Consider the following 54847-nt stretch of genomic DNA (forward strand, 5'->3'; position numbering starts at 1 on the left):
ACTCGGCGTTCGGGCCCCGCCCGCCATGCGCTCGGGCGATGATCTCGGCCTGCTCGGTCTCGGACAGATCGCCCGCATACTGCCAGTGATCCAGCCGCATGACATAGGCCAGCGCCAGAACCCGGCGCCCGTCGGCCAAGGACAGCGTGACCTCGGTTTCGCGGTAGGCTTCGGTGGACAGTTCGCGGCGGCGGATCTCGGCCAGCGCCTCGGGCCAGGCCTCGGCCTCGATTCGCAGCGCGACGCCGCTGCAGGCGCCCTCGCCGCAGGGGTCCAGCCCCAGCACCAGCCCCGGCGCCTCGGCCGTGCCGCGATACTGGACCGAGCGCAGGCAGAAGCGGCGCTGGAACCCCTCGACATGGGCGACGGCAGTTTCGGCCACGGGCACGCGCGGGTCCCACATCAGCGAGCCGTAGGCGAATACCCAATGTTCAGGCGGCATCTCTTGTCCTTTCACCGCCGCGCAGGTTAGGCGAGCGCGCAGGGCGTTGCCAAGCGGCGCCATCGGGCTTTCTTGAAAGGACCGCCGATGCGGATGATCCTGGTGCTGCCGGTGCTGGCGCTGGCCGCCGTGGCCGGAACCTGGCTGGGCGGGGAAACGCTGCTGGCGCGGCGCGCAGCCGAGGTCGTCGCATCCGATCCGCGGATCGAGGCGGCGGCGATCGCGCCGCTGCGCCGGATCGACCGGATCGGGCTGCAACTGCAGGGCGTGGCGGTGCAGACGCCCGAGGGGGTTGCGGAACTGCCGGAGCTGAGCCTCTGGGCCGAGCCGGGGCGGCCCAACCGCTTCCACGCCACGCTGCCCGCGTCGATGATCCTGCCGATCGGCGGCGCACCGCGCGAGACGACGGCCGAGGGCGCGGGCCTGTCGCTGCGCATCTCTCCCCTGAATGCGATGTCGATCACCGAGGTGGCGGCGGTCAGCGGGCCGGTCACGGTGGCCGGTGCGCCGGCCGCAGAGCGGATTTCGCTGCAGGCGGAGATGGTCAAGCTGGGACACGAGGCGCCGCCCGGCGCCCGCGCGGCCTATCGGGTGACGGCGGACCTGCGCGGGCTGACGGCGGCGGCGGTGCAGCCTGCCCTTGTGGTCCTGCCGGGCGCGGCGGGGGTGCAGGGGGCCATGCGGGTCTATCTGGACCGTCCGCTGCGAGCGGGGGCCGAGCAGGAGCAGCCGCAGATCGAGGGGCTTGGGATCGAGGGGGTGACGGTCACATTGGGCGATCTTTCGGCGCGGCTGCTGGGGCATCTGCGGCGCGACGAGAGCGGCTTTGCCGAAGGGCAGCTTTATCTCTACACCCGCGACGCCCAGGCTTGGCTGGAGATGGCGGCCGCGGCGGGGGCGCTGCCCGCAGGCGTGGTGCCGCTCGCCGGGACGATGCTGGCCAATCTGGCGGATCAGCCGTCCGAAGCGCCGGCCGCGGAAACCGCCACGCCAATCGCGGGGCGGCAGGCGCCGCCCGAAGAACCGCCCGCCCCCGAAGCGGGAGAGTTGCGCCTGCCGATCGTCATGCAGGACGGGCGGATGAGCGTGGGCGGGCTGCCGGTCGGCCCGGCCCCGCGCCTCGGCTGAGGGACCGGCTCAGCGGGCTTGCCCGCCCTGTTTTCCTTCCACGATCGCGCGGCCGAAATCCGGCGCCGCGGTGTCCTGCCCGGCGTCGATGATGCCGCGGCGGATCGCGCGGGTGCGGCTGAAATAGTCGTGCAGCAACGTCCCGTCGCCCATGCGGATCGCCCGTTGCAGCATGAACAGCTCCTCGGTGAAGCGGCCGAGGATATCCAGCGTCGCCTCGCGGTTGTGCAGGAACACGTCGCGCCACATTGTCGGGTCCGAGGCCGCGATGCGGGTGAAGTCGCGGAACCCCGCCGCCGAGTAGTTGACGACCTCGCCCTCGGTCACCCGGCGCAGGTGATCGGCCACACCCACCATCGTGTAGGCGATCAGATGCGGGACGTGGCTGGTGACGGCCAGCACGAGGTCGTGATGCTCGGGCTCCATCACGTCGGCATTGGCGCCCATGGCGCGGATCAGGGCCGTCAGACGCTCCTGCGCTGCCGGATCGGTGCCGGGCAGCGGGGTCAGCAGCCACCAGCGGTTGCGAAACAGGCTGGCAAAGCCCGACTCCGGCCCGGAATGTTCCGTCCCGGCAAGCGGGTGACCGGGGATGAAATGGACCCCCTCGGGCATATGCGGGCCAACGGCGTCGATCACCGCCTGCTTGACCGAGCCGACATCGGTGAGGATCGCGCCCGGCGCGAGATGCGGGCCGATCTCCTCGGCCACCGCGGCCATCGCGCCCACGGGCACCGCCAGCACGACCAGATCGGCGCCGCGCACCGCTTCGGCGGCGGTGTCGAAGACCTCGTCCACCAAACCGATCCGGCGAGCGGTCTCGCGCGTTTCGGCGCTGCGGGCATGGCCGACGATCTGCCGGGCGAGGCCGCCGCCGCGCATGGCATGGGCCATCGACCCGGCGATCAGGCCGAGGCCGATCAGGGCGACCCGCTGGAACGGCTCGCTCATGCGCGTTGCCCGACCGCGGCGGTGCCCCTTTCGGCCATGAACCGGCCGAGGACGTGGGCGACGCGGCGGCAGGACGCCTCGTCGCCGATGGTGATGCGCAGGCAGTCGGGCAAGCCGTAGCCGCCGACCCGGCGGACGATCACGCCTTCGGCCTTCAGCGCGGCATCGGCGGCGCCCGCCGTCTCAGGGCCCTCGAACCGCGCGAGCACGAAATTCGCGTGCGACGCGTCCGACGGCACCCCGCGTTCGGCCAGCGCGGCAGCCAGCCAGGCCCGCAGCCGGGCGTTTTCGCTGCGCGAGCGTTCCACATGCTCGCGGTCCTGCATCGCCGCCAGTGCCCCGTCCAGCGCAAGCGAGGACAGGTTGAACGGACCCCGGATGCGGTTGAGCACGTCGATGATCTCGCGCGGGCCGTAACCCCAGCCGACGCGCAGGCCGCCGAGGCCGTAGATCTTGGAAAAGGTGCGGGTCATGAAGACGTTCGGCAGATCGGTCGCCAGCCCCGCCCCGCCGTCATAGTCGTCCCCCGCATATTCGGCATAGGCCGCGTCGATGACCAGGATCGCCTGCGGGACGGCGCGGGCCAGCCGCTCCAGTTCCGCCAGTTCGACCATGGTGCCGGTCGGGTTGTTGGGGTTGGCGACGAAGATCAGCCGCGTCGCCGGAGTGGCGGCGGCGATCAGCGCGTCGATGTCGGTGGTGCGCTCGCGCTCGCGCGCGGTGACCGGGGTGGCTCCCGCGGCGCGGGCGCTGATCGGATACATCAGGAAACCGTGTTCGGTGAACAGCACCTCGGTCCCCGGCCCCGCATAGGCCTGGCAGAGGAAGTGGATGATCTCGTCGCTGCCGACCCCGCAGATGATGCGGTCGGGGTCGAGCCCGTGAACCTTGCCGATCGCCTGCCGCAGCGCAGTGTGATCGGTCGAGGGATAGCGGTGCATCGCGTGGGCGGCGCGGATCACCGCATCGCGCGCCTTGGGCGAGGGGCCGAAGGGGTTCTCGTTCGAGCTGAGCTTCACCGCCTCGGCCACGCCGGCCACATGGGCGCTTCCGGCCTCATAAAGCGCGATATCCATGATGCCCGGTTGCGGCTGGATCGTCTGGCTCATCGGCACTCTCCGTTCACGTCGGGGTGTATTAGGCGCGCGGCGCCGGGTTGGGAAGGGGCGAGTTCCCCGCCGCTCAGGGCGCGCGGCGGACCTGCGCATGGGCGGCGCGGATCGCGGCCTCGTCGGCGGCGTTAGTGGCCTCGCCGAGCGCCGCCTTCAGCGCCCTGTCCGCGAGCGGGCGGGCGTGGTCGGCGCCCCCGGCACGCGCAAGCGCGGCGAGCGATTTCTGCAACACTTCCTGCACCTCCGCCAGGTCGCTGCCGTCGCGCACGAACGGGGCGAAGAATTCCTGGTAAGCCTTCGTCAGATCCAGATCCGGTCCGGCCACGCGGGTGAAGACCGGCGGTCCGGGGCTTTCCCGCGCGGCGTGGAAGGCCAGCAGGATACGGGTGCCCGCGCGCAGCACGTCGATCGCCGTGCCCGGATCGTTGATCGAGGCCGAGAGCGCGCGGCTGCCGACCTCGGACATGACGATCAGCCCGTAGCGGGGGTCCTGATCGAAGCCCCGCTTGTCCGCGATCAGGAACGCCCCGGCCAGATCGCCGGCGACCTCCTGCGCCCGCTTTCCCTCGTTCAGCGGCTGCGACAGATACAGCAGCGGCTCGCCCCGGTGGACGTAATGGCCCGCCGGATGGGCAAGCTGCACCACCATCCCGGCCTTTTCCGCGACGCTTTCCAGATGCGCGTAATCGATGTGCCGGATCGCCCCGGTCTCGGGCGAGGCGAGCACATGGCCGAGCGTCCGCATGTCGTCGCTGCCCGGCAACGCACCCCAGCGGGGGCTTTCACCCACGGCGACGGCGGCATCTGTCGCGGCGTTCTCGATCCGCTCGATGATGTCGCCCATGCGGCCGAAGCTGTTGAGGTGGTTGATCCAGCGCAGCAGCGCCGAGACGATCAGGGCGATCATTCCCAGTGTCGCCACGAACAGCACGACCCGCGACTGGCTGTTGTAGAAGCCCGCCGACAGCCCGATGATGCCGACGATGCTGAACAGGAACGAGCCGATGAAGATCGCCATCGCGTTCTGCGCCGTCGGGTCCGACACCAGCAGGTCGGTGGCGCGCGGCGTCGCCGTCTGCGTCGCGCCGGAATAGGACGAGACGAGGATGCCGACGGAAAACGTCGTGACCGCCAGCATGCTGGAGGCGACGATGTTCAGCAGCGAGTCGACCGACCCGGCGGCCAGCTCGATCGACAGGTCGATGGGGACCACCGCCGTGATGTAGCCAGAGAGCCGCGCAACCGCGATGCCGAGCAGGCTGAACAGGACCACCCGCACCCACGGCTTGCGCCAGAGTTCGCGCGCCGCATAGAGCAAGCCTTCGTTCATCAGGGAAAAGCGGCGGAACATGCGCGGAGGCTATCTCCTCCGCCGTGCCGCGCAAGCGCCAGAATATGGAAAATGCTGCGGAATGGCGGCGGCGGTCACTCCGCCGCGGGTTCCGCGTCGAGATTTTCGCCGTCCTCGTCGATCAGCAGCGGGACGGGCGTGGCCTCGCCCGCGTCCTCGGGCTGCGGCGTGGTGTCGGGCTCGTAGACGAGTTCGGGCCGGTCGGCGTCGGTGCCGTCGTTGCAGGCCACGACCCAGATGTCATAGCGCGCATCGTCCAGCGCCGAGACGGCAGGGGCCGAGGCGATCATCCAGCCGGAAAAGACGGTGCGCCCCGCCTCGCGGTCGGTGATCGTCATCTGCGCGAAGGCGTCCGAATCGGGATCGTCAGCCGGCTGGCGGCATTCGCCCAGCCGCACGGTCAGCCGGCCGAAATCGAGGCTGTCGCCGATCGCCAGCGGCAGTTCCGCGGTCTGGCCCGAGATCTTGTCCAGCCCGCGCAGCAGCGCGCCCCCTGCCCGGCTGACGCGGATCTCCGAGTCCTGCGCCAACGCGCCGGAGGCCAGCACGACGACAACCGCCGCCCCGAGCGCCGCCAGCCGCATCGCCCCGCTTATTCCGGCGTCCATGCGTCGTAGTCGCGCCGCTTGACCGGGTCGGCCCGCAGGATCGAGCCGGCGGGCAGATAGGCGCCGGGGGTGCCGGTCAGGTTGGGCTGGTGCGGTTGCTCCCACGGCTTGTGTTGAAGGGGCGCGCGCGTCGGCGGCTCGGGATAGGTGTGGTGCAGCCAGCCGTGCCATTCGGGGCTGACGCGGCTCGCCTCCGACTCGCCGTTATAGATGACCCAGCGGCGCTTGCCGCCCTCGGTCTGGTAATAGATGTTGCCCTGCTCGTCCTCGCCGACCTTGTGGCCGAAGCGGCGGGTCCAGACCTGGGTGTTCAGCGTCTGGCCGTTCCACCAGGTCAGCAGGCGAAGGAGCATCGACTTCGACGACATGGGCATGGTCCTTGCGGCAATCCTTGCCTGCATATCGCGCAAACGCCGCCCGAGGTCCAGCGCCTTGCGGCGGGCCGACGCCGCCGGTCCCCCCTTGTGCGGGAAGCGGGGCGGCGTAAAGGGTGGCACGATCACCTTGGGAGGAAGGGCAGCGGAAGATGGTGGACGTGCTGATCGCGGGGGGCGCCGTCATGGGGGCGTCGGTGGCGTTCTGGCTGAAGCGGCTGGACCCGAGCCTCGACATCGAGGTGATCGAGCAGGACCCGAGCTATGCCACGAGTTCGACCGCGCTGGCGGCCTCGGGGATCAGGATGCAGTTCTCGGACCCGGTGAACGTCGCGATCAGCCGCTTCGGGCTGGACTTCATCCGCGACTTCGCCCGCCATGTCGGGCCTTCGGGCGAGGTGGCCGATCTCGGCTTCAAGGAGAACGGCTACCTGTTTCTCACGACCTCCGGTACAGGTGCGGCGACGCTGGAAAGCCTTGCCGCCATGCAGCGCGAGATGGGCGCTTCGACGCAGGTGCTGGACCGCGCCGGACTGGCGGAGAAATTCCCGTGGATGGCGCTGGACGACATCTCCGCCGGCTCTTACGGGCCGCGAGGCGAAGGCTTCTTCGACAATATGGGTCTGCTGAACGGGCTGAAGAACGCCGCCCGCGCGGCAGGGGTGCGCTGGGTCCGGGATCGCGTCACCACGCTGGAACGCGAGGGCGACCGCATCGTGGCGGCGGTGCTGGAACAGGGCGGGCGGAAAACGGCGCAGGTATTCGTGAACTGCGCCGGCCCGCGCGCCGCGATCCTGATGCGGACGGTCGATCTGGACCTGCCGGTCGAGCCGCGCAAGCGCACGGTCTTCGTGGTCGATGCCCCGCTCGCGCGCCATCCCGATGCGCCGCTGGTCATCGACCCGCTCGGGATCTGGTTCCGCCCGGAGCATGGCCAATGGCTGGCAGCGACCGTCCCGGCGACCGACGGCCCCTGCGCGCCGGACGACTTCGAGCCCGATCTCGACCTGTTCGAGTCCGAGATCTGGCCCGCGCTCTACGCCCGCGCGCCGGGATTCGAGCAGGCGAAGGTGCTGCGCTGGTGGGTCGGGCACTACGCCTTCAACACGCTGGACCAGAACGCGATCCTCGGCCGCAACCCGCAGGTGCCGAACCTCTACCACGCGAACGGCTTTTCCGGCCACGGGCTGCAACAGGCACCCGCCGTGGGACGCGGGATCGCCGAGCAGATCGTGCATGGCGACTGGGTGAGCCTCGACCTGTCACCGCTCGGGATGCAGCGGGTGCTGGACGGCAGGCCGATGACCGAGGCGGCGATCGTGTGATCGGAAAAATGGGGGCGCTGCCCCCGCCGCCTTACGGCGGCTCCCCCGGGATATTTTTGGCCGCCCGAGGACCACGCGGCGCATTCGGGCGGCTGGAAATATCCTGGGGGAGTCCGAAGGACGGGGGCAACGCCCCCCTCCCCTGCTTCACCGCAGCCCCGGCTTTCCTCGGCGGCGGCGCTGTGGCATGAACCTGGCGACCTGCCGGAAAGGACGCCCATGCCCTTCACCATCGCCATCGACGGGCCCGCCGCCTCGGGCAAGGGCACCATTGCGCGGGCGCTGGCGGCGCGGTTCGGCTTTGGGCATCTGGATACGGGGCTGCTCTATCGCGCGGTGGGCGCCAGGGGCGGCGATCCGGTCCGGGCCGCCCGCAACCTGACCCCGGACGACCTCGGCCGCCCTGGCCTGCGCAGCGCCGAGGCGGGACAGGCCGCGAGCCGCGTCGCCGCCATTCCTGAGGTGCGGGCCGCGCTGGTCGAATTCCAGCGCCGCTTCGCCGCGGGGGAGCCGGGCGCGATCCTCGACGGGCGCGACATCGGCACGGTCATCTGCCCCGATGCCGACGTGAAGCTGTTCGTCATTGCCGACGACCTTACCCGCGCCCGCCGCCGGGCGGCCGAGCTGGGGGCGGACGAAGGCGAGATGCTGGCGCAGCTGCGCGAACGCGATGCCCGCGACAGCGCCCGCGCGACCGCGCCGCTTCGGCCGGCAGGCGACGCTGTGACGCTCGACACGACCGCGCTGAGCATCGACGAGGCCGTGGACGCGGCCGTCGCCGCGGTCGAGCAGGCAATGGCGGCGCGGGGCTGATTTCCCCGCGCGGCGCTTGCCCTTCACATCGGGGCGAGGTATACGCCCGTCCAAGTCTTTCGGGCGACATGGCCAAAACAGGCCGCTTTCAACGGGGTCGGGCGTCAGCTTCGACCTTTTGGCGTTCACGAAAGACCCCTACAGACCGGCGGAGCCAACCGCCCGGCCCGCATAGCAAACCGCAAAGGACACCAGCGCCCACATGGCGAAAAACGCATCCATGGAGGAATTCGAGGCCCTCCTGAACGACAGCCTCGAAATCGACACCCCGAACGAAGGTTCGGTCGTGCGCGGCAAGGTCATCGCCATCGAGGCGGGCCAGGCCATCATCGACGTCGGCTACAAGATGGAAGGCCGCGTCGATCTGAAAGAATTCGCGGGCCCCGGCGAGGACGCCAACCTGAAGGTCGGCGACGAGGTCGAAGTGTTCCTCGACCGCGTGGAGAACGCGCGGGGCGAGGCTTCGATCAGCCGCGAGAAGGCCCGCCGTGAAGAGGCGTGGGACCGGCTTGAGCAGGCCTATGCCAAGGAAGAGCGCGTCGATGGCGCCATCTTCGGCCGCGTCAAGGGCGGCTTCACCGTGGATCTGGGCGGCGCCGTGGCGTTCCTGCCCGGCAGCCAGGTCGATGTGCGTCCCGTGCGCGATGCCGGCCCGCTGATGGGTCTGAAGCAGCCGTTCCAGATCCTCAAGATGGACCGCCGCCGGGGCAACATCGTCGTCTCGCGCCGCGCCATTCTTGAAGAATCGCGCGCCGAGCAGCGTGCCGAGGTCATCGCCAACCTGCACGAAGGTCAGGTGGTGGACGGCGTCGTCAAGAACATCACCGAATACGGCGCCTTCGTCGATCTGGGCGGTGTTGACGGCCTGCTGCACGTCACCGACATGGCGTGGCGCCGCGTGAACCACCCGTCCGAGATCCTGGCGATCGGCGAGACCGTCAAGGTCCAGGTCGTCAAGATCAACAAGGAAACCCACCGCATCTCGCTGGGCATGAAGCAGCTCCAGTCCGATCCGTGGGACACCGTGGCCGAGAAGTTCCCGATCGGTTCGGTCCACAAGGGCCGCGTCACCAACATCACCGATTACGGCGCCTTCGTGGAGCTGGAAGCGGGGATCGAGGGGCTCGTCCACGTTTCCGAAATGTCGTGGACCAAGAAGAACGTCCATCCCGGCAAGATCGTGTCCACCTCGCAGGAGGTTGACGTCATGGTGCTGGAGATCGACGAGCAGAAGCGCCGCGTGAGCCTTGGCCTGAAGCAGACCATGCGCAACCCGTGGGAAGTCTTCGCCGAAACCCACCCGGCCGGCACCCAGATCGAGGGCGAGGTCAAGAACATCACCGAGTTCGGTCTGTTCGTGGGTCTGGAAGGCGACATCGACGGCATGGTCCATCTCAGCGACATCAGCTGGGACCAGCGCGGCGAGGATGCCATCCAGAACTACCGCAAGGGCGATGTCGTCCGCGCGGCGGTGCAGGAAGTCGATGTCGAGAAAGAGCGTATCTCGCTGTCGATCAAGGCGCTGGAAAACGACACCATGTCGGAAGCCGTTGACGGCGTGAAGCGTGGCTCGATCGTGTCCGTCACCGTGACGGCGATCGAGGAAGGCGGGATCGAAGTGGAATACAACGGCGTCAAGTCGTTCATCCGCCGCTCCGACCTCGCCCGCGACCGTCAGGACCAGCGCCCCGAGCGTTTCCAGGTCGGCGACACCATCGACGCCCGCGTCACCAACATCGACACCAAGACCCGCCGTCTGGGCCTGTCGATCAAGGCGCGCGAGATCGCCGAGGAAAAGGAAGCCGTTGAACAGTATGGCTCGTCCGATTCGGGCGCCTCGCTGGGCGACATCCTGGGCGCCGCGCTGAAGAACCGCGGCTGAGCCCCGGCTCACCCATCCGACACCGATGTTTCATGCCGCCCCCTTCCGGGGCGGCATGTTTCGTTCTGCCGCAAGCCGCCGATGCGCGATTTTCCCGTGCAACCAATTGGCATCGCTTGCGTTCCCCATCATACGCTTGGCTGTCCGCTCGCGGGTTGCCGCGCACGGGGCTTTCCGCGCTTGCAGGGGTTTCCATGATCCGGTCCGAACTGATCCAGAAGATTGCCGACGAAAATCCGCACCTCGTCCAGCGGGACGTGGAAAAGATCGTGGGCACCGTTTTCGACGAGATCATCGCGGCCATGGCGCGGGGCGATCGGGTCGAACTGCGCGGTTTCGGCGCGTTCTCGGTCAAGCAGCGCGACGCCCGGCAGGGCCGCAACCCGCGCACCGGCGACATGGTGCAGGTCGAGGAAAAGCACGTGCCGTTCTTCAAGACGGGCAAGCTGCTGCGCGACCGCCTGAACGAGGACAGCTGACGCCTCTTCCTGTGACGCCCCTTCCCGCCCCGAGAGCGCGGTTGATACGGCGCCCGCGATGCGCCAGATTGCGGGCGCCGTAACCCGCCCCTCTCGCGCCCGCCCATTTCGAAGGAATCGCCCCCATGCGCACCATCCGCCTGCTGATCATGGCCCTGCTCGCCCTGGTGCTGATCCTGGTGGCGCTGGCCAATCGCGGGCCGGTGACGGTCTCGCTGGTCCCGCAGGAACTCGCCGCCTATCTTGGCGGCAGCTACAGCGTGACGCTGCCGCTGTTCCTGCTGCTGTTCCTGACGCTGGCGATCGGCATGGTGCTGGGGCTGGTGGGCGAATGGCTGCGCGAATCCCCCTATCGCTCGCAGGCGGCGAAGGCCCGCAGCGCCGAGCGGGTCGTGACCGTTCAGCGCGAGGTCGCCCCGCGCGACGAGGTGCTGGCGATCCTCGATGCGACCAGGGCCCCGGCCCCGCCTGCCGCCCCGGCTGTCGTGACGACGACCACGACGACCCTGCCCGCCGCCGCCCCTGTCGCACCCGGCTCGGTGGCCGTGCGGCCATGACCGCCGCCGTCAAGATCTGCGGGCTGAGCCGGGCTGAAGATGTCGCCGCCGCCGCCGAGGCGGGCGCGCGCTACGGGGGCTTCGTGTTCTTCCCCCGCTCGCCCCGCCATGTGACGATCGAGCAGGCGGCTGCGCTGGCTTTGGCGGTGCCGGACGGGATGGCGCGCGTGGGGCTGTTCGTCGATCCCGATGACGAGACGCTGGACCGGGTGCTGCAAACCGTGCCGCTCGACATCCTGCAGCTCCACGGCAAGGAAACGCCCGAGCGCGTGGCCGAAATCCGCGCCCGCATCGGCCTGCCGGTGATGAAGGCGGTGGGGATTGCGGAGCCTGCGGACCTGCCCGCGCTGCTCGATTACGGGCTGGTGGCCGATCTGCTGCTGGTGGACGCCAAGCCCCCGAAGGGCGCGGCGCTGCCGGGCGGCAACGGGTTGGCTTTCGATTGGCGGCTGCTGGCGGGTCGGCGGATGCTGAAACCATGGATGCTGGCGGGCGGCCTGACCGCCGCCAACGTGGCCGAGGCAATCCGCCTGACCGGCGCGCAGGCCGTCGATGTCAGCTCCGGCGTGGAAACCGCGCCGGGGGTGAAGGACGCGGGGCTGATCCGCGATTTCGTCGCCGCCGCGACCGGCGCACAGGCGGCTCGCACCGCATGATCTGGCGCAAGGCGACTGCCGCCGACATTCCCGCCATCATCGCGCTGCTGTCCGACGATGTGCTGGGCCAGTCCCGCGAAAGCGCCGACGCGGCCCCCTATCTCGTCGCGTTCGACGCGATGGCGGCCGAGCCGACCAACCACCAGATCGTTGGCGAGGACGATGGCCGCGTGGTCGCCTGTTACCAGATCACCTTCATCTCGGGTCTCTCGCAGCAGGGCGCGCGGCGGGCGCTGGTCGAAGCTGTCCGTGTCGCCCCCGACCTGCGCGGGCACGGCGTCGGCGCGGCGCTGATGGCCGACGCCGAAGCGCGGGCGCGGGCCGAGGGGTGCCGGATGATCCAGCTCACCACCACCGCCACCCGCACCGACGCGCAGCGCTTCTATGCCCGGCTCGGCTTTACCCCCTCGCATATCGGCTTTAAGAAAGCGCTCTGATCCCCCGCGACAGGAGCGTGCCATGGCCGACGATCTGCTGAACAGCTACATGAGCGGCCCGGACGAGCAGGGCCGGTTCGGCATCTTCGGCGGCCGCTTCGTCAGCGAGACGCTGATGCCGCTGATCCTGGACCTTCAGGCCGAATACGACCGCGCCAAGGCCGACCCGGCCTTCGCCGCCGAGATGCTGGACCTTCAGACCCATTACGTCGGCCGCCCCTCGCCGCTCTACAAGGCCGAGCGGCTGACCGAGCGGCTGGGCGGCGCGACCGTCTATTTCAAGCGCGAGGAGCTGAACCACACCGGCAGCCACAAGGTGAACAACGTGCTGGGCCAGATCCTGCTGGCCCGCCGGATGGGCAAGACGCGCATCATCGCGGAAACCGGCGCCGGGCAGCACGGCGTCGCCACGGCCACCGTCTGCGCGCGGTTCGGGCTGAAATGCGTCGTCTATATGGGCGCGCATGATGTCGAGCGGCAGCAGCCCAACGTGTTCCGCATGCGCCTGCTCGGGGCCGAGGTCGTGGCCGTGAAGTCGGGACGCGGCACGCTCAAGGACGCGATGAACGACGCGATGCGCGACTGGGTTACGAACGTGCATGACACCTTCTACTGCATCGGCACGGTGGCGGGGCCGCACCCCTATCCGGCGATGGTCCGCGACTTCCAGTCGATCATCGGGCGCGAGACGAAGACGCAGATCATGGCCGCCGAGGGCCGCCTTCCCGACACCATCATCGCTGCGATCGGCGGCGGATCGAACGCAATGGGGCTGTTCCACCCGTTCCTCGACGACGCCTCCGTCCGCATCATCGGCGTCGAGGCCGGCGGCAAGGGCGTGGACGAGCGGATGGAGCATTGCGCCAGCCTTTCCGGCGGCCGTCCGGGCGTCCTGCACGGCAACCGCACCTATCTGCTTCAGGACGACGACGGGCAGATCCTCGAAGGCAGTTCGATCAGCGCCGGGCTGGATTATCCCGGCGTCGGGCCGGAGCATGCCTGGCTGAACGATGTCGGCCGCGCCGAATATGTCGCCATCACCGACAACGAGGCGCTGGCCGCCTTCACGCTCTGCTGCGAGACGGAAGGCATCATCCCCGCGCTGGAGCCGTGCCACGCCCTCGCCCATATCGCCAAGATCGCGCCGACGCTGCCGCGCGAGCATCTGATCGTGATGAACCTGTCGGGCCGTGGCGACAAGGACATCTTCACCGTCGCCCGTCACCTCGGGGTCGAAATCACGGCCTGAACCAGAGCCGTCAGCGGGGGCCTGCGCGGCCCTCGCGCGTCCGTGTGGCAACTTTACGCCGACATCCGGTGTTGTCTGTGCAATCTCAACCATCACAGGTAACGCCATGAAGAATATCTCCAGGACCTCCAGCCTGCTCGCCTCGGCGGCCATCGCCGTGACCTCGCTCGGCTCGGCCGCCATCGCGCAGACTGCGACCACCCCGGTTCCCGATGCGGTCGTGACCGACGTGCCCGGCGCGGTCGTCGTCGTTCCGAACCAACCCGGCACCACGCCCGACATGGTCGTCGTGACCCCGGTGGCGCCCGGCACCGTCACCCCCGGCACCCCGCCCGAGATCATGGCCGAGCCCTTCCACCAGTTCAGCATGGAGCAGATCGCCAACGATCAGGCGGTGATCGACACGCTGCTGGCGCAGGGCTTTTCGGACATCGTCATCGACCGCGACGGCACGCTGCTGACCGTGACCGCCGTTCGGGGCGCGAGCCCGGTCGAGTTGGTCTATCAGACCGCCTCGGGCCGGCTGGTCTCGATCGACGGCGAGGCGGTGATCTATGAGGGCGACGATTCCGGCGCGACCACCGAATCGAGCCGGTGATCAGCTCCGACCATGAAACCGGCAGCGGCCCCCTTTGCGGGGCCGCTTTCGTCTGCGGGCCTCAGCGGGTCAGCGTCAGGATGTTGATGGTCGACTCGCGGTAGGGGAACGGAAAGATGATCCGCCCCCGCTCGTCCGAGACGATCTCGACCCGGCCGACATCGGGCAGCGTCTCGGTGCCGCTGGTGTCCACGGTTTCGGCGAAGTCGGCATAGGGCAGCGGCGCCTCGCCATGCACGAAGCTGCTGCCCAGATAGACCAGTCCGTCCGCGTCACGGTGGATAGTGCCGCGCGTCCGCTGCGAGCCGGTCAGCTTCTCGAACCCGATCGTGCCGCCCTCGGCGGTGACGACGCAGCGGAACGGGTCGTAGCTGATCGCCCCGGCGATCCCGCCCAGCTTGGTCATCTGGCAGCGCCATTCGCCCTCGATCAGCGCCGCGTCCACTTCCTCCGCCGGCAGCGGATCGCCGCGCAGCCCCGCCAGCGCCCGCCCCAGATCGCCCGCCTCGGCCCGCGCCGATTCCAGCACCGCGCGCCCGAGCGCCGTCTCGATCCCTTCAAGCCGCGCCGCATCCTCGGCCCGGATCGCGGTGCCGTCCGCCAGCGTGGCCCCTTCCTGGGCGGCAACGGGGGCGGCAAGCGCCAGCGCGAGGGCGAGGATCGGAAGTCGGGTCATGGTTGGTCCTTTCTGTCTGTCAGTCCATCCGGCAGGTCGATCGCATGGGCGCGCAGCAGTTCCATGGGCACGATCTCCAGCGTTCGCGCGTGGGTCGCCTGCAGGACGACCCGCGGGGCGGCGAATTCCTGCGCCGCCTGCAGGAAGCGCCCGGCGCAGAGGCACCAGCGATCGCCCGGCTTCACCCCGTCGAAGCGGTATTCCGGGCGCGGGGTGGAAAGATCGTTGCCGAGGTATTTCGAGAAAGCGAGGAACTCCGCCGTTGCGACCACGCAGACGGTGTGCCGCCCGGTATCCTCGGGGCCAGTGTCGCAGCAGCCGTTGCGGTAGAAGCCCGTGAGGGGCTGGTTCGAGCATGGCTCCAGCACCCCGCCCAGCACGTTGATCGACGGTTCCATCAGCGTTTGCCCCCGAACATCGCCCGCAACGCGCCGAGCTTTCCGGTCATGTCCTGCGGGCTCTCCTGCGGGGCCTCCTGCCGGGCCTCCGGCGCGGGCTGGGGCGTCGGCCTGCCCGCGTCCGCGTCGGCCACAGGCGGCCTGCTGCCGCTGTTCCGTGCCGGCGCGGTGCGGGCGGCGACGGCGGTGGAGAACCGCCCGTCATCCCCCGCCGCCAGCGCAGGTGCGCCGTCCGAAATACCGCGCAGCAGATCATCCAGCCATCCCGCATCCGCCTTGGCGAAATCCGACAGGACATAGCCGGATACCTGATCCTTGTGCCCCGGATGGCCGATCCCCAGCCGGACGCGGCGATACCCCTCACCCAGATGCTGGTGGATCGACCGCAGCCCGTTATGCCCGGCATGGCCGCCACCCGTCTTGACCCGGACCTTGCCGGGGGCGAGGTCCAATTCGTCATGCAGCACGGTGACCTCGGCGGGCGTCAGCTTCAGATAACGCATCGCCTCGCCGACGGACTGGCCCGACAGGTTCATGAAGGTCTGCGGCTTGAGCAGCGTCACCTTTTCGCCGCCCAAGCGCCCTTCGGCGGCCAGCCCCTGGAACCTGGCCCGCCAGAGCGAGAATCCGTGATCCCCGGCGATCCGATCCACGGCCATCCAGCCGATATTGTGGCGGTTCCCGGCGTATTTCGCGCCCGGATTCCCCAGACCCACGATCAGCAGCATGACGGCCCCTTTGCTTGCATTCGACCCATCCCTTGCAGGTGGCGTCGCGCGTTACTAAGACTCTGTCAACCTTTCGCCCGTAAAGCGGTGGACGGGCAGGACGCGGGCAGGATTGCCCGTAAGGGACGATGACAGGGGCTTCGATGCACGATCCGCAAGAATTCTACATGAACACACTCGTCCCGATGGTGGTCGAACAGACCAGCCGCGGGGAACGTGCCTACGACATCTTCTCACGCCTGCTGAAGGAACGCATCATCTTCGTCTCCGGCCCGGTGCATGACGGGATGGCGACGCTGATTTCGGCCCAGCTGCTGTTCCTTGAGGCGGAGAACCCGTCGAAGGACATCAGCATGTATATCAACAGTCCCGGCGGCGTCGTGACCGCGGGCCTGTCGATCTACGACACGATGCAGTATGTGCGCCCGCGCATCTCGACGCTGGTGATCGGACAGGCGGCATCGATGGGCTCGCTGCTGCTGGCGGCCGGGGAAAAGGGCGCGCGCTATTCGCTCCCGAACAGCCGGATCATGGTCCACCAGCCCTCTGGCGGGTTCCGCGGCCACACCTCGGACCTGCTGATCCACGCCGAGGAAACGCACAAGCTCAAGCAGCGCCTGAACGAGATCTACGTCCAACACACCGGCCGTTCGCTGGAAGAGGTGGAACGCGCGCTCGACCGCGACCGCTTCATGTCGCCCGGCGAGGCGAAGGACTGGGGTCTCATCGACGAGATTCTGGAACCGCGCGGCAAGGCGGTCCCCGAAAGTTGAACAGTTCCCGCAACGTTCCCGATATGGGCGTTTAGGGATTGTGACGACTAATCCGCGCCCCTAGATTGGGGCGATCAGCGGTCGCGGCGCTTTTGCCGCCTCCGGCACCTGCCGGCCCCATTCCGGGTCGCAGCGACGAAGGACAAGGAACTGACCATGGCCAACCAGCCCGGCAGCGACAGCAAGAACACGCTCTACTGCAGCTTCTGCGGCAAGAGCCAGCACGAGGTCCGCAAGCTGATCGCGGGCCCGACGGTGTTCATCTGCGATGAATGCGTCGAGCTGTGCATGGACATCATCCGCGAGGAAACGAAGGCGTCGGGCCTGAAATCGGGCGAGGGCGTGCCCACCCCGCGCGAGATCATGGCCGTGCTGGACGACTATGTGATCGGCCAGGAACATGCCAAGCGCGTCCTGTCTGTCGCCGTCCACAACCACTACAAGCGGCTGAACCACGGCTCCAAGGCCGACATCGAACTGGCGAAGTCGAACATCCTGCTGATCGGCCCGACCGGCTGCGGCAAGACGCTGCTGGCGCAGACGCTGGCGCGGATACTCGACGTGCCCTTCACCATGGCCGACGCGACCACGCTGACCGAGGCGGGGTATGTCGGCGAGGACGTCGAGAACATCATCCTCAAGCTGCTGCAGGCGTCGGAATACAACGTCGAGCGGGCACAGCGCGGCATCGTCTATATCGACGAGGTCGACAAGATCACCCGCAAGTCCGACAACCCCTCGATCACCCGCGACGTGTCGGGCGAGGGCGTCCAGCAGGCGCTGCTGAAGATCATGGAGGGCACGGTCGCCTCGGTGCCGCCGCAGGGCGGGCGCAAGCATCCGCAGCAGGAATTCCTGCAGGTGGACACGACCAACATCCTGTTCATCTGCGGCGGCGCCTTCGCGGGGCTGGAGCGGATCATCCAGCAGCGCAACAAGGGCACCGCGATGGGCTTCGGCGCGAGCGTCAAGGAAAACGACGATCGCGGCGTGGGCGAGACCTTCAAGGATCTCGAACCCGAGGATCTGCTGAAATTCGGCCTGATCCCCGAATTCGTCGGCCGCCTGCCGGTGATCGCCACGCTGACCGACCTCGACGAAGAGGCGCTGATCATCATCCTGACCCAGCCAAAGAACGCGCTGGTCAAGCAGTATCAGCGGCTGTTCGATCTGGAAGACGTGGAGCTGACCTTCACCGACGACGCGCTCAAGGCGATTGCCCGCCGCGCGATCAAGCGCAAGACCGGGGCCCGCGGCCTGCGCTCGATCATGGAGGACATCCTGCTCGACACGATGTTCGAACTGCCGGGCATGACCAGCGTGGACGAGGTCGTGGTGAACGAGGAAGCGGTCGACAACCCCGCCGCCAAGCCGCTGCTGATCCACGCCGAGCCGAAGAAGGAAGCCGCTTCGGCGGGCTGATCCGGGAAGCTGACCTCGAACGAGACACGGCCCGCCGTCATGGCGGGCCTTTTTCGTCTGGAACCGTCGGCCGCCAGCGGTCCACGGCTCTGACCTGCCGGGGGTCGGGTCTGCGCCTTCGAGCCGCCCGATCGCCCGCGCGGTCGGCCTTCCCTCATCCCCCCGCCACGAACGGCAGCCGGAAACTGATCGCCTCCGCCAGATGCGGCACCCGCACGTTCGGCGAGTGGTCCAGATCCGCGACGGTGCGGGCAGTCCGCAGTACCCGATGGTAACCCCGCGCCGTCAGCCCCAGCCGCTCGGCGGCGCGATGGATCAGATCGCGGCCCTCGGCATCAAGGCTGGCGACATCGTCCAGCACGCCGCCGGACGCCTCGGCATTCACGCGGATGGCCGGGTGCGCCGCATAGCGATTCGCCTGCACCGCGCGGGCGGCCGCCACACGGGCGGCGACTGCCTCCGACCGCTCGGCCGTGGCTGGCCGCTCCAGATCGGCCAGCGCCACCGCCGGCACCTCGATCCGCAGATCGAACCGGTCCATCAACGGCCCCGAGATCCGCCCCATGTAATCCGACCCGCAGACCGGCGCCTTGGCGCAGGCCCGCGCAGGATCGGCAAGATAGCCGCAGCGGCACGGATTCGCCGCCGCGACGAGCAGGAAGCGGCAGGGATAACGCACATGGGCATTGGCGCGGGCCACGACGACCTCGCCGGTCTCGATCGGCTGGCGCAGCGTCTCCAGCACCTGCCGCGAGAACTCCGGCAGCTCGTCCAAGAACAGCACCCCGTTATGCGCAAGGCTGATCTGACCCGGTTTCGCCCCCTTCCCGCCGCCCACGATGGCGGGCATCGAGGCGGTGTGATGCGGTTCGCAGAACGGCGCCTCGCGCGAGATGCCGCCATCCGCCAGCACCCCGGCGAGCGAGTGGATCATCGATGTCTCCAGCGCCTCGGCGGGACTCAGCGGCGGCAGGATGCCCGGCAGGCAGGCGGCCAGCATCGACTTGCCCGCGCCCGGCGGGCCGGTCATCAGCAGATGGTGCCGCCCCGCGGCCGCGATCTCCAGCGCCCGTCGCGCGCGCTCCTGCCCGCGCACATCCGCAAGATCCCGCAGGCGCGGCGCGGGCGCGACTTCCCCCGCCCGCGCGCGGGCGATGGGCGCGCGCCCGGTGAGATGGTCCAGCACCTGCTTCAGCGTAGCGGGCGCCAGCACCGGCACGGAGGCGACCCAGGCCGCCTCTGCCCCGCAGCTTTCCGGGCAGATCAGCGTCCGGTCATCCTCCGCCGCCGCCATCGCCGCCGGCAGCGCGCCGGTCACGGGAACCAGCCGCCCGTCCAGCGCCAGTTCGCCCAGCGAAACCACCCCTGCAAGTTCATCCGCCGGCAGGATGTCCAGCGCCGCCAGCACGGCGAGCGCGATCGGCAGATCAAAATGCGAGCCTTCCTTCGGCAGGTCGGCGGGCGAGAGGTTCACCGTCACCCGGCGCGACGGCATGGCGACGGACAGGGCGTTGAAGGCCGCGCGCACCCGCTCGCGCGCCTCGCTCACCGCCTTGTCCGGCAGGCCGACGATACCGAAGGACGGCATGCCGGCGCCGACCGATGCCTGCACCTCGACCAGCCGCGCCTCGATCCCCTCGAACGCCACCGTGTAGGCGATCGCGACCATCCCTGCCCCCTCGTTTGGGCAAATGGTTAACGCGCCCGCATTAACGCGGGGTTAACGGCAGCCGATCTTCTGTCCCGAAATATCCCACGGGGATGAATGGGCTTCGAGCCCATTCATGGGGTGTGAAACCCCCGCCTTGGGGCGCTGCCCCGCCGCTTGCAGCTTCCTTGCCCATCGCGGCCCGGCAACCTAGGTTCGGGCCACCAACGGGAAAGGACGGGCAGATGCAGGGCAAGCGGATCTTGCTGGTCGTGGGCGGCGGCATCGCCGCGTTCAAGACGCCGGAACTCATCAGGCTGCTGCGCAAGGAAGGCGTGGCGGTGACGCCGGTCCTGACCCGCGCCGGGGCGCAGTTCGTCACGCCTCTGACCCTGTCGGCGTTGGCCAATGCGCCCTGCCACACCGATCTCTTCGACCTCACCCGCGAGGCCGAGATGGGGCATATCCAGCTTTCCCGCGCCGCCGATCTGGTGGTCGTGGCCCCGGCGACGGCGGACCTGATGGCGAAGATGGCGAACGGGTTTGCGGACGATCTCGGCTCGACGCTGCTGATGGCGACCGACAAGCGGGTGCTGATCGCGCCCGCGATGAACGTGCGGATGTGGGACCATCCCGCGACCCAGCGCAACCGCGATACGCTGGTGGAGGACGGCGTCCTGTTCGTCGGCCCCGACGAAGGCGACATGGCCTGCGGCGAATGGGGCGAGGGGCGGATGGCCGAGCCCGAGGCGATCGTCGAGGCGATCCGGGGCGCGCTCGCCCAGACGCTGCCCTCGCTCACGGGCGAAGCGCCGCTGCGCCTGCCGCCCGAGGCGGTGATCGTGCCCCCCGCCCCGCCCCAGCCGCTGCGGGGGCGGCATGTGATCGTGACTTCCGGGCCGACGCATGAGCCGATCGACCCGGTGCGCTACATCGCCAACCGCTCCTCGGGCGCGCAGGGCGCGGCCATTGCCACGGCGCTGCGCGATCTGGGGGCGAAGGTCAGCTTCGTGACCGGCCCGGCGACCGTTCCACCTCCCGCGCGGGTCGAGGTGATCCGGGTCGAGACCGCCCAGCAGATGAAGGACGCGGTGGAGACCGCGCTGCCCGCCGATGCGGCGGTGATGGCCGCCGCCGTGGCGGACTGGCGCGTGACCAACGCCGCGGACCACAAGATGAAGAAGGACGGCTCGGGCAACCCGCCAGCGCTGGAGATGGTGGAGAATCCCGACATCCTCGCCTGGATCGGCCATGACGAGCGCCGGCCCCGGCTGGTCGTGGGCTTCGCCGCCGAGACCGACGACGTGGTGGCCCATGCGACGGCCAAGCGGCTGCGGAAGGGCTGCGACTGGATCGTGGCGAACGATGTCAGCCCTGAAACGGGGATCATGGGCGGGGCGCAGAACGCCGTGACGCTCATCACCGACGAAGGCGCCGAAACCTGGCCGCGCCTGCCCAAGGACGAGGTCGCGCGGCGGCTCGCCCAGCGGATCGCGCAGGCGCTGGAGGATGCGCCGCGATGAGGGCCGGGCGCGTCTATCTCGACTGGAACGCCACCACGCCGCTGCGGCCCGAGGCACGCTCGGCGATGGTCGAGGCGATGGATCTGGTCGGCAACCCCTCCAGCGTCCATGCCGAGGGGCGGGCGGCCAAGATGCTGCTGGAACGCTCGCGCGAGGCGGTGGCCGAGGCGCTGGGGGCGGGCTCGGCGGACGTGGTGTTCACCTCGGGCGCGACCGAGGCGGCGGCGCTGGCGATGGCCGGGCGCGGCCTTGTCTGTGCTGCGGGCGAACATCCCTGCGTGAAGGCCTGGGCCGACGAGAGCCTGGCCACCGACGCGAACGGGATGGTCGCGGTGGCCGATCCCTCACGCGCCGCCCTGCAACTCGCCAACAGCGAGACCGGCGTCATTCAGGACCTGCCGCAGGGGCTGGCGGTCAGCGACCTGACGCAGGCTTTCGGCAAGATCCCCTTCGCCTTCGACTGGCTGGGTGTCGAGGCGGGGCTGGTCAGCGCCCACAAGCTGGGCGGCCCCAAGGGCATCGGCGCGTTGATCGTGAAGAAGGGAAGCGAGCTCAAGGCGCGGATCAGGGGCGGCGGGCAGGAACAGGGCCGCCGCGCAGGAACCGAGAACCTCATCGGAATCGCGGGCTTTGCCGCCGCCGCAACCGCCGCACAGGACGATCTTTCCGCCGGTTCCGTCGAAAAACTCACCGAACTGCGGAACCGGCTGGAAAACGCTCTGGATATTCATGACGAAAACACTATCTATCCGGGGCGCACGTCCCCGAGGCTGCCGCAGACGATGTCCATCCTGACACCGGGATGGAAGGGCGAGACGCAGGTGATGCAGATGGATCTGGCGGGTTTTGCCGTATCGGCGGGCTCTGCCTGTTCGTCCGGCAAGGTCACGCCAAGCGGGGTGCTGCGCGCGATGGGCGTGCCCGAGGCGGAAGCCGCGTGCGCGCTGCGCGTGTCGTTCGGCTGGACCACGACCGCCGAGGAATTGGACCGCTTTGCCGAGGCGTGGCTGACCGCCCGCGCGCGTTGGCAGAGCAAGCAGGGAAGGTAGCGCCATGGCCGCACTGGACACAACGGAACTCGCCCCGGAACTCGAAGTGCGCGAGGGCGTCGACCGCGAAACGGTCGAAACCGTCGCGAACATGGGGGCCTATAAATACGGCTGGGATACCGAGATCGAGATGGAGTATGCCCCCAAGGGCATCAACGAGGACATCGTCCGTCTCATCAGCGAGAAGAACGAAGAACCGGAATGGATGACCGAGTGGCGCCTGACCGCGTTCCGCCGCTGGCAGACCATGGCCGAGCCCCGCTGGGCGATGCTGAACTATCCCGACATCGACTATCATGACCAGTATTACTACGCCCGCCCGAAAAGCATGGCGACGCGGCCCAAGTCGCTGGACGACGTGGATCCCAAGCTGCTGGCGACTTACGAGAAGCTGGGCATCCCGCTGCGCGAGCAGGAAATCCTTGCCGGGGTCGAGGGCGCTGGCGAAACGCCCGCCGACGCGCGCAAGGTCGCGGTGGATGCGGTGTTCGACTCGGTCAGCCTCGGCACCACCTTCAAGGACGAGCTTGCGAAAGCCGGCGTGATCTTCTGCTCGATCTCCGAGGCGATCCGCGAGCACCCGGAACTGGTGCAGAAATATCTCGGCTCGGTCGTGCCGCAGTCGGACAACTATTTCGCCACGCTGAACAGCGCGGTGTTCTCGGACGGCTCGTTCGTCTATGTCCCGCCGGGCGTCCGCTGCCCGATGGAGCTTTCGACCTATTTCCGCATCAACGCCGAGAATACCGGCCAGTTCGAGCGCACGCTCATCATCGCGGACAAGGGGTCCTACGTCAGCTATCTGGAAGGCTGCACCGCGCCCAAGCGCGATGTCGCGCAGCTTCACGCGGCGGTGGTTGAAATCGTCGTGCTGGAGGACGCCGAGGTGAAATACTCGACCGTCCAGAACTGGTATCCGGGCGACGAGGAAGGCAAGGGCGGCATCTACAACTTCGTCACCAAGCGCGCCGACTGCCGCGAGGCGCGGGCCAAGGTGATGTGGACGCAGGTGGAAACCGGCTCGGCGATCACCTGGAAATACCCGTCCTGCATCCTGCGCGGCGAGGAATCGCAGGGTGAGTTCTATTCCATCGCGATCACCAACAACGCGCAGCAGGCCGACACCGGGACCAAGATGATCCATCTTGGCAAGAACACCCGCTCGCGCATTGTTTCCAAAGGTATCTCTGCCGGTCAGGCGCAGAACACCTATCGCGGTCTGGTGACGATGCACCCGCGCGCCTTGGGCAGCCGCAACTATACCCAGTGCGACAGCCTGCTGATCGGGGACCAGTGCGGCGCGCATACGGTGCCCTATATCGAGGTCAAGAACACCTCCTCGCGCGTCGAGCACGAGGCGACCACCTCGAAGGTGGACGAGGATCAGCTGTTCTACTGCCGCGCCCGCGGCATGGACGAGGAAGAGGCGGTGGCGCTGGTCGTCAACGGCTTCTGCCGCGACGTGTTGCAGGCGCTGCCGATGGAGTTCGCGATGGAAGCGCAGGCCCTCGTCGCGATCAGCCTGGAGGGCTCGGTGGGATGACCGACCCCTGGGGTCAGACCGCGCGCGGCGCCCCGGCCGGGGAGATGGTCGTCACGACCACCCCCACGGTCGAGGGGCGCCGCATCACCGCCTATCATGGCATCGTCACCGGCGAGACGATCCTTGGCGCGAACATCCTCCGCGACCTGTTCGCGGGGATTCGCGACATCGTGGGCGGCCGCTCGGCCGCCTATGAGCGGGCGTTGTCGGAAGCGCGAGAGACCGCCATCGGCGAGATGAAGGACCGCGCCCGCGAGATGGGCGGCAACGCCGTCGTGGGCATCGATCTGGATTACGAGGTCATCAACAACATGCTGATGGTCTCGGCCTCCGGCACCTCCGTGACGATCGCGGGGTGAGCCGATGCAGGGGCTGGACGCACGAGCGAGGCCGATCACGGTCCTGCACCGGCGCCCGGCCGGTATCGAAGGCGTCCTGCCCCGTCGTCTGACCGCTTCTTTCGGCGACGTCGCCGATTACGCCGCCGCCATCGGCCGCCATCCCGGCGCGCCGCTGGACCCCGATGAGGCGCCGGGCTATCTGTCCGGGCCGCTGCCTGAAACACTGCCCCATGCCGACGGGATCGCTGCCGCCAAGCAGGCGCTGCGCGACAGCTTCCCGGATGCGCTGCGGGCGAACTGAATGGATGATGTGATGCTGGAAGTGACCAATCTGCAGGTGAAGCTCGAGGAAGAGGACAAGCAGATCCTCAAGGGGGTGACGCTGACCATCCCGGCCGGAGAGGTTCACGCGATCATGGGCCCGAACGGCTCGGGCAAGTCCACGCTGTCCTATGTCCTGTCGGGGCGCGACGGCTACGAGGTGACGGAGGGTGGGGCGACGCTCGACGGCGCCGACATCCTCGACATGGAGCCCGAGGAGCGCGCGGCCGCCGGCCTGTTCCTGGCGTTCCAGTATCCGGTGGAAATCCCCGGCGTCGGCAACATGACCTTCCTGCGCACCGCCGTGAACGCGCAGCGCAAGGCCCGCGGCGAGGAGGAGCTTTCCTCGGGCGACTTCCTGCGGCTGGTGCGTGAAAAGGCCAAGGCGCTGGACATCGACGCCGAGATGCTGAAGCGCCCGGTCAACGTCGGCTTCTCGGGCGGCGAGAAGAAGCGCAACGAGATCCTGCAGATGGCCATGCTGGAGCCGCGCATGTGCATCATGGACGAAACCGACTCGGGTCTCGACGTGGACGCGATGCGGCTGGTCGCGGACGGGGTGAACGCCCTGCGCTCGCCCGATCGCTCGTTCCTGGTCATCACCCACTACCAGCGGCTGCTGGATCATATCCGCCCTGACGTGGTGCACATCATGTCCGACGGCCGGATCGTCCGCACCGGCGGGCCGGAACTGGCGCTGGAAGTCGAGCAGAACGGCTATGGCGACCTGTTGTCCGAGGAGGGCGCGTAATGGCCGACACCGCGATCCGCGCGGCCGAACGCACGGCCCAGGTGACGCGCGACGAAGTCACCCCCGATGTCATCGGCGGCCAGCAGCCCGCGCCCGCAGGCCGCCTGGCCACGCTGGAAGCGCCGCAGGGCGGCTGCACGGCGGGCGCCCGGCGGGACGCGATGCAGCGGCTGGTCCAGATGGGCCTGCCGAAGCCGCGCGACGAATACTGGCGCTATACCGACCCCAAGCTGTTCAACGCCGACGCGCCCGCCCCCATCGAGATCGATGACCGCGATCCGCAGATGTTCAGCACGATGAACCGCGTGAAGCTGGTCTTCGTGGACGGGGCGTTCGACGCGGACGCCTCGGACCCGCTGGAACTTGCGGGCGTGACCATCGAGACGCTGGAGCAGGCCGATGCGCAGCCGGGCCACTGGGTCGCCGGGGTTTACGGCACGCTGGAGGCTGCAGGGCAGAAGCCCGTCGCCCGCCCCTTCGCGGCGCTGAACAGCGCGACCGCGCGGCAGGGGCTGGTGATCCGCGTCACCGGCGAAGCGCCCAAGCCCGTCCACATCATCCATCTGCGCCGCGATCCCGCCGCCGATGCGGTGCTGCACCACGTCCTGAAGCTGGACGAGGGCGCGGACCTGACGCTGCTGGAAACCGGCATGTCCGGCGCGCGGACCAACGACGTGATCGAGGTCGATCTCGCCCCCCGCGCGCGCCTCCACCATGTCGCCTCGGTCCGCGGCAATCCCGACCGGGTCGGCCTGCGCCACATGTTCGGCCGCGTGGACGAGGAAGCGTCCCTGAAATCCTTCATCCTGTCGCTGAACGGCAGCCAGATGCGGCATGAGACGGTCATCGACATCGTCGGCGACGACGCCGTGGCCCATGTCGCGGGCGCGGTGCTGGGCGACGGGGCGGCCGGCCCCTTCCATCACGACGACACCATCTTCATCACCCACGGGGCCGAGCGCGGCGAAAGCCGTCAGGTCTACAAGAAGGTGCTGAAGAACGGCGCGGTCGGCGTCTTCCAGGGCAAGATCCTCGTCAAGCCCGGCGCGCAGAAGACCGACGGCTACCAGATCAGCCAGGCCCTGCTGCTGGACGAGGACAGCCAGTTCCTCGCCAAGCCGGAGCTGGAGATCTATGCCGACGACGTGAAGTGCAGCCACGGCTCGACCACCGGCGCGCTGGACCCGGTCGCGCTTTACTACCTGCGCTCGCGCGGGGTGCCGAAGGAGCGGGCGGTCGTGATGCTGGTCCTGTCCTTCGTCGCCGACGCGCTGGCAGAGGTCGAGGATGACGAGCTTCGCGCCGAAATCTCGGACCGGCTGGAGTTGTGGCTGAACCGCCACGCGGTGTCTGCGCCCAAGACCGGCGGAGCCGCCTGACGATGGCAGCGCCGGGGCTGATCCCGCGGCTGGCCGGCGGATGGCGCGCCCCCGCGCGCACCGTCCGGTCGCTGCGCGGGATGAGCGATCCGGCGCTGCTGGCGCTGCTGTTCGGAACGCTGGCGATGTATTTCGTCGCCCAGTGGCCCGCCCACGCCCGCGCCGCGCAGTTCGACCCGTCGATCCCGCTGACCGCCAGGCTGGGCGGCGCGCTGTTGGGCTCGCTGTTCATCATGCCGCTGCTGGCCTACGGCCTCGCCGGGCTGTCGTGGCTGGTCGCCCGCGCCTTCGGCTGGCGCGGCACCGGGGCCGACGCGCGCTTGGCGCTGATCTGGGCGATGGCGATGGTCACGCCGCTGATGCTGCTGGCCGGGCTGACGCAGGGGCTGGTCGGCCCCGGCCCGGCGCTCGGTCTGGTGCAGGCGCTCGCCGGTCTCGCCTTCGTCGTCATGTGGGTGGTCAACCTCCGCGCGCTGGGGCAGAGTGCCGGCAAATGATTGCCCGCCTGATCGACCTCATCTCCCTCAGCATCCGCGAACCGGCCGCGCTGCTTGCCGCGCTGCGGCGGATGGGCATGGGCCCGCGCGAAAGCTGGCAGGCCATCATCTTCGCCGCCGCGGCCGGGGCGATCCTGTCCTGGATGGTGCTGCGAATCGTCGCGGACGGAGAGATCGGCGCGATGGGCCAGATCGCCGCCCAGCCGATGGTGATGGCGGCCCTTCAGGTCGGCGCCGCGGCGCTGTTCGCCACCCTCGCCACCCGCGTCGGACGCCTGTTCGGCGGCACCGGGCGGTTCGAGGATGCACTGCTCGCCACCGCCTTCATCGAGGTGTCCATGCTGGCCGTGCAGGTGCCGCAGCTTCTGCTGAGCCTGCTGCTGCCGGTCTTCGGCAGCATCCTCAGCATGCTCGCCTTCGGCCTCTATTTCCTGATGGCGGTGCAACTGATCCGCGCCATCCACGGCTTCCGCAATCCGCTGCTGGTCGCGCTCGGCATGCTGGGGACGGTGTTCGTCGCCGGTTTCGTGCTGAGCCTGCTGGCCGCCTCGCTCGGCATCCTGCCGGAGGTTCCCGCATGAGCTTCGACGTCGAACGCGTCCGCGCCGATTTCCCGATCCTGTCGCGGCAGGTCAACGGCCGTCCGCTGGTCTATCTGGACAGCGGCGCCAGCGCCCAGAAGCCGCGGGTGGTGATCGACGCCATCATCGAGGCCTATTCCAGCGAATACGCCAACGTCCATCGCGGCCTGCACTATCTGTCCAATCTCGCCACCGAGAAATACGAGGCGGTGCGCGGCATCATCGCCCGCTTCCTGCACGCACCCCACGAGGACGAGGTGATCTTCACCAGCGGCGCGACCGAGGGCATCAACCTCGTCAGCTATGGCTGGGCCGCCCCGCGCCTTCAGCCCGGCGACGAGATCGTGCTGAGCGTGCTGGAGCATCACGCCAACATCGTGCCGTGGCACTTCCTGCGCGAACGGCAGGGCGTGGTGCTGAAATGGGTCGAACCCGAGCCCGACGGCAGCCTTGCGCCGGAAAAGGTGCTGGCCGCCATCGGCCCGCGCACGAAGCTGGTCGCCGTGACCCATCTGTCGAACGTCACCGGCACGGTGGTGGACGTGGCGGCGATCTGCGCCGGAACCGACGTGCCGGTGCTGGTCGATGGCAGCCAGGCGGCGGTCCACATGCCCGTGGACGTGGGCGCGATCGGCTGCGACTTCTACTGCATCACCGGGCACAAGCTCTACGGCCCCTCGGGGTCGGGGGCGATCTGGATCTCGCGCGAGCGGCAGGCCGAGATGCGCCCCTTTCTCGGCGGCGGCGACATGATCCGCGAGGTCTCGCGCGATGCCGTGAGCTACGCCGACCCGCCCCTGCGCTTCGAGGCCGGAACGCCCGGCATCGTCAACCAGATCGGCCTCGGCGTCGCGCTGGATTACATGATGGGCCTCGGGATGGAGAACATCGCCGCGCATGAGCGGACGTTGCGCGACCACGCCCGCACCCGTCTGCGCGAGTTGAACTGGATCAGCGTGCAGGGCGATGCGCCGGACAAGGCCGCCATCTTCTCGATGACGATGGAGGGGGCGCACGCGCACGACATCTCGACCGTGCTGGACAAGCGGGGCATCGCCGTGCGGGCGGGGACGCATTGCGCCATGCCGCTGATGGAGCATTACGGCATCACCGCCAGCGCCCGCGCCAGCTTCGCGATGTACAACACGCTGGACGACGTGGACGCGCTGATCGACGGGCTGGTGTTCTGCCGCGAACTGTTCGGCTGAACGGCAAGCCAAGCCGGGGCGCTGCCCCGGACCCCGGGATATTTCCGGACAGAAGATGGGATTGCGTCCTCACGCCCGGGATCGAACCGGGAAGCCCGAAGGCGGCGGATTTTCGTCCCACTTCGGCTTCCGCCGCCGCCGCAAGACGCGGCGTTCGTGGGCTGGACTATCCCTTCAGCATGGCCCCCGAAGGAGCCGAAGCTGCGGCCCGTCTAGTCTCTACACCTTCCCGGCCCTTGCGAGGCGGGCTTGGCTCGGGATTGCCACCGGCGCTACCCGTGAGGTTTCCCCGAATTTGAGCCGTTCTACTCCGCGCGTTTCCGCGCGGGCACTCCGTTGAAGTCCGCTGCGTTTACCAGTTTCGCCACGTGAGGCGACGCCCCCACGTTGTGCCGAAACCGCGCGGCTTCGGCAAGATGCGTCGTGTTTTAGGCAACCGCTGGCGAATCCGCAGGCGCGGCGGTAAGTCCCGGCCATGAACACGTCGCTTCGATCCGCACTTCCGTTCTGGATGTCGCTGGGGCTGGTGCCGCTGGCGGTCCTCGCCGCCGTGAAGGGCAGCTGGTGGTGGGCGCTGATGCCGTTCTACGCATGGTATCTGGTTACCGGCCTCGACGCGCTCACCGGGCTCAACACCGACAACCCGGACCCGGAGACGCCGACGCGGGAGCTTTTCTGGTATCGCCTCATCACCGTGATCTGGTTCCCGATCCAGGCTACCGTAATCTTAGGGGCGATCTGGTATGTCACCCATACCGGCCATCTCGGCGGGTGGGAGGAGGTCGGCCTGTTCTTCGGGATCGGCGTCATGTCCGGCACGATCGGCATGGTCTATTCGCACGAGCTGCTGCACCAGCGCCCCGGATGGGAGCGGTGGCTGGGCGATCTGCTGCTGGCCTCGACGCTCTATTCCCATTTCAGGACCGAGCATCTGCTGGTCCATCACTCATGGGTGGCGACGCCTGCCGATGCGGTGTCGGCGCGGTACAACGAAGGGTTCTTCCGCTACTTTCTGCGCGTGCTGTGGACCTGTCCGCAATCGGCTTGGCACGCCGAGAAGAAGCTGCTCGCGCGGGCGAAGCGGCAGGTCTGGGACCGGCGCAACCCGTTCTGGCGCTATCTGGCGCTGCAAGGCGGGATGCTGGTGCTTGCCGGGCTCCTCGGCGGCTGGCAGGGGGTGCTGCTGTTCGTCTGGCAGGCGTTCATCGCCATCTGGCAGCTGGAACTGACGAACTATGTCGAGCATTACGGCCTGACCCGCCGCTATCTGGGGAACGGCCGCTACGAGCACGTCCTGCCCCGCCATAGCTGGAACGCGAGCCATACCGCCTCGAACTGGCTGCTCATCAATCTGCAGCGCCATTCGGACCACCATTTCAAGCCCGACCGCCGCTTCCCCCTGCTGCAGACCTATGACGCCGACGAGGCGCCGCAGCTGCCCTTTGGCTATCCGGCGATGACTTTCGTGGCGATGGTGCCGCCGTGGTGGCGGCGGCGGATGAACCCGCGCGTGCGGGCGTGGCGGCGGCAGTTCTATCCCGATGTCAGCGACTGGGGGCCCTATACGCGGGGCGAGAACCCGAGACCGCGCGGGGCGCTGTAAAGGAAAGGGCCCCGCCGGACCTTGCGGCGCGGCGGGGCGAGTTCGTCCCGCGGCCGCGACGGAACCACGGCCCAAGGACTTCGGCGAACTTGAAATCAGTTGCTGGCGGTCATTTCCGCCCGGATCTGCTGGCGCAGCAGGTCGATGGGCACCATCCGCCCCTCGCGCTTGAAGTGCCAGTAGGTCCACCCGTTGCAGCTTGGCGCCCCTTCCAGCGCCGCGCCGACCTGGTGGATGGAGCCTTTGACGTCATTGCCGATCAGCGAGCCGTCGGCCCGCACCCGCGCCTTGTGGCGAGAGTTGATCGACCACAGCTCTTCGCCGGGGCGCAGCATGCCGCGTTCGACGACCTGCCCGAAGGGGACGCGCGGCTCGGCGCGCTTGCTCGTCGTTGTCGCCAGCGCCGACGAATCCAGCCGCCTCACGCGGGACAGGCGGCGTTCCGCGACCTCGCGATAGGCCTCCTCGCGCTCGATCCCGATCCAGTCGCGGCCCAGCATCTTGGCGACCGCGCCGGTGGTGCCGGTGCCGAAGAACGGGTCCAGCACCACGTCGCCGGGGTTGGTCGTGCCGACGATGATCCGGTGCAACAGGCTCTCGGGCTTCTGGGTCGGATGCGCCTTGGCCCCGTCCTGCCCCTTCAGCCGCTCGGACCCGGTGCAGATCGGCAGCGTCCAGTCCGAGCGCATCTGGATGCCCTCGTTCAGCGACTTCAGCGCCTCGTAGTTGAAGGTGTATTTCGCGCCCTCGGACTTCGACGCCCAGATCAGCGTCTCATGCGCGTTGGTCAGCCGCTTGCCGCGGAAGTTCGGCATCGGGTTGGACTTGCGCCAGACCACGTCGTTGAGAATCCAGAAGCCCTGGTTCTGCAACTCGGCCCCGACGCGGAAGATGTTGTGATAGCTGCCGATCACCCAGATCGCGCCGTCCGGCTTGAGCAGGCGGCGGGCGGCGGCGAGCCAGTCCCGCGTGAACCCGTCATAGGCCGCGAAGCTGCCGAACTGATCCCAGTGATCGTCCACCGCATCGACGCGGGAATTGTCGGGCCGGTGGAGGTCGCCGCGCAGTTGCAGGTTGTAGGGCGGGTCCGCGAAGATCAGATCGACGCTCGCCTCGGGCAGCGCGCGCATTGCGGCGATGCAGTCGCCGGCGATGATGGAGTTGCGCGGCAACTGGTGGGGCAACTGGTCAAGCGAAGGGGCGGCCTGCACGCGCGGGGTGGCCGCGCGGCGGGTGGAAGTTGTCTGGGTCATCTCTGCCTCGGGATAGCCGGCTGCTGCCGATCTTGTGTCCCGAATGATGAGTCAGGAGTGATTCGCCGTCAAATACTATATTGAATCAAGCACTTGTTGATAGGTCTTTACACAATATCTGGTGGACCGGCGCAAAATCGCGCCTATGGATCGGGGTCGGCCCCAGTTCCTGCAGCGCCTGCTTATGGGCCGGAGTCGGATAACCCGCGTTCATCTCCCACCCATAGCCGGGGTGCTGTTGCGCCAAATCCACCATCAGCCGGTCGCGCGTCACCTTGGCAAGGATCGACGCCGCCGCGATCGAGGCGCATTGCGCGTCGCCGCCGATGATCGCCCGCCCCGCCACCGGCAGTTCGCGCGGCAGGCGGTTGCCGTCGATCAGGGCGACGCATGGGCGCTGACGCAGCGCCGCGACCGCCCGGCACATCGCCAGATGGGCGGCGTGATAGATGTTGAGGTCGTCGATCTCGGCCACGCTCGCATGGGCGACGGCCCAGTCGGCGCAGGCCATGATGCGGGCGGCGAGCTTCTCGCGCTCGGCCACGTTCAGCTTCTTGGAATCGTTCAGCCCGCGCGGGATGCCGCGCGCCGGCAGAATCACCGCGGCGGCCGTGACCGGCCCGGCCAGCGGTCCCCGCCCCGCCTCGTCCACCCCGCAGACGAGGATCGCCCCGTCGGCGACAGACTGCCGCTCATGCCGCAGCCCGCAGGGTGCACCCGGCTTGGCGCGCGGGCGCGGGACGGGATCGTGCAGATGGGTGCCGAACAGGTCTTTCATCCGGTCGAGACTAGCGCGGCGGCGAGGGCAGCGAAAGCCTCAGGACAGAGGCGGCGGGAACCGCGCCTCACACCGTCGCAAGCGCTTTCGGCTTCGGCAGCAGCACCGTCGCGAGGCCGAGCACCGGCAGGAACGAACAGAGCAGATAGACGAACTCGATCCCCCGCGCGTCGGCGACCACCCCCAGCAGCGCGGCGGCGATCCCGCCCATGCCGAAGGCAAAGCCGAAGAACAGCCCCGCGATCAGGCCGACGCGGCCCGGCACGAGCTCCTGCGCGAAGACGACGATGGCGGGCGCGGCCGAGGCCATGATCGCGCCGACCAGCAGCGTCAGCACCGCCGTCGCGGCCAGCCCCACATGCGGCAGCAGCAGCGAGAACGGCAGCGCGCCGAGGATCGAGAACCAGATCACCTTCCGCGCGCCCACCCGGTCGCCCACGATGCCGCCCAGCATGACGCCAGCGGCCGCGCCGAACAGCAGCAGGAACAGCATCACCTGCGAGGCCTGCGCGCTCAGCCCGAATTTCTCGATCAGGAAGAAGGTGTAGTAGCTGGTCAGGCTGGCCATGTAGAAAGCCTTGGTCATCGACAGCAGCGCCAGAACCGCGATGGCGGCCACCACCTGGTTGCGGGCCATCAGCGGGCCGATCGCGGCGGACGCCTTGCTCGCGCGGCGCCGCCCCTCGGCCCAGGCGCCGACGCGCCACAGCGTCGCGGCCCCCGCCAGCGCGAACAGCGCCACCCAGCCGATCACCGGGCGACCCAGCGGAACCACCAGGAACGCGGCCAGCAGCGGCCCCATCGACTGTCCGAAATTGCCGCCCAGCTGGAACAGCGACTGCGCCGTGCCGAACTTCCCGCCCGAGGCGAGTCGCGCGACGCGCGAGCTTTCCGGGTGGAACACCGCCGAGCCGATGCCGATCAGCATCGCGCCGACCAGCAGCCAGCCATAGCTGGGCGCCTGCGACAGCAGCGTGACCCCGGCGAAGGTCGTGAGCATCCCGAGCGCCAGCGACTTCGGCATCGGGTGCTTGTCCGTCAGCATCCCAACTGCGGGCTGCAACAGCGAGGCGGTGACCTGGAAGGCGAAGGTCATCAGCCCTACCTGCGCATAGGACAGCGCGAACTCCTCGCGCAGCAGCGGATAGATCGCCGACAGCAGCGACTGCATGATGTCGTTGACCATGTGGCAGAGGCTGAGCGCCCAGAGGACGATCCAGGCCGTGCCGGAGGCGGCAGGACGCGGAGAAGCGGAGGAGATGGCGGCAGGGTGGCTCACGTCGGGCATCCACGGACGGTTGCGGCGGTATGCCGCAGACATACGCGCGACAAAGGGCCCCCTTGCGCGCCGGAAGTCAACCTTCGGTTCCGGCCTTTCCCCCGGTCCGCAGGGCCGGATAGTCCGGCGCCCGCTTGGTCAGGAACGCGGCCATGCCTTCGGCCGCCTCGGCCGCGCCCATCGCGCAGGCCATCAGCGGGGTCTCGGCGGCAAGCTGCCGCTCCATCAGCTCCGTCCGGGCACCGCTGAGCAGCGACTTGATCGCCGCCTGCGCCTCGGCCGGGCCGCTGGCGAGCCGGTCCGCAAGCAGGTCCGCCGCCGCCATGGCCTGCCCCGGCTGGGCCAGTTCGTTGACCGCGCCAAGCTGGTGCAGCCGCTCGGCGGAAATGGGGCGGCCCAGCAGCATCAGCTCGGCCGCCAGAGCGGGCGGCAGCGCCTGCATCAGGCTGGCGCTGAGGCCGCCATCGGGGATGAGGCCCGCATTGACATAGGCGGCGGTGAACTTCGCCCCCGCCTCGGCCACGATCAGGTCGCAGGCGAAGGCGAGCGAAAACCCCGCGCCCGCCGCCCCGCCTTCGACCGCTGCGATCACCGGACGCGGGCAGGCCATGATCTGGCGGATCAGGGCGGCCAGATCCTCGATCTCGGCCCGGCGCTGGTCCTCGGTCATGGTGCCGGCCTTCTGCAGCACGTTCAGATCGCCCCCCGCGCAGAAGAACCCGCCCTCGCCGGTCACGATCACGGCGGCGATGCGCGGCTCGGCCGCGGCCTGCGCCAGAGCCTCGCGCATCCCCGCGTAAAGCTCGGGCGAGAGGGCGTTGCGCCGCGCGGCGTTGCGGTTGACGACGACCAGCCGGTCGCCTTTGTCGATGATCTCACAGCTTGCGGACATGCGCTTTCCCTTCCCCATGGCGCCGGAACTCTGGCCCGCAGCCCGGCACTCCCGCAAGCCGGGACGTCGCGGCGGAGTCAAGGAAACTTGACTTGCCTGCATGGCGGTTCCTGCCCACAAGCAGGATTCCGCCACTTCTTTCCGCGCCGGAGGTTCCATGCCGCAAGCCCGCCCGCTCTTTTTCCGTCTGCTGGCCTCGGGCGCGCTGATCGGCCTTGCCCTGCTGGCCTCCTCGCCCGCCCATGCCCAGTCGGCCCGCGCAAAGATCACCGCGCAGGATATCGAGATGGCAGACTACAATGGCGGCGACCTGCCCGACGGGCAGTCGGCGCTGACGGCGAAGGTGCAGATCCTGCTGGACCGCTCCGGCATCTCGCCGGGGGTCGTGGACGGCTTCAAGGGCGGCATGAGCCAGAGCGCGGTCGCCGCGTTCGAGCGGGGCCACGGCCTGCCCATCGACGGCCGCATGGACCGCGAGATCTGGGGCCTGCTGGTCGCCTATGCCGACGCGCCGATGACGACCGACTACACCATCGTCGCCGCCGACGCCGAGGGGCTGGTGGACAGCATCCCCGCCGACTACGCCGAAAAGGCGGCGATGACCTCGCAGGGCTATATCTCGGTGCTGGAGCGCCTGGCCGAGCGGTTCCACATGGACGAGAAGTTCCTCGCCCAGCTGAACCCCGGCGCGGGCTTCGTGCCGGGCGAGACGATCCGGGTGACGGTACCCGCCAAGCCGATCAGGGCCAAGGTCGCGCGCATCGTGATCGACAAGCGCACCAGCCGGGTCGCCGCCTATGACGCGAACGGGCGGTTGGTCGCGGATTATCCGGCGACGGTCGGCTCGACCGCCACACCGTCGCCGCAGGGGGTGCACAAGGTCACGGCGGTCGCGCTGGACCCGACCTATACCTATGACCCGAACAAGAATTTCAAGCAGGGCGAGAACGATCGGGTGCTGATCGTCCCGCCCGGCCCCAACGCCCCGGTGGGCAACGTCTGGATCGACCTGAGCATGCCGACCTACGGCATCCACGGAACCCCCTCGCCCTCGCGGCTGTTCGTGTCGCAATCCTATGGCTGTGTGCGGCTGACGAACTGGGACGCGAGGGAACTGGCGCATATGGTCCAGCCGGGCAGCACCGAGGTCGAGTTCCTGGCCGAAGGCATCAGCATCGTCGATGCCACGGGACCGGGCGCCACGATGGCGAGCACCCGCCCGCCGGTGCGGCTGGCCGAGGCGGAGGGCACGACCGCGACCGACGCCGCGGTGGCGCAGGCCATTGCCACGATCACGGCGCAGGAAGAATTGCAGAACGACTCCTCGCTGCTGGGCGCGCAGCGGCCGGGCATGAACCCGCTGCGCCGCGCCGCGACCAGCGAGACGGCGCTGCCCGCGACGCCCGAGGCGCCGCTGCCCACCAACATTCCGACGGGCGGTCCGGGGATCGCCCCGCGCGGCGTGCAGCCGATCCCGGACCTGCCGACGCTGCCGCAGAGCGCACAGACCGACCCGCGCGAGGTGTTCGACCTGCCGCCCGCCACGGCGAACAGCCCCTCGACCCAGCCGCTGGGCCGGGGCACGCCGATCATCGACCCCTTCGCGAGCGTTCCCGCCGCCCCGCGATTTCCCGCGCCGGTGACGGTCCCGCCGGCGCTTCCGGCGCGCTAGGGCAGGATGCGCCGCGACCGGGCCCCGCTCGCATCGGCGCTTCTGGCGCTGATCGTGGCGGGGGGCGGCGCATTCGCGCAGGAGCCGCCGCCGGACCGGCCAGGAACCGTGCCCGCCATCGGCACTGACGCCCCGCGCCCGCCCGAGCGGCCGCAGGAACCGCTGCCCGAGACGCAGGGCCGGTTGATCCCGCCAGAGGACATGCCGCCGCTGCCGACGGACGCGGAGGGCACCCAGCCCGACGAGGCAGCGCCTGCGACGCAAGGCCGTCTCATCCCCCCGGAGGAGATGCCCCCGATCGGCGGGACGGCCGAGGCAGAGCCCCCTGCCCCCATGGGCCCGCCCGCGCCCGAACTGCTGCGCGAGTCCGACTTCGCCCTCGCCACCTGCAAGCTGCAACTGACGCTGATGGGCGCCCGCTACGCGGACGCCGCCCCGATCACCGATCCCGAGCAGCGGGATTGCGGCATCGCCCGCCCGATCCGCGTGACCGAGATCCTGCCCGGCGTCGCGCTGGAAGGCGGGGCCGAGATGCGCTGCGACACCGCCCGCGCGCTCGCCTTCTGGACACGCGGCTTCGTGCAGCCCGCCGCCGCCCGCCTGCCGGGCGCGCCGCGGCTTGCCGGATTGATGCTGGGGACAGGTTATCACTGCCGCCCGGTGGTGGGCGACGGCGAGGGCGCGAACCTGTCGGAACACGCGACGGGGAACGCAGTCGATATCATGGGCTTCACCTTCGCGGATACCGAGCCGTTCGTCATCACGCCGAGGCGCGGCGACGGCGATCTGGCCGAGGCGTTTCAGGCCACGGTGCAGGCCGCCGCCTGCATGACCTTCACGACGGTGCTCGGCCCCGGCTCGAACGCGGCCCATGACGATCATCTGCATCTGGACATCAAGCAGCGCGGCAGCGGCTATCGGCTGTGCCAGTAGGCCGCCTCAGCGGTGGTGGCGTTCCAGTTGCAGATAGGTCGGATCGAAGCGCGACAGCTGCGCCAGCCCGTCCCAGTCGAGGATCTCGACCTCGGTGCCCTGCCAGGAGACCAGCCTGCGGTCGCGCAGGTCGCGGACGGCGCGGTTGATGTGGATGGGAGAGTAGCCCAGCATGTCCGCGAGCTGCCGTTGCAGCAGCGGCAGGTTCATCCGCATGTCATGCGCCGCGCCGACAACCGACATACGGGTATAGAGCTCGCACAGCAGATGCGCGAGATGGGCGGTGGAGCGCAGCGAGGCCGCCGCGACGATCCATTGCCGGTGGATCGCGGCATCGATCGCCGTGACCATCCACAACAGCCGGGTGAGATGCGGCAGATCGCGCGTGATGGCGGTCAGGTGCTCGTGACCGACGAACTCGGCCTCGACCGGCCCGAAGGCTACGACCGAATGTTCCAGCCCGGTCAGCACGAAGCCATGGAGATCGGCGAAATCCCCCGGCACATGCAGCGCGGTGATCGCCTGCGCGCCGTTCTGGCCGTTCTGACCCTTCAGCACATGGATACGGCCCGCAAGGCCGCGCCGGATCATGCAGCTTTGCCGTCTCGGACCCCAGGGGATGACCTCCTCGCCCGGCGCGAAATGCTGCACGGTGGTGGGGATCGCCCGCAACCGGGCCAGATCGGCGGGCTCGAGTTCGTCCCGACGCTGCAGGTAGCGGATGAAGAACTCGGAAATCGCCATGTCTTCTGCGCCGATGGTGCTGACCGAGCCTGCCCGAAGCGGATGGCGCAAGGCAAGCGTGAAGAACGCGCGCCGATCATCCCGGTCCACGCAGGAAAAGGCAGCCCCGAAAGGCTGCCTTGGACCGGGGACCGGCCGTTAGGGCGCGGGTTCTGCTCAGCGCAAGGTGTCGTCGCGGTCCGTGATGCCGCGCTCGGCGGCGGTGCGGTCGTCGTCGATCTCGACCTCGGTCTTGCGGACCGTATCGCGCACGGTTTCGGTGCGGGTATCGACGTTCTTGTTCAGGTCGATTTCCTCGACCACCCGCGCCTCCTTGGACACGACCGGCGTTTCGCGATACTCGCGGGCCTCCAGCGTCTGCTCCTCGAAGGCGTCGGCCCCCGCCGCGCGGTCCACCGGCCGGCGCTCGATGTTGACCGTCTCGCTGCGCAGCGTCACGTCCTCCTCGACCGGAATCTCGCGGACATAGGAGCGGACGCGGACGCGGCCGGCATCGGTTTCGCGCTTGGCGATGTTGATCCGCTCCTCCACCACGTCGATATGCTCGTCGGTCGTGGCGGTGGCGGCTGCGGCGCCCGCGCCGGCGGCGTAGGCGCTGCCCTCGTAGCCGGTCCAGCCCTGAGCGCGCCATTCGTTTTCCCGCGCGTCCAGGTCCACCGCGCCCTCGTCATCGAGGATGTCCAGCGCCCGGTCATAAAGCGCCGACGGAACGTTCGACACGGTGATCAGGAACCCGCCGCGGTTCAGCCCCTCGGCATAGGTATAGCGGTCCTCGTCGGGGAAGAAGAAATCACCGATCGATTCGAAGAAGCCGCGATCGCGGTCGGTCACCGAGGGAGCGGTCTCGACCGAGTAGCCGCCGTTTTCCTCGCCGGTCAGAACGACATCGGCGATCCCGGCCTCCTTGAGCCGTTGCACGGCGCGGTCGGCATCGGCGCGGGTGTCGAACATCGCGGTCAGGCTGCGGCTCGCGCCCGATTCATAGGTCGTTTCCATGGCCATCTTGAAAATCCAATCATTGAAGGGTGGAATCCGCGCAACGGCTGAAGGTCAGACTGCTGCGCGGTCGTCGTCGCCGGGCTGCGCGGCGAGAAGCTCACCGCTCGGCCCCACACGTTCGACGATCACGCGCTGGCGCCGAAGGCTTACCGGCAGTTCGGTCGGTTCTTCCGTGACCTTTCGGCGCAGATGCACCTCCTCGGTGACGAAGAGGCGGGTCACGACGACCGCCCTTTCCTCGACCACGGGGATGATCGTCACGTCGCCTTCGGTCCGCGGCAGGGGCGCGGCATCGACCTCGCGGTCGATCCTGTGACGGGTGATCTCGACCTGTTCCGACCGCACGGCGGCCTGAACGATGTCGTCGAACTCCTCCGTCACGGTGCGCAGCCGGACCGTGCCGACTTCCTCGCGCACCACCTCGACGGTGGCGAACTCCTCGGCAAGCTCCAGCGTCTGGCGGGTCTCGCCAGAGGGGTGCGGAGAGGCCATGTCCGCATCGGAATCCGAAACGGCGGATCGCGTGTCGCGGTCGATTTCGGACATGGCCACCCCTTTGTAAACACGTGATCGTCAACTCGCTGGGGCACTGTTTCCCGGCGTCACCGTTCAACCCCGATGCCGGCCATTGGTTCCCGCGGACCCATAGCCCGCATGGCATTTCAGGCATGGGTCAGCGGGCGCGCGGCACGGATGCCGGACGCGGCGCATCCAGCGCCCGCGCCAGCAGCGCGAAGCTTTCGGTGACGCCGCGCGGCGCACTGCGGGTGACGAATTCGTCGAGGCCGGGGTAAAGCCGCACGGCCTCGTCCAGCGCCGGGTCCGAGCCCGCGGCATAGAGCCCCGCGCGGATCATCAGCTCGGATTCCGCATAGGCGCCGAGCGCCGCGCGGGCGCGGGCGATCATCGCGTTCTCGCCGGCGCTAGCTGCCTGCGGCAGCGAGCGGGAGACCGAGCGCAGAACGTCGATGGCCGGAAACCGCCCCCGCTCGGCGATCTTGCGGTCCAGCACGACATGGCCATCCAGCACCCCGCGCAGGATGTCCGCGACCGGCTCCTCCATATCCGAACCGGCGACCAGCACGCTGAAGATCGCGGTGATATCGCCCGCTCCCTCAAGGCCGGGCCCGGCGCGTTCGGCCAGCGCTATGATCGTCTGCGAGGTCGATGGGGGAAAGCCGCGATAGCTTGGCTGCTCGCCCGAGGCGAGGGCGATTTCCCGGTGCGCTTCGGCGAAACGGGTGATCGAATCGGCAAGGAACAGGACGTGCCGCCCCTGATCGCGGAAATGCTCGGCCAGCGCCATCGCCGCCCAGGCGCAGCGGCGGCGGGTCAGCGGCGGCTGGTCCGACGTCGCCGCCACGATCACCGCCCGCGCCATGCCCTCGGGGCCGAGCGTATGCTCCACGAACTCGCGCAACTCGCGGCCACGCTCGCCGATCATGGCGATGACCACGACGTCGGCCTCCACCCCCTTTGCGAGCGACGACAGCAGCGTCGATTTCCCCACCCCCGAGCCCGCAAAAAGACCGATCCGCTGGCCGCGCACCAGCGGCAGAAGCGTGTCGAACACGGCGAGCCCCGTCACCAGCCGCGCGCCCAGCCGCCTGCGCCCGGCGGCGGGCGGTGGCGGCGCGCGGAAGCTGCGCTCCCCCCTCCCCGGCGGAAGCGGTCGGCCGTCCAGCGGCCGCCCGAACGGATCAATGATGCGCCCGATCCACGCGTCCGAGGGCCCGATCATGGGCGCGAACAGCAGCTCGGCGGGCGCCCCGACCGACAGCCCGTCGGCCACGCCCTCGGGCAGCACCTCGGACAGATCGGCGGCCAGCCCCACGATCTCGCCGAACAGATCGTTCCCCAGCGCCACGCGATCCCCGACCGAGGCGGCATGGCTGAGGCCCCGCACCAGCACCATGCCCGCGCGAATGGCATGGACCTGCCCGAAATGGCGGGCGACGCGCAGGCGGCGGATGCGGGCGGCGATGGCTTCGGCGTTGTCCAGGATCGTTCCTCCGGTCGCGAGAATCGTGGCGCTCTCAACGGTTTCTAAACCTGTCGGGGTTAAGACCCGGTTTATCGGACGGAAGGAGAAGCCTTTTGCTGGACAGAATCGGAACGATGCGGATGGCGGGTCAGATGGGCTCCCACGCGGCTGCGCGGCACGTCCAGATCGCCCGCAACGTCGCCAATGCCGACACGCCGGGCTATCGCGCGACGGACCTTCGCGGCTTTGCGGACAGCTACGACCGGGCGCCCGCAACCGGGCTGAAGGCGACCCGCGCCCAGCACCTGCCCGCAGGCGACTGGGGCGCCGCCCGCCACACCCGCGTGGATGCGGGCGGCGAGCCTTCGCCCAACGGCAACACCGTCTCGATCGAGGATGAGCTGGTCCGCCAGGCCGACGCCCGCCGCCAGTTCAACATCTCGCTGAGCGTCTATCAGTCCGGGCTGTCGCTGCTGCGCACCAGCCTCGGCCGCCGCTGAAGGAGGAGTAGATGACCGAGCTTTCCGCCACCGCGATCGCCGCCTCGGGGATGAAGGCGCAGGGCGTCCGCCTGCGCCACATCTCGGAGAACATCGCCAATGCCGACACGCCCGGCTACCGTCGCAAGCTGGTCGAATTCCAGCCGGACCGCGACGGCACGCGCCCGACCGGGGCCATCACGACAAGCCGCACCCGGCACGACAGCGCTGCGCTGCCGCAGGTCTTCGACCCCGGCCATCCGATGGCGGGCGAGGACGGCTACTATCTCGGCTCCAACGTCGATCTGGTGGTCGAGATCGCGGACTCGCGCGAGGCGAGCCGCAGCTACGAGGCCAACCTGCGCGTCTTCGAGCAGTCGCGCCAGATGTCGTCCGCCCTTCTCGACCTGATCCGCCGCTGAGGATATCCCGATGATCCAGAACGCCGTTTCCGCCTATGCCGCCGCCCGCCCCGCCGTCGCTCCCGGCGCGCCGGGCCCGCTCGGCGGCGCCCTCACCGATGCTGCTGCCGATTTCGCGGCCGTCATGCGCCAGACCGACATGGCCGCGCAGGGCGCGATGACGGGCAGCGCCGACACCCACCAGCTGGTCCAGTCGATCGCCGAGGCGCAGCTTGCGCTCGAAACCGCCGTCGCGATCCGCGACAAGATGGTCGAGGCGTATCAGGACATCCTGCGGATGCCGGTCTGAGCCATGCTGCACGAGACGCAGATCTTCGACATGACCCGGCAGGCGCTGTGGATCGCGGTGCAGATGTCGGCCCCGCTGCTGACCGTCGCGCTGGTCGCGGGGGTGGTGATCGGCCTTTTCCAGGCGCTGACCTCGGTGCAGGAGATGACGCTGACCTTCGTGCCCAAGGTCGGGCTCATGCTGGCCGTGTTCTGGGTCACGATGAGCTTCATGACCACGCTGCTGGCGAGCTTCTTCACCGACCAGATCCTGCCGCTGGTGGGGGGCGCCTGATGGACAACGCGATCTATGCCGCGCTGACCCGCCAGTCGGGCCTGATGCGCGAGATGCGGACTGTCGCCAACAACATCGCCAACGCCGAGACGACCGGCTTCCGGCGCGAGGGGGTGGTGTTTTCGGAACATCTCACCTCGCTCGACCGGCGGGGCGAGACGCTGTCGATGGCGAACGCCCGCGGGCGCGAGATCGACCTGCGCCCCGCTTCGCTGACGGGCACCGGCGGCACCTGGGATATGGGACTGGAAAGCGACGGTTTCTTCATGGTGGCGACGCCGGAAGGCAACCGGCTGACGCGGGCGGGGGCGTTCATGCCCTCGGCCGACGGGCAGATCGTCAATGGCGACGGCCATGCCCTGCTGGATGACGGGCAGGCGCCCATCGCCGTTCCGCCGGGCGCCAGCAACATCGCGATCGGCCCGGACGGAACGGTTTCGGCCGATGGCGAGCCGCTGGCCCGTGTCGGCATCTTCGCTCCCGGCCCGCCCGAGCAGATGCGCCACGATGGCGGCACCCTGTTCGCGGCAGAGGGGGCCGAGCCGCTGCCCGAAGCGACGCTCCGCCAGGGTTTCCTCGAAAGCTCCAACGTCGATCCGGTGCTGGAGATCGCCCGCATGGTCGAGGTCCAGCGCGCCTACGAGCTCGGCCAATCGTTCCTCGACGCCGAGGACCGGCGCATCCGCGCCGCCATCTCCGCCCTGACCAGCTGAAAGGTTCCCCGATGAAGGCCCTGCATATCGCCGCGACGGGCATGAGCGCCCAGCAGACCCGCGTCGAGGTGATTTCCAACAACCTCGCGAACATGTCCACCACGGGCTACAACGCCCGCCGCGCCGAGTTCGCCGACCTCGCCTATCAGCAGGCGACCCGCCCCGGCACGATCACCGGCGCGGATGGCACGATGGTCCCGGCGGGGGTGCAGCTCGGCCTCGGCGTGCGGCCCACGGCGGTCACGATCACGCTCGCGCAAGGCTCGCTCGCGCAGACCGGCGGCGATCTCGACATCGCGCTGGACGGGGCGGGGTATCTGGAGGTCACGCTCCCCTCCGGCGCCTCGGCCTATACCCGCGACGGCGCGCTGAAACGCTCGGCGGACGGGCTGATCGTCACCTCGGACGGCTTCCCCCTCGCCCCCGGCATCACCATCCCTGCCGAGGCGCGCAGCGTCTCGATCGCCGCGAATGGCGAGGTGAACGCCTTCTTCGACGACCGGGTCGAGCCGGAGAACCTCGGCCAGATCACGGTCGCCGGCTTCGTGAACGAAAAGGGGCTGGAGGCGACCGGCTCGAACCTGTTCCTGGAAACGCCGGCCTCGGGCGCACCGATGATCGGTCTGCCGGGCGAGCAGGGCCTTGCCACGCTGCGGCAGGGCTATCTGGAGGAAAGCGCCGTCGATCCGGTGCGCGAGATCTCCGAACTCATCAAGGCGCAGCGCGGCTATGAGATGAACGCCAAGGTCATCACCGCCGCCGACCAGATGCTGAGCGCCGCGGTGCAGGTGCGATGATGCGAAACCTCGCGCTGATCCTTTGCCTCGCGGCGTGGACGGGCCCCGCTGCCGCGCAACCCGCGCTTGGCGCTGTGGCCGCCCGTAGCGTTCCCGCCGGCACCGTGCTGACGGCCGCCGACCTGACCTTGGGGCTTGGCGGAATCGACCCCGCCCTCGCCATTGGTCAGCAGACCCGTGTCGCCCTCTATGAAGGCCGCGCCATCGGTGCCGGCCATCTGACCCGCCCGACGCTGATCTCGCGCAATCAGGTCGTCACGCTGCGTTACGAAAGCGCCGGCCTGCGGATCGAGACCGAGGGCCGCGCCCTGGGCGAAGGCGCCGCAGGCGAGGTCGTGCGCGTCATGAATCTCTCCTCGCGCGCGATGCTGAACGCGCGGATCAATCCCGACGGCACGCTGTCCGTCGCCGAACGCTGAAAAGGCCGCACATGCGACACGCCAGACTGCCGATCCTTCTTCTCTGCGCCGCCGCCACGCTGCCGGGCTGCGCCCGCGTGGGCGCCGTCGGCCGCCCGCCCGAGCTGGGCGAGGCCCGCGACACGGCCGAGTTCCAGGCGATGACCGAGCCGGTGATCGTCTTCCCCGACCAGCCGCCGCGCGAAGGCAGCGGCGCCTCGCTGTGGACGACGCAGCCGATGTCGCTGGTGGGCGACCGCCGGGCTAGCGCGCGCGGCGACATCCTGACCGTGGTGATCGAGATCGACGACCGGGCCGAGATGTCCAACAGCAGCGGCCGTTCCCGCAGCGCCAAGGACGACGTGAGCATCCCCGCGCTTGCCGGGCTGCCGCAGCGGATCGACGAATCCTGCCCGAAGGGGCCAGCATGGACGAGCTGGCCGAGGCGAAATCCGCCTCGACCTTCAAGGGCAGCGGGTCGATCTCGCGCCGCGACAAGCTGACCCTGCGGGTGGCCGCGACGGTCGTCGAGACGCTGCCGAATGGCGTGCTGCACATCCAGGGCACGCAGGAGGTGCGGGTGAACTTCGAGGTGCGGCAGCTGACGGTCGGCGGCTTCGTGCGCCCATCCGACGTCGACCGCCACAACGAGATCGCTTATGACCGCATCGCCGGGGCCCGGATCTCCTATGGCGGGCGCGGCCAGCTCAGCGACGTGCAGCAGCCCCGCTACGGCCAGCAACTGGCCGACATCGTCCTGCCCTATTGAGGTCTGCCCGATGATCCGCAAGATCCTGCCACTGCTGCTGACGCTGCTGGCCTTCGTCGCCGGCGCGGGCGCGGGCGACTACCTGCGCGGCGCCGGGGCGCAGGCTGCCGGTTCGGACGTTGAGGCCGCGAACGCCTCGCCCACGGACATCCATGCCGGGAAGGCCGCGCCCGCCAATGGGCACGGCAAGGCCGCTGCGCCCGCCACCGGCCATGGCGCCGCAGCGTCCGCGACGGACAGCGGGGAGACGGCATGGTTCAGGTTTCCGCAGCAGTTCTTCGTGCCGATCATGCGCAACGGGCGGCTCGGATCGACAATGGTGCTGAGCCTGTCGCTGGAACTGCCAGCCGAAGCCACCGAGGCCGCCAATGCGCGCGAGATCAAGCTGCGCGACGCGCTGCTGCGGCAGTTGCTGATCCACGCCAATACCGGCGGCTTCGACGGCAACTTCACCGCCGAGCCGGCGCTGCGGGTGCTGCGCGCCGATCTCGCCCGGACCGCTCAGGCAGTGATTCCCGAGGTCACCGCCGTGCTGATCGGCGACATCGCCCGGCAGGAGGCGCATTGACTAGCTACCGCAGCGCCTCCCACGGCAGCGGCGCGGCGAACCAGTCGGCGTCATCGGCTCTCCCTCTGGCGGGACCGGGCGGGATTCGTTAGCGCAGCGTCATGCCACATGACCCGCCGCCCGTTTCGATGCCCTCTGTCCCGCGCCCCGATGCCACGGCCCCACTCACGGCGCGTGTGGCAATCCTGCTCGCGAGCTTCGACGGGGGCCGCTTCATCGGCGCGCAGCTGGACAGCCTCGCCGCGCAGGGGTGGCCTGACTGGCGGCTTGTGGTGTCGGACGACGGCTCGTCGGACGGCACCCGCGACATTGTCGGCGAATTCGCGCGCCGCCACCCAGACCGGGATATCCGGCTGGTCGATGGCCCGCGGCAGGGCGCGACGCGGAACTTCCTTTCGCTGCTGGAGCAGGCCGCGCCGGACGAATGGATCGCCTTCTGCGATCAGGACGATGCCTGGCTGCCGCAGCGGCTGGAGCGGGGGCTGCGGATGATCGGCGCCGCCAGCGGCCCGGCCGCCACGTCCTCGCGCACCCTCATCTGCGATGATGCGCTGCGGCCCGTCACGCCCGCGCCGCTGTTCCGGCGGCCTCCGGCGTTCCGCAACGCGCTGGTGCAGGCCTGCCTGCCGGGCAACACGTTCCTTGCCAATCCGCAGGCGGCGGCGCTGCTGCGGGGCGGGGCCGCGGCCGCTGCGCAAGCGGGGGTCATCTCGCATGACTGGTGGGCCTATCAGCTGCTGACCGGCGCGGGCGCGCTGGTCGTGCGCGATCCCGAGCCGACGGTGCTCTACCGCCAGCACCACGGCAACGTCATGGGCCGCAACGACACGCTGCGGGCCCGGCTCGCCCGGATCGCGATGCTCGGATCGGGGGATTACGGCGGCTGGCTGCAGGCCAATATCCGCGCGTTGCAGGGCGCGCGGGGCTTGCTCACGCCGGAGAATGCCGCGCTGCTGGACTGCTTCGAAGCCGCCCTTGCCGCGCCCGGCCCGCTGGCCGCCGCGCGACTCAAGCGGATGGGACTTCATCGCCAGACCGCGGCAGGAACACTGGCCTTGCTGGTTGCCGCCGCTGCGGGGAAACTGCGTCCCGTGGCGTGAGGCCGGCACTCGGGGCCGCAAACCCGCACCCCGTCACCGTTCGGGGAAGTTGCGAGCCGCCGACGAGAGCCGGACAGGATCGGCGTCCGTTCTGCGCAGACCCGTCAGGCACCGATCGGCAATGACCCCCAAGCAGTGAATGCGGAACCGCCCCTGCCTGCGCGGCTGTCTTACACCAGCCGCCCGTGGCAGTTCTTGAACCGTTCGCCCGAGCCGCAGGGGCACGGGTCGTTGCGCGACGGGTTGCCCCAGGTCGAGGGATCGTTCGCGTCGAAGCCGGGGGCGTGAGCCGAGGCTTCGCCGCCGTCGGCCGCGGCATGTTCGGGGTGCATCTCGTCCTGCTGCTTGGTCAACTGGTCCTGATACTGGCGCAGCATCGCCTCGCGTTCGGCGTCCGTCAGCGGGCGGATGCGGGCGAGGTTCTGGGTCACGTCGCCCCGCAGCCCGTCGAGAAGGCCTTCAAACAGCTGGAACGCCTCGGTCTTGTATTCCGAGAGCGGGTCGCGCTGCGCGTAGCCGCGGAAGCCGACGACAGACCGCAGATGCTCCAGCGTCACCAGATGCTCGCGCCACTTGGCGTCGATCTGCTGCAGCAGCACCTGTTTCTCGATCTGGGCCATGCTTTCCGGGCCGAACTGCTCGGCCTTCTGGGTCATGTATGCGTCGGTCGCCTCGGTCACGCGGGCGCGCATCGCCTCCTGATCGACGCCGTCCTCGGCGCCCCAGTCGGGGATCGGCAGGTCCATGTTCAGCCGGTCCAGCGCGGCGACCTTCAGGCCGGTCAGGTCCCACTGGTCGGGATAGCTGCGTGGCGGCATATGGTCGTCGATCAGATCGTCGATCACCTGATGGCGCATGTCGGCGGCGATGTCCGACACATCGTCCGATTCCATGATCTCGCGGCGCTGGCTGAAGATCGCCTTGCGCTGGTCGTTCATCACGTCGTCGAACTTGAGCAGTTGCTTGCGGATGTCGAAGTTGCGCCCCTCGACCTTCGCCTGCGCGCGTTCCAGCGACTTGTTCACCCACGGATGGATGATCGCCTCGCCTTCCTTCATCCCCAGCGACGACAGCACCTTGTCCAGCCGGTCCGAGCCGAAGATCCGCATCAGGTCGTCTTCGAGGCTCAGGAAGAACAGCGAGCGGCCGGGATCGCCCTGACGGCCCGAGCGGCCGCGAAGCTGGTTGTCGATCCGGCGGCTTTCGTGGCGTTCCGTGGCCAGCACATAAAGCCCGCCCGCCTCCAGCACCTTCTGCTTGTCGGTGGCGTGTTCGGCCTCGATCCGGGCGCGCAGGTCGTCGGGATTCGCCTCGGGGTCGGCCGTCAGCGCCTCCAGCACCTTCATTTCGACGTTGCCGCCAAGCTGGATGTCGGTGCCCCGGCCCGCCATGTTGGTGGCGATGGTGACGGCGCCGGGCTTGCCGGCCTCGGCGACGATCTGGGCCTCCTGCTCGTGCTGGCGGGCGTTCAGGACGTTGTGGGGGATGCCCTCGCGCTTGAGCATGTCCGACAGCATCTCGGACTTCTCGATCGAGGTCGTGCCGACCAGCAGCGGCTGGCCGCGGCCGTGGGCTTCCTTGATCTCCTCGATCACGGCGGCGTATTTCTCGGTCGCGGTGCGATAGACACGGTCATGCTCGTCCACCCGCGCAATGGGGCGGTTGGTCGGCACCTCGACGACGCCGAGCTTGTAGATTTCCGCGAATTCCTCGGCCTCGGTCGCCGCCGTGCCGGTCATCCCGGCGAGCTTGTCGTAAAGGCGGAAATAATTCTGGAACGTCACGCTGGCGAGCGTCACGTTCTCGGGCTGGATCGCCACGCCTTCCTTAGCCTCGATGGCCTGGTGCAGCCCGTCCGACAGCCGCCGCCCGGCCATCATCCGGCCGGTGAATTCGTCGATCAGCACCACCTCGTCATTGTTGACGATGTAGTTCTGGTCGCGGTGGAACAGCCTGTGCGCGCGCAGCGCCTGGTTGGCGTGATGCACGACGGTCGTCGATTCCGGGTCGTAGAGCGTCTGCCCTTCCGGCAGCACCCCCGCCTGCTGCAGCCGCTTTTCGAGGAACTCGTTGCCTTCCTCGGTATAGGTCGCGTTGCGGGTCTTTTCGTCGATCTTGTAATGCTCGCCCGTCAGTTCCGGCATGAAGCCGTCGAGCACCTTGTAAAGCTCGCTGCGGTCCTGCGATGGCCCCGAGATGATGAGCGGCGTGCGCGCCTCGTCGATCAGGATCGAGTCGACCTCGTCCACGATGGCGAAGAAATGGCCGCGCTGGGTCATTTCCTCGATCGAGCCCTTCATGTTGTCGCGCAGGTAGTCGAAGCCGAGCTCGTTGTTCGTGGCATAGGTCACGTCGGCCTGATAGGCGGCGCGCTTTTCGGCATCCTGCTGGAACGGATAGACGACCCCGGTGGTCATCCCCAGCTGGGCGAACACCTTGCCCATCCACTCGGCGTCGCGCTTGGCGAGATAGTCGTTGACGGTGACGATATGGACGCCCTTGCCCGCCAGCGCGTTCAGATAGGCCGGGAAGGTCGCGACCAGCGTCTTGCCCTCGCCCGTCTTCATCTCGGCGATGTTGCCTTCGTGCAGGAAGATCCCGCCCATCAGCTGGGTGTCGAAGGCGCGCAGGCCAAGCGCGCGGCGCGCGCCCTCGCGGCAGTTGGCGAAGGCTTCGGGCAGCAGCGAGTCGAGCGGCTCGCCCGACTGCGCGCGGCCCTGCAATTCGCGGGTCTTGCCGATCAGGTCGGCGTCGGACATCGCCTGGAACTGCGGCTCCATCGCGTTGATCCGGGCGACCAGCGGCCGGGTCGATTTCACCTTGCGGTCGTTGGGGGTGCCGAAGACCTTCTTCGCCAGATTGCCGATGCCGAGCATGTTGTCCTTCGTGACGGGAACGCGCGGGTGTTGCCACTTGCCCGCACCGAGCCCCATGCCCTATCTACGAGGCCGGAAAAGCGGCGGCGGGCGCGCATGATTTCGGTTGCGCCGGATGTAGGCTCGGCCCGCCGCCCTGTCAACGCCGCGCCCATCAACTGGCCGATATCACGCGGCCGCCCCCGAAAGGAAATCCATTGATCCGTCCGATGCTTGCCGCCCTGGCCCTTTCCGCCGCCACGCTCGGCGCCCCCGCAATGGCACAGGACGCCGCGACCGTGGTGGCGACCGTCAACGGCGAGCCGGTGACTCTGGGCCAGATGATCGCCATGCGCGGCTCGCTGAATCCGCAGATGACGGCCGGGATGAACGACCAGCAGCTCTGGGACATGATCCTGGACCAGATGATCCGCCAGACCGCCGTGGCGCAGGAAGCCGCCGGTGACCTGTCGCCCCGCGACGAGGCCGTGCTGGAGCTTGAACGCCGCGGCTATCTGTCCACCGCCGTGCTGGAAGGGCTGGCCGAGGCCGAGCCGTCCGAAGACGAGCTGCGCGCCGCCTATGACGCCGCCTTCGGCGAGAGCGCCGCGCCGAAGGTCGAATACAACGCCGCCCATATCCTCGTGGAGACCGAGGACGAGGCGAAGACCATCGTTGAGGAACTCGCGGGCGGCGCCGATTTCGGCACGCTGGCCGAGGAACGCTCCACCGACAACTCGTCGGCCAACAAGGGCGATCTGGGCTGGTTCACCCCCGAGATGATGGTCCAGCCCTTCGCCGAGGCCGTGGTGGCGCTGGAGCCCGGCGAGATTTCGGCCCCGGTGCAGTCGCAGTTCGGCTGGCACGTCATCCGGCTGATCGAGGAGCGCACGCAGGAAGCCCCGGCCTTCGACGAGGTCCGCGACCAGCTTGCCCTGCAGGTCCGCCGCGACCGGGTGCAGGCCGAGATCGACGGGCTGTTCGAGGCCGCGACGGTCGAGACGACCGAGGGAATCGACCCCGCGCTGATGAACAGCACCGAACTTCTGGACTGAGGGGCGGAGATGGCCAAGGACGATTCGAAGGCGGCGAAGAAGGCCGCGAAGGCCGAGGCGAAGGCCGCCAAGGAAGCCGCGAAGGCGGAACGCGCGGCGAAAAAGGGCAAGGGGGCCGCCCCGGCGGCGAAGAAGCTAGCCGTCTCGCCGCTCGCCCCGGCCGCGTTCCCCGAGCTGCCGGTGATCGCCGGGGTGGAGTTCGCGGCGGGCGCGGCGGGCGTGAAATATCAGGGCCGCACCGACGTGATGCTGGTGCGCCTCGCGCCCGGCACCTCGATCGCCGGGGCGTTCACGAAGTCATCGACCCGCGCGGCGTCGATTCTCGACTGCCAGGCCAAGCTGAAGGGCGCGCAGGACAGCGCCTCGGGCGCGGCGATCATCGTGAACTCGGGCAACGCCAACGCCTTCACCGGCGCGCAGGGCCAGAAGGGCGTCGATACCGTCACCGGCGCGGTGGCGCAGGCGCTGGAGATCCCGGCGAATCGGGTCTTTTCCAGCTCGACCGGCGTGATCGGCGAACCGCTCCCCGCCGCGAAGATCGCGGGCGTGGTGGGTGTTCTGACTGGCGCGCTGAACGATCAGGGAATCGCCGGCGCCGCCCGCGCGATCATGACGACCGACACCTTCCCCAAGGGCGCCAGCGCCGAGATCGAGGGCGACGGCGGCACCATCCGCATCGCCGGGATCGCCAAGGGCTCGGGCATGATCGCGCCCGACATGGCGACGATGCTGGTCTATATCTTCACCGACGCGGCCATTGCGCCGAAGCTGCTGCAGCACATGGTTTCGAAGCATGTGGACGACACCTTCAACGCGATCACGGTGGACAGCGACACCTCGACCAGCGACGCGCTGATCGTGGCGGCGACGGGGAAATCCCCTGCAAAGCCCCTTGAGGATATGCGCGCCAAGCCCGCCCGCGATTTTTCCGCCGCGCTCCACAAGGTCATGCTGGACCTCGCGCAGCAGGTGGTGATGGACGGCGAGGGCGCGACCAAGTTCGTCGAGATCCAGGTGCGCGGCGCGACGACGCGCGAGGATGCTCACGCCGTGGCGATGTCGGTGGCGAACTCGCCGCTGGTCAAGACCGCCATCGCCGGCGAGGACGCCAATTGGGGCCGCATCGTGGCCGCCGTCGGCAAGTCCGGCGCGCAGGCGGATCGCGACAAGCTGTCGATCCGGTTCGGCGACATCGTGGTGGCCGAGAATGGCTGGCGCGCGCCGGGCTATGACGAGGCCGAGACCAGCGCCTACATGAAGAACGACCGGCTGGTGATCGGCATCGACCTCGGCATCGGCCGGTTCGACCGGACGGTGTGGACCTGCGATCTGACGCATGGCTACATCGACATCAACGCCGATTACCGCTCGTGACCCCTGCCCCGGAAAAGCCGCTGCTGCTGGTGGCGGCCGTCGCGCTGATCGACCCCGAGGGCCGCGTGCTGCTGGCACAGCGGCCCGAGGGCAAGGCGATGGCCGGGCTGTGGGAGTTTCCGGGCGGCAAGGTCGATCCGGGAGAGACGCCCGAGGCGGCGCTGATCCGCGAACTGGACGAGGAGCTGGGGATCGAGACCTGGAACTCCTGCCTCGCCCCGCTGACCTTCGCCAGCCACTCCTATGAGCATTTCCACCTGCTGATGCCGCTGTTCGCCTGCCGCCGCTGGAACGGGGTGCCGCATGGGCGCGAGGGGCAGGCGCTCGCCTGGGTCCGGGCCGCCAATCTGCGGGATTACCCGATGCCGCCCGCCGATCTGCCGCTGGTGCCGATCCTGCGGGACTGGCTGTAAGGGGCTCAACTGCGGCGGCGCTGCAACAGTTCCACCTTAGCGCGAAAAAATTTGCCCCGATTCCGGCCGTTGACGGTTTCTTAGTTAATTCCAGTCAGTGTCGGCGTCATATTGGTGTCACAGGGGCAAGGAGTAAGCGCCATGATTCGAACCATAACCATCGGCAGCTGTATTTCGGTGCAGGGTCAGTTCGAAGGCGAACTGGGCGATGGCCGGATCGCCGTGCGCGTGGGCCAGCAGACCTATCAGGGCAAGCCGGTCGCGCAGAAAGCGGCGTGATCGCGGCCAACGGGCAGAGATGATGAAGCGGGCCGGGCGCAAGTCCGGCCCGCTTCATTCTGGCCGGTGTCCGAAGGGCTGCGCCCCTGCCAACCCTCCGCGCCATGAAAAAGGCGGCCCGAACCGGACCGCCTTTCATTCTTTTCTCGGGAATGGTCAGAGCGTGCGCTCGACCTCCTCGCGCTCGAAGATCTCGATCACGTCGCCCTTGCGGATGTCGTCGTAATTCTCGAACGCCATGCCGCATTCCTGACCCGACTGGACCTCGCGCACCTCGTCCTTGAAGCGCTTGAGCGTCTTCAGCGTGCCTTCGTGAATCACCACGTTGTCGCGCAGCAGACGCACCCCGGCCGAACGGCGGGCAACGCCCTCCGTGACGAGACAGCCGGCGACGTTGCCGACGCCCGTGACGCGGAACACTTCGCGGATCTCGGCATAGCCGATGAAGTTCTCGCGCACCTCCGCCGACAGAAGGCCCGAGGCCGCCGCCTTGATGTCGTCGATCAGGTCGTAGATGATCGAGTAGTAGCGGATCTCGACGCCCTTCTGGTTCGCGGCGTTCCGCGCCGGCGCGTTCGCGCGGACGTTGAAGCCGATGACCGGCGCACTCGACGCCTCGGCAAGGCCGATGTCGGATTCGGTGATCGCACCCACGCCGTAATGCAGGACGCGGACGCGGACCTCGTCGTTGCCGACCTTCTCCAGCGCCTGGACGATGGCCTCGGCCGAACCCTGAACGTCGGCCTTCACCACCACCGGAAGTTCGGCCACGCTCTCGTCGGCCTTGGCCTTCGCCATCAGCTCCTGCAGCGTGGTCGCGGCGCCCGCGGCGGCGCGTTTGTCCTTGGCGGCCTGGCTGCGGTAATCCGCGATCTCGCGGGCCTGCGCCTCGGTCTCGACGACGTTCAGCACGTCGCCCGCCTCGGGCGTGCCGTTGAGCCCCAGCACCTCGACCGGGACCGAGGGGCCGGCTTCGCTGACCCGCGCGCCCTTGTCGTCGATCAGCGCGCGGACCTTGCCCCACTGCTCGCCGACGACGAAGATGTCGCCCTGCTTCAGCGTGCCGGTCTGGACCAGAACGGTCGCGACCGGGCCGCGGCCCACGTCCAGCTTGGCCTCGATCACGGCGCCGAGCGCGGCGCGATCGGGGTTGGCGCGCAGTTCCAGGATTTCCGCCTGCAGCGCGATGGCCTCAAGCAGCTGGTCGATCCCCTGCCCGGTATGAGCCGAGACTTCGACATCCTGCACCTCGCCCGACATCGCCTCGACGACGACCTCATGCTGCAGCAGGTCCGTGCGGACCTTCTGCGGGTTGGCGGCCGGCTTGTCGATCTTGTTGATCGCCACGATCATCGGAACGCCCGCGGCCTTGGCGTGGTTGATCGCCTCGACCGTCTGCGGCATCACCGCGTCGTCGGCGGCCACCACCAGCACCACGATGTCGGTCACGTTCGCGCCCCGCGCCCGCATGGACGTGAAGGCGGCGTGGCCCGGCGTGTCGAGGAAGGTCAGGATCGAGCCGGAATCGGTCTTCACCTGATAGGCGCCGATATGCTGGGTGATCCCGCCCGCCTCGCCGGAAACGACGTTGGCCTGGCGGATACGGTCCAGCAGCGAGGTCTTGCCGTGGTCCACATGGCCCATGATCGTGATGATCGGGGCGCGCGGCTGCAGGTCCTCGGCCGCATCCTCTTCGGTATGCAGCGCCTGCTCCACGTCGGCGTCGCTGACGCGCACGGTCTTGTGGCCGAATTCCTCGATCACCAGCTCGGCGGTGTCGGCATCGATGGTCTGGTTGGCGGTGACCATCATGCCCATCTTCATCAGCGACTTGATGACGTCGGCTACCCGCTCGGCCATCCGGTTCGCCAGCTCGCTGACGACGATGGTTTCCGGCAGCTGCACGTCGCGCACCTGCTTTTCGGCGCGATGGGCCTGACCCAGCGCTTTGGCGCGGGCCTTTTCCTGCTTGCGCTTCATCGCGGCAAGGCTGCGCGTGCGCCCGCCTTCGCCGCCCGAAAGGGCCTGCGACAGCGACAGGCGGCCGGTGCGGCGGTTGTCCTCGGCCTTGGCCTTGGCTTTCGCGTCGCTGTCGCCGCCGGTGTCGCGGCGGTCGCGGTCGGTGC

The 54847-nt window shown here is 68.9% G+C and carries 58 protein-coding genes and 1 pseudogene (2 of these 59 cut by a window edge); 39 read left to right on the forward strand and 20 right to left on the reverse strand.

The genetic code is table 11. From position 1 onward, the window contains the following. On the reverse strand, window positions 1–442 hold the 5' portion of the coding sequence (locus tag KTN05_RS07865; RefSeq protein WP_217328841.1) for a gamma-glutamylcyclotransferase. It extends 137 nt beyond the left edge of the window; 442 of the gene's 579 nt are visible here — the first part of the coding sequence; its start codon is at window positions 440–442; its stop codon lies off the left edge, out of view. An 87-nt stretch (window positions 443–529) separates the two neighbouring features. On the opposite strand from KTN05_RS07865, the gene KTN05_RS07870 reads away from it, so the two are divergent. Then, entirely contained in the window at window positions 530–1570 is a 1041-nt protein-coding gene (locus KTN05_RS07870; RefSeq protein ID WP_217328842.1) for a DUF2125 domain-containing protein, read from the forward strand. A gap of 9 nt (window positions 1571–1579) precedes the next feature. Here the strand turns inward: KTN05_RS07870 and KTN05_RS07875 are convergent, their stop codons facing one another. The 5 genes from KTN05_RS07875 to KTN05_RS07895 form a co-directional block, all read right to left on the reverse strand. Further along, the gene (locus KTN05_RS07875; protein ID WP_217328843.1) at window positions 1580–2521 is read right to left on the reverse strand and encodes a prephenate/arogenate dehydrogenase family protein; all 942 of its coding nucleotides are present in this window, start codon (window positions 2519–2521) and stop codon (window positions 1580–1582) included. Further along, a complete protein-coding gene (gene hisC / locus KTN05_RS07880) occupies window positions 2518–3630 on the reverse strand; it encodes a histidinol-phosphate transaminase (protein ID WP_217328844.1) in 1113 nt (370 codons plus the stop codon). The genes KTN05_RS07875 and hisC overlap by 4 nt, the downstream gene beginning before the upstream one ends. Window positions 3631–3703: 73 nt before the next feature. Then, window positions 3704–4963, reverse strand: coding sequence for a DUF2254 domain-containing protein (locus tag KTN05_RS07885; protein ID WP_217328845.1), 1260 nt, complete (start codon window positions 4961–4963; stop codon window positions 3704–3706). Between the two features lie 95 nt (window positions 4964–5058). Further along, window positions 5059–5592: a DUF2155 domain-containing protein gene (locus KTN05_RS07890; RefSeq protein WP_254368067.1), complete on the reverse strand. Its 534-nt coding sequence runs from the start codon at window positions 5590–5592 to the stop codon at window positions 5059–5061. Continuing rightward, the gene (locus KTN05_RS07895) at window positions 5577–5945 is read right to left on the reverse strand and encodes an NADH:ubiquinone oxidoreductase subunit NDUFA12 (RefSeq protein WP_371823301.1); all 369 of its coding nucleotides are present in this window, start codon (window positions 5943–5945) and stop codon (window positions 5577–5579) included. Before KTN05_RS07895 ends, KTN05_RS07890 begins: the two co-directional genes overlap by 16 nt. 173 nt (window positions 5946–6118) lie before the next feature. On the opposite strand from KTN05_RS07895, the gene KTN05_RS07900 reads away from it, so the two are divergent. From KTN05_RS07900 to KTN05_RS07940, 9 genes are all read left to right on the forward strand, one after another. Then, the gene (locus tag KTN05_RS07900) at window positions 6119–7291 is read left to right on the forward strand and encodes an FAD-binding oxidoreductase (RefSeq protein ID WP_217328847.1); all 1173 of its coding nucleotides are present in this window, start codon (window positions 6119–6121) and stop codon (window positions 7289–7291) included. A 219-nt stretch (window positions 7292–7510) separates the two neighbouring features. Then, window positions 7511–8104: a d(CMP) kinase gene (locus KTN05_RS07905; RefSeq protein WP_217328848.1), complete on the forward strand. Its 594-nt coding sequence runs from the start codon at window positions 7511–7513 to the stop codon at window positions 8102–8104. Window positions 8105–8306: 202 nt separating this feature from the next. Then, window positions 8307–9986: a 30S ribosomal protein S1 gene (rpsA, locus tag KTN05_RS07910; protein WP_217328849.1), complete on the forward strand. Its 1680-nt coding sequence runs from the start codon at window positions 8307–8309 to the stop codon at window positions 9984–9986. 194 nt (window positions 9987–10180) lie between these two features. Then, the gene (gene ihfB, locus KTN05_RS07915; RefSeq protein ID WP_217328850.1) at window positions 10181–10465 is read left to right on the forward strand and encodes an integration host factor subunit beta; all 285 of its coding nucleotides are present in this window, start codon (window positions 10181–10183) and stop codon (window positions 10463–10465) included. A gap of 125 nt (window positions 10466–10590) precedes the next feature. Beyond that, on the forward strand, window positions 10591–11022 hold the full coding sequence (locus tag KTN05_RS07920; RefSeq protein ID WP_217328851.1) for a DUF1049 domain-containing protein: 432 nt from the start codon (window positions 10591–10593) through the stop codon (window positions 11020–11022). Next, entirely contained in the window at window positions 11019–11678 is a 660-nt protein-coding gene (locus tag KTN05_RS07925; protein WP_217328852.1) for a phosphoribosylanthranilate isomerase, read from the forward strand. Before KTN05_RS07920 ends, KTN05_RS07925 begins: the two co-directional genes overlap by 4 nt. Next, window positions 11675–12115, forward strand: a complete 441-nt coding sequence (locus KTN05_RS07930) for a GNAT family N-acetyltransferase (RefSeq protein ID WP_217328853.1) — start codon at window positions 11675–11677, stop codon at window positions 12113–12115. The genes KTN05_RS07925 and KTN05_RS07930 overlap by 4 nt, the downstream gene beginning before the upstream one ends. 22 nt (window positions 12116–12137) lie before the next feature. Then, window positions 12138–13364, forward strand: coding sequence for a tryptophan synthase subunit beta (gene trpB / locus KTN05_RS07935; protein ID WP_217328854.1), 1227 nt, complete (start codon window positions 12138–12140; stop codon window positions 13362–13364). Window positions 13365–13470: 106 nt separating this feature from the next. Continuing rightward, window positions 13471–13962, forward strand: coding sequence for a hypothetical protein (locus KTN05_RS07940; RefSeq protein ID WP_217328855.1), 492 nt, complete (start codon window positions 13471–13473; stop codon window positions 13960–13962). Window positions 13963–14023: 61 nt separating this feature from the next. Here the strand turns inward: KTN05_RS07940 and KTN05_RS07945 are convergent, their stop codons facing one another. Genes KTN05_RS07945 through pth form a run of 3 tightly spaced genes read right to left on the reverse strand, consistent with a single transcriptional unit; the run spans window position 14024 to window position 15764 of the window. Beyond that, entirely contained in the window at window positions 14024–14638 is a 615-nt protein-coding gene (locus KTN05_RS07945) for a DUF4893 domain-containing protein (protein WP_217328856.1), read from the reverse strand. Then, window positions 14635–15036, reverse strand: a complete 402-nt coding sequence (locus KTN05_RS07950; protein WP_217328857.1) for a DUF2237 family protein — start codon at window positions 15034–15036, stop codon at window positions 14635–14637. Before KTN05_RS07950 ends, KTN05_RS07945 begins: the two co-directional genes overlap by 4 nt. Then, window positions 15036–15764: an aminoacyl-tRNA hydrolase gene (gene pth / locus KTN05_RS07955; RefSeq protein ID WP_217328858.1), complete on the reverse strand. Its 729-nt coding sequence runs from the start codon at window positions 15762–15764 to the stop codon at window positions 15036–15038. The genes KTN05_RS07950 and pth overlap by 1 nt, the downstream gene beginning before the upstream one ends. Before the next feature lie 143 nt (window positions 15765–15907). Here pth and KTN05_RS07960 point away from each other — a divergent pair, with 143 nt between their 5' ends. Next, window positions 15908–16537, forward strand: a complete 630-nt coding sequence (locus KTN05_RS07960; RefSeq protein ID WP_217328859.1) for an ATP-dependent Clp protease proteolytic subunit — start codon at window positions 15908–15910, stop codon at window positions 16535–16537. Between the two features lie 156 nt (window positions 16538–16693). Then, complete coding sequence (gene clpX, locus KTN05_RS07965) at window positions 16694–17959, forward strand: ATP-dependent Clp protease ATP-binding subunit ClpX (RefSeq protein ID WP_217328860.1); 1266 nt, start codon at window positions 16694–16696, stop codon at window positions 17957–17959. A 154-nt stretch (window positions 17960–18113) separates the two neighbouring features. Here the strand turns inward: clpX and KTN05_RS07970 are convergent, their stop codons facing one another. Next, a complete protein-coding gene (locus tag KTN05_RS07970; protein ID WP_217328861.1) occupies window positions 18114–19628 on the reverse strand; it encodes a YifB family Mg chelatase-like AAA ATPase in 1515 nt (504 codons plus the stop codon). A 224-nt stretch (window positions 19629–19852) separates the two neighbouring features. Here KTN05_RS07970 and KTN05_RS07975 point away from each other — a divergent pair, with 224 nt between their 5' ends. From KTN05_RS07975 to KTN05_RS08025, 11 genes are all read left to right on the forward strand, one after another. Further along, window positions 19853–21130 carry a phosphopantothenate--cysteine ligase family flavoprotein gene (locus tag KTN05_RS07975; protein ID WP_217328862.1) on the forward strand — a complete coding sequence of 426 codons (1278 nt, stop codon included), beginning with the start codon at window positions 19853–19855 and terminating at the stop codon, window positions 21128–21130. Next, window positions 21127–22179, forward strand: a complete 1053-nt coding sequence (locus tag KTN05_RS07980; RefSeq protein WP_217328863.1) for a cysteine desulfurase family protein — start codon at window positions 21127–21129, stop codon at window positions 22177–22179. Before KTN05_RS07975 ends, KTN05_RS07980 begins: the two co-directional genes overlap by 4 nt. Before the next feature lie 4 nt (window positions 22180–22183). Next, window positions 22184–23722, forward strand: coding sequence for a Fe-S cluster assembly protein SufB (sufB, locus tag KTN05_RS07985; RefSeq protein WP_217328864.1), 1539 nt, complete (start codon window positions 22184–22186; stop codon window positions 23720–23722). A 44-nt stretch (window positions 23723–23766) separates the two neighbouring features. Continuing rightward, window positions 23767–24081 carry a heavy metal-binding domain-containing protein gene (locus KTN05_RS07990; RefSeq protein WP_217328973.1) on the forward strand — a complete coding sequence of 105 codons (315 nt, stop codon included), beginning with the start codon at window positions 23767–23769 and terminating at the stop codon, window positions 24079–24081. 4 nt (window positions 24082–24085) lie between these two features. Continuing rightward, on the forward strand, window positions 24086–24364 hold the full coding sequence (locus KTN05_RS07995) for a hypothetical protein (protein ID WP_217328865.1): 279 nt from the start codon (window positions 24086–24088) through the stop codon (window positions 24362–24364). Window positions 24365–24376: 12 nt separating this feature from the next. Continuing rightward, window positions 24377–25135 carry a Fe-S cluster assembly ATPase SufC gene (gene sufC, locus KTN05_RS08000; protein ID WP_217328866.1) on the forward strand — a complete coding sequence of 253 codons (759 nt, stop codon included), beginning with the start codon at window positions 24377–24379 and terminating at the stop codon, window positions 25133–25135. Continuing rightward, window positions 25135–26514: a SufD family Fe-S cluster assembly protein gene (locus KTN05_RS08005; RefSeq protein ID WP_217328867.1), complete on the forward strand. Its 1380-nt coding sequence runs from the start codon at window positions 25135–25137 to the stop codon at window positions 26512–26514. The genes sufC and KTN05_RS08005 overlap by 1 nt, the downstream gene beginning before the upstream one ends. A 2-nt stretch (window positions 26515–26516) precedes the next feature. After that, window positions 26517–27011, forward strand: a complete 495-nt coding sequence (locus KTN05_RS08010; RefSeq protein WP_217328868.1) for a hypothetical protein — start codon at window positions 26517–26519, stop codon at window positions 27009–27011. Next, complete coding sequence (locus tag KTN05_RS08015) at window positions 27008–27592, forward strand: YIP1 family protein (protein WP_217328869.1); 585 nt, start codon at window positions 27008–27010, stop codon at window positions 27590–27592. Before KTN05_RS08010 ends, KTN05_RS08015 begins: the two co-directional genes overlap by 4 nt. Continuing rightward, a complete protein-coding gene (locus KTN05_RS08020) occupies window positions 27589–28800 on the forward strand; it encodes a cysteine desulfurase (RefSeq protein ID WP_217328870.1) in 1212 nt (403 codons plus the stop codon). Before KTN05_RS08015 ends, KTN05_RS08020 begins: the two co-directional genes overlap by 4 nt. Window positions 28801–29275: 475 nt before the next feature. Next, complete coding sequence (locus KTN05_RS08025; RefSeq protein WP_217328871.1) at window positions 29276–30403, forward strand: alkane 1-monooxygenase; 1128 nt, start codon at window positions 29276–29278, stop codon at window positions 30401–30403. A 95-nt stretch (window positions 30404–30498) separates the two neighbouring features. On the opposite strand, the gene KTN05_RS08030 is transcribed toward KTN05_RS08025, so the two are convergent. From KTN05_RS08030 to KTN05_RS08045, 4 genes are all read right to left on the reverse strand, one after another. Further along, window positions 30499–31656 carry a site-specific DNA-methyltransferase gene (locus tag KTN05_RS08030; RefSeq protein ID WP_305799897.1) on the reverse strand — a complete coding sequence of 386 codons (1158 nt, stop codon included), beginning with the start codon at window positions 31654–31656 and terminating at the stop codon, window positions 30499–30501. An 85-nt stretch (window positions 31657–31741) separates the two neighbouring features. Then, complete coding sequence (locus KTN05_RS08035; protein WP_217328872.1) at window positions 31742–32434, reverse strand: ribonuclease HII; 693 nt, start codon at window positions 32432–32434, stop codon at window positions 31742–31744. Between the two features lie 67 nt (window positions 32435–32501). Further along, window positions 32502–33755: an MFS transporter gene (locus KTN05_RS08040; RefSeq protein WP_305799898.1), complete on the reverse strand. Its 1254-nt coding sequence runs from the start codon at window positions 33753–33755 to the stop codon at window positions 32502–32504. A gap of 34 nt (window positions 33756–33789) precedes the next feature. Continuing rightward, window positions 33790–34605 (reverse strand): oxepin-CoA hydrolase, alternative type, encoded by an 816-nt coding sequence (locus tag KTN05_RS08045; protein WP_217328873.1) that lies wholly within the window; start codon window positions 34603–34605, stop codon window positions 33790–33792. A gap of 157 nt (window positions 34606–34762) precedes the next feature. On the opposite strand from KTN05_RS08045, the gene KTN05_RS08050 reads away from it, so the two are divergent. Then, complete coding sequence (locus KTN05_RS08050; RefSeq protein WP_217328874.1) at window positions 34763–36277, forward strand: L,D-transpeptidase; 1515 nt, start codon at window positions 34763–34765, stop codon at window positions 36275–36277. Between the two features lie 6 nt (window positions 36278–36283). Then, window positions 36284–37210: an extensin family protein gene (locus tag KTN05_RS18555; protein WP_217328875.1), complete on the forward strand. Its 927-nt coding sequence runs from the start codon at window positions 36284–36286 to the stop codon at window positions 37208–37210. A gap of 6 nt (window positions 37211–37216) precedes the next feature. Here the strand turns inward: KTN05_RS18555 and KTN05_RS08060 are convergent, their stop codons facing one another. The 4 genes from KTN05_RS08060 to KTN05_RS08075 form a co-directional block, all read right to left on the reverse strand. After that, window positions 37217–38005, reverse strand: a complete 789-nt coding sequence (locus KTN05_RS08060) for a Crp/Fnr family transcriptional regulator (protein WP_254368069.1) — start codon at window positions 38003–38005, stop codon at window positions 37217–37219. A gap of 105 nt (window positions 38006–38110) precedes the next feature. Then, a complete protein-coding gene (locus KTN05_RS08065; protein WP_254368070.1) occupies window positions 38111–38956 on the reverse strand; it encodes a YsnF/AvaK domain-containing protein in 846 nt (281 codons plus the stop codon). 48 nt (window positions 38957–39004) lie between these two features. Beyond that, the gene (locus tag KTN05_RS08070) at window positions 39005–39499 is read right to left on the reverse strand and encodes a YsnF/AvaK domain-containing protein (protein ID WP_217328876.1); all 495 of its coding nucleotides are present in this window, start codon (window positions 39497–39499) and stop codon (window positions 39005–39007) included. Window positions 39500–39626: 127 nt separating this feature from the next. Beyond that, on the reverse strand, window positions 39627–40937 hold the full coding sequence (locus tag KTN05_RS08075; protein ID WP_371823309.1) for a FliI/YscN family ATPase: 1311 nt from the start codon (window positions 40935–40937) through the stop codon (window positions 39627–39629). 113 nt (window positions 40938–41050) lie between these two features. On the opposite strand from KTN05_RS08075, the gene KTN05_RS08080 reads away from it, so the two are divergent. From KTN05_RS08080 to KTN05_RS08125, 10 genes and pseudogenes are all read left to right on the forward strand, one after another. Next, window positions 41051–41437, forward strand: a complete 387-nt coding sequence (locus tag KTN05_RS08080) for a FlgB family protein (RefSeq protein ID WP_217328877.1) — start codon at window positions 41051–41053, stop codon at window positions 41435–41437. Between the two features lie 11 nt (window positions 41438–41448). Continuing rightward, window positions 41449–41838, forward strand: coding sequence for a flagellar basal body rod protein FlgC (flgC, locus tag KTN05_RS08085; RefSeq protein ID WP_217328878.1), 390 nt, complete (start codon window positions 41449–41451; stop codon window positions 41836–41838). 10 nt (window positions 41839–41848) lie between these two features. After that, window positions 41849–42127, forward strand: coding sequence for a flagellar hook-basal body complex protein FliE (locus KTN05_RS08090; protein WP_217328879.1), 279 nt, complete (start codon window positions 41849–41851; stop codon window positions 42125–42127). 3 nt (window positions 42128–42130) lie between these two features. Continuing rightward, window positions 42131–42400: a flagellar biosynthetic protein FliQ gene (locus KTN05_RS08095; protein ID WP_371823302.1), complete on the forward strand. Its 270-nt coding sequence runs from the start codon at window positions 42131–42133 to the stop codon at window positions 42398–42400. Then, window positions 42400–43113, forward strand: a complete 714-nt coding sequence (locus KTN05_RS08100; RefSeq protein ID WP_217328880.1) for a flagellar hook-basal body complex protein — start codon at window positions 42400–42402, stop codon at window positions 43111–43113. The genes KTN05_RS08095 and KTN05_RS08100 overlap by 1 nt, the downstream gene beginning before the upstream one ends. 11 nt (window positions 43114–43124) lie before the next feature. Then, on the forward strand, window positions 43125–43910 hold the full coding sequence (flgG, locus tag KTN05_RS08105; protein WP_217328881.1) for a flagellar basal-body rod protein FlgG: 786 nt from the start codon (window positions 43125–43127) through the stop codon (window positions 43908–43910). After that, window positions 43910–44329, forward strand: coding sequence for a flagellar basal body P-ring formation chaperone FlgA (gene flgA, locus KTN05_RS08110; RefSeq protein WP_217328882.1), 420 nt, complete (start codon window positions 43910–43912; stop codon window positions 44327–44329). The genes flgG and flgA overlap by 1 nt, the downstream gene beginning before the upstream one ends. 11 nt (window positions 44330–44340) lie before the next feature. Further along, a pseudogene (gene flgH, locus KTN05_RS08115) lies at window positions 44341–45077 on the forward strand (flagellar basal body L-ring protein FlgH). 10 nt (window positions 45078–45087) lie between these two features. Next, window positions 45088–45645 (forward strand): hypothetical protein, encoded by a 558-nt coding sequence (locus KTN05_RS08120; protein ID WP_217328883.1) that lies wholly within the window; start codon window positions 45088–45090, stop codon window positions 45643–45645. Window positions 45646–45821: 176 nt separating this feature from the next. Then, window positions 45822–46745, forward strand: a complete 924-nt coding sequence (locus tag KTN05_RS08125; protein ID WP_217328884.1) for a glycosyltransferase — start codon at window positions 45822–45824, stop codon at window positions 46743–46745. Between the two features lie 170 nt (window positions 46746–46915). Here the strand turns inward: KTN05_RS08125 and secA are convergent, their stop codons facing one another. Continuing rightward, window positions 46916–49621 (reverse strand): preprotein translocase subunit SecA, encoded by a 2706-nt coding sequence (gene secA / locus KTN05_RS08130; protein ID WP_217328885.1) that lies wholly within the window; start codon window positions 49619–49621, stop codon window positions 46916–46918. Between the two features lie 197 nt (window positions 49622–49818). Here secA and KTN05_RS08135 point away from each other — a divergent pair, with 197 nt between their 5' ends. The 4 genes from KTN05_RS08135 to KTN05_RS08150 all read left to right on the forward strand — a co-directional run bounded on the left by KTN05_RS08135 (window position 49819) and on the right by KTN05_RS08150 (window position 52721). Then, the gene (locus KTN05_RS08135; RefSeq protein WP_217328886.1) at window positions 49819–50655 is read left to right on the forward strand and encodes a peptidylprolyl isomerase; all 837 of its coding nucleotides are present in this window, start codon (window positions 49819–49821) and stop codon (window positions 50653–50655) included. Window positions 50656–50664: 9 nt separating this feature from the next. After that, a complete protein-coding gene (gene argJ, locus KTN05_RS08140; RefSeq protein ID WP_217328887.1) occupies window positions 50665–52029 on the forward strand; it encodes a bifunctional glutamate N-acetyltransferase/amino-acid acetyltransferase ArgJ in 1365 nt (454 codons plus the stop codon). Next, the gene (mutT, locus tag KTN05_RS08145) at window positions 52026–52442 is read left to right on the forward strand and encodes an 8-oxo-dGTP diphosphatase MutT (RefSeq protein ID WP_217328888.1); all 417 of its coding nucleotides are present in this window, start codon (window positions 52026–52028) and stop codon (window positions 52440–52442) included. The genes argJ and mutT overlap by 4 nt, the downstream gene beginning before the upstream one ends. Before the next feature lie 141 nt (window positions 52443–52583). Further along, the gene (locus KTN05_RS08150) at window positions 52584–52721 is read left to right on the forward strand and encodes a hypothetical protein (RefSeq protein ID WP_217328889.1); all 138 of its coding nucleotides are present in this window, start codon (window positions 52584–52586) and stop codon (window positions 52719–52721) included. 156 nt (window positions 52722–52877) lie between these two features. Here the strand turns inward: KTN05_RS08150 and infB are convergent, their stop codons facing one another. Then, on the reverse strand, window positions 52878–54847 hold the 3' portion of the coding sequence (gene infB, locus KTN05_RS08155) for a translation initiation factor IF-2 (RefSeq protein WP_217328890.1). Its footprint extends 580 nt past the window's final position; the window shows 1970 of its 2550 coding nt (coding positions 581–2550); its start codon lies beyond the right edge, outside the window — the gene reads right to left on this strand; its stop codon occupies window positions 52878–52880.

It is taken from the genome of Paracoccus sp. Z118 (assembly GCF_019061185.1).
GTDB lineage: Bacteria > Pseudomonadota > Alphaproteobacteria > Rhodobacterales > Rhodobacteraceae > Paracoccus.

What these genes read in the sequence shown, in the direction of transcription:
- KTN05_RS07870 (WP_217328842.1), top strand. Translation starts at nt 530, where the DNA reads ATGCGGATGATCCTGGTGCTGCCGGTGCTGGCGCTGGCCGCCGTGGCC.
- KTN05_RS07875 (WP_217328843.1), bottom strand. Translation starts at nt 2,521, where the DNA reads ATGAGCGAGCCGTTCCAGCGGGTCGCCCTGATCGGCCTCGGCCTGATC.
- hisC (WP_217328844.1), bottom strand. Translation starts at nt 3,630, where the DNA reads ATGAGCCAGACGATCCAGCCGCAACCGGGCATCATGGATATCGCGCTT.
- KTN05_RS07885 (WP_217328845.1), bottom strand. Translation starts at nt 4,963, where the DNA reads ATGAACGAAGGCTTGCTCTATGCGGCGCGCGAACTCTGGCGCAAGCCG.
- KTN05_RS07890 (WP_254368067.1), bottom strand. Translation starts at nt 5,592, where the DNA reads ATGGACGCCGGAATAAGCGGGGCGATGCGGCTGGCGGCGCTCGGGGCG.
- KTN05_RS07895 (WP_371823301.1), bottom strand. Translation starts at nt 5,945, where the DNA reads ATGCTCCTTCGCCTGCTGACCTGGTGGAACGGCCAGACGCTGAACACC.
- KTN05_RS07900 (WP_217328847.1), top strand. Translation starts at nt 6,119, where the DNA reads ATGGTGGACGTGCTGATCGCGGGGGGCGCCGTCATGGGGGCGTCGGTG.
- KTN05_RS07905 (WP_217328848.1), top strand. Translation starts at nt 7,511, where the DNA reads ATGCCCTTCACCATCGCCATCGACGGGCCCGCCGCCTCGGGCAAGGGC.
- rpsA (WP_217328849.1), top strand. Translation starts at nt 8,307, where the DNA reads ATGGCGAAAAACGCATCCATGGAGGAATTCGAGGCCCTCCTGAACGAC.
- ihfB (WP_217328850.1), top strand. Translation starts at nt 10,181, where the DNA reads ATGATCCGGTCCGAACTGATCCAGAAGATTGCCGACGAAAATCCGCAC.
- KTN05_RS07920 (WP_217328851.1), top strand. Translation starts at nt 10,591, where the DNA reads ATGCGCACCATCCGCCTGCTGATCATGGCCCTGCTCGCCCTGGTGCTG.
- KTN05_RS07925 (WP_217328852.1), top strand. Translation starts at nt 11,019, where the DNA reads ATGACCGCCGCCGTCAAGATCTGCGGGCTGAGCCGGGCTGAAGATGTC.
- KTN05_RS07930 (WP_217328853.1), top strand. Translation starts at nt 11,675, where the DNA reads ATGATCTGGCGCAAGGCGACTGCCGCCGACATTCCCGCCATCATCGCG.
- trpB (WP_217328854.1), top strand. Translation starts at nt 12,138, where the DNA reads ATGGCCGACGATCTGCTGAACAGCTACATGAGCGGCCCGGACGAGCAG.
- KTN05_RS07940 (WP_217328855.1), top strand. Translation starts at nt 13,471, where the DNA reads ATGAAGAATATCTCCAGGACCTCCAGCCTGCTCGCCTCGGCGGCCATC.
- KTN05_RS07945 (WP_217328856.1), bottom strand. Translation starts at nt 14,638, where the DNA reads ATGACCCGACTTCCGATCCTCGCCCTCGCGCTGGCGCTTGCCGCCCCC.
- KTN05_RS07950 (WP_217328857.1), bottom strand. Translation starts at nt 15,036, where the DNA reads ATGGAACCGTCGATCAACGTGCTGGGCGGGGTGCTGGAGCCATGCTCG.
- pth (WP_217328858.1), bottom strand. Translation starts at nt 15,764, where the DNA reads ATGCTGCTGATCGTGGGTCTGGGGAATCCGGGCGCGAAATACGCCGGG.
- KTN05_RS07960 (WP_217328859.1), top strand. Translation starts at nt 15,908, where the DNA reads ATGCACGATCCGCAAGAATTCTACATGAACACACTCGTCCCGATGGTG.
- clpX (WP_217328860.1), top strand. Translation starts at nt 16,694, where the DNA reads ATGGCCAACCAGCCCGGCAGCGACAGCAAGAACACGCTCTACTGCAGC.
- KTN05_RS07970 (WP_217328861.1), bottom strand. Translation starts at nt 19,628, where the DNA reads ATGGTCGCGATCGCCTACACGGTGGCGTTCGAGGGGATCGAGGCGCGG.
- KTN05_RS07975 (WP_217328862.1), top strand. Translation starts at nt 19,853, where the DNA reads ATGCAGGGCAAGCGGATCTTGCTGGTCGTGGGCGGCGGCATCGCCGCG.
- KTN05_RS07980 (WP_217328863.1), top strand. Translation starts at nt 21,127, where the DNA reads ATGAGGGCCGGGCGCGTCTATCTCGACTGGAACGCCACCACGCCGCTG.
- sufB (WP_217328864.1), top strand. Translation starts at nt 22,184, where the DNA reads ATGGCCGCACTGGACACAACGGAACTCGCCCCGGAACTCGAAGTGCGC.
- KTN05_RS07990 (WP_217328973.1), top strand. Translation starts at nt 23,767, where the DNA reads ATGGTCGTCACGACCACCCCCACGGTCGAGGGGCGCCGCATCACCGCC.
- KTN05_RS07995 (WP_217328865.1), top strand. Translation starts at nt 24,086, where the DNA reads ATGCAGGGGCTGGACGCACGAGCGAGGCCGATCACGGTCCTGCACCGG.
- sufC (WP_217328866.1), top strand. Translation starts at nt 24,377, where the DNA reads ATGCTGGAAGTGACCAATCTGCAGGTGAAGCTCGAGGAAGAGGACAAG.
- KTN05_RS08005 (WP_217328867.1), top strand. Translation starts at nt 25,135, where the DNA reads ATGGCCGACACCGCGATCCGCGCGGCCGAACGCACGGCCCAGGTGACG.
- KTN05_RS08010 (WP_217328868.1), top strand. Translation starts at nt 26,517, where the DNA reads ATGGCAGCGCCGGGGCTGATCCCGCGGCTGGCCGGCGGATGGCGCGCC.
- KTN05_RS08015 (WP_217328869.1), top strand. Translation starts at nt 27,008, where the DNA reads ATGATTGCCCGCCTGATCGACCTCATCTCCCTCAGCATCCGCGAACCG.
- KTN05_RS08020 (WP_217328870.1), top strand. Translation starts at nt 27,589, where the DNA reads ATGAGCTTCGACGTCGAACGCGTCCGCGCCGATTTCCCGATCCTGTCG.
- KTN05_RS08025 (WP_217328871.1), top strand. Translation starts at nt 29,276, where the DNA reads ATGAACACGTCGCTTCGATCCGCACTTCCGTTCTGGATGTCGCTGGGG.
- KTN05_RS08030 (WP_305799897.1), bottom strand. Translation starts at nt 31,656, where the DNA reads ATGACCCAGACAACTTCCACCCGCCGCGCGGCCACCCCGCGCGTGCAG.
- KTN05_RS08035 (WP_217328872.1), bottom strand. Translation starts at nt 32,434, where the DNA reads ATGAAAGACCTGTTCGGCACCCATCTGCACGATCCCGTCCCGCGCCCG.
- KTN05_RS08040 (WP_305799898.1), bottom strand. Translation starts at nt 33,755, where the DNA reads ATGTCTGCGGCATACCGCCGCAACCGTCCGTGGATGCCCGACGTGAGC.
- KTN05_RS08045 (WP_217328873.1), bottom strand. Translation starts at nt 34,605, where the DNA reads ATGTCCGCAAGCTGTGAGATCATCGACAAAGGCGACCGGCTGGTCGTC.
- KTN05_RS08050 (WP_217328874.1), top strand. Translation starts at nt 34,763, where the DNA reads ATGCCGCAAGCCCGCCCGCTCTTTTTCCGTCTGCTGGCCTCGGGCGCG.
- KTN05_RS18555 (WP_217328875.1), top strand. Translation starts at nt 36,284, where the DNA reads ATGCGCCGCGACCGGGCCCCGCTCGCATCGGCGCTTCTGGCGCTGATC.
- KTN05_RS08065 (WP_254368070.1), bottom strand. Translation starts at nt 38,956, where the DNA reads ATGGCCATGGAAACGACCTATGAATCGGGCGCGAGCCGCAGCCTGACC.
- KTN05_RS08070 (WP_217328876.1), bottom strand. Translation starts at nt 39,499, where the DNA reads ATGTCCGAAATCGACCGCGACACGCGATCCGCCGTTTCGGATTCCGAT.
- flgC (WP_217328878.1), top strand. Translation starts at nt 41,449, where the DNA reads ATGACCGAGCTTTCCGCCACCGCGATCGCCGCCTCGGGGATGAAGGCG.
- KTN05_RS08090 (WP_217328879.1), top strand. Translation starts at nt 41,849, where the DNA reads ATGATCCAGAACGCCGTTTCCGCCTATGCCGCCGCCCGCCCCGCCGTC.
- KTN05_RS08095 (WP_371823302.1), top strand. Translation starts at nt 42,131, where the DNA reads ATGCTGCACGAGACGCAGATCTTCGACATGACCCGGCAGGCGCTGTGG.
- KTN05_RS08100 (WP_217328880.1), top strand. Translation starts at nt 42,400, where the DNA reads ATGGACAACGCGATCTATGCCGCGCTGACCCGCCAGTCGGGCCTGATG.
- flgG (WP_217328881.1), top strand. Translation starts at nt 43,125, where the DNA reads ATGAAGGCCCTGCATATCGCCGCGACGGGCATGAGCGCCCAGCAGACC.
- flgA (WP_217328882.1), top strand. Translation starts at nt 43,910, where the DNA reads ATGCGAAACCTCGCGCTGATCCTTTGCCTCGCGGCGTGGACGGGCCCC.
- KTN05_RS08120 (WP_217328883.1), top strand. Translation starts at nt 45,088, where the DNA reads ATGATCCGCAAGATCCTGCCACTGCTGCTGACGCTGCTGGCCTTCGTC.
- secA (WP_217328885.1), bottom strand. Translation starts at nt 49,621, where the DNA reads ATGCTCGGCATCGGCAATCTGGCGAAGAAGGTCTTCGGCACCCCCAAC.
- argJ (WP_217328887.1), top strand. Translation starts at nt 50,665, where the DNA reads ATGGCCAAGGACGATTCGAAGGCGGCGAAGAAGGCCGCGAAGGCCGAG.
- KTN05_RS08150 (WP_217328889.1), top strand. Translation starts at nt 52,584, where the DNA reads ATGATTCGAACCATAACCATCGGCAGCTGTATTTCGGTGCAGGGTCAG.